General features: G+C 67.3%; 55 protein-coding genes and 1 pseudogene (1 of these 56 only partly in view). 35 read left to right on the plus strand and 21 right to left on the minus strand.

Going from position 1 to position 55,914, the window contains the following annotated elements:
* The first annotated feature begins 102 nt into the window (after positions 1-102).
* The 3 genes from AC3WTE_RS28050 to AC3WTE_RS28060 are packed head-to-tail and all read left to right on the plus strand — an operon-like array spanning position 103 to position 2,188.
* Entirely contained in the window at positions 103-264 is a 162-nt protein-coding gene (locus AC3WTE_RS28050) for a hypothetical protein (protein WP_492442773.1), read from the plus strand.
* Between the two features lie 27 nt (positions 265-291).
* On the plus strand, positions 292-1,116 hold the full coding sequence (locus AC3WTE_RS28055; RefSeq protein ID WP_492442774.1) for a uracil-DNA glycosylase: 825 nt from the start codon (positions 292-294) through the stop codon (positions 1,114-1,116).
* A 19-nt stretch (positions 1,117-1,135) separates the two neighbouring features.
* Positions 1,136-2,188, plus strand: coding sequence for an LLM class flavin-dependent oxidoreductase (locus AC3WTE_RS28060; protein WP_492442775.1), 1,053 nt, complete (start codon positions 1,136-1,138; stop codon positions 2,186-2,188).
* Here AC3WTE_RS28060 and AC3WTE_RS28065 read toward each other — a convergent pair.
* Genes AC3WTE_RS28065 through AC3WTE_RS28075 form a run of 3 tightly spaced genes read right to left on the minus strand, consistent with a single transcriptional unit; the run spans position 2,185 to position 3,565 of the window.
* The gene (locus AC3WTE_RS28065) at positions 2,185-2,631 is read right to left on the minus strand and encodes a nitroreductase family deazaflavin-dependent oxidoreductase (protein WP_492442776.1); all 447 of its coding nucleotides are present in this window, start codon (positions 2,629-2,631) and stop codon (positions 2,185-2,187) included. The genes AC3WTE_RS28060 and AC3WTE_RS28065 overlap by 4 nt on opposite strands.
* Positions 2,628-3,074, minus strand: coding sequence for an HIT family protein (locus AC3WTE_RS28070; RefSeq protein WP_459368758.1), 447 nt, complete (start codon positions 3,072-3,074; stop codon positions 2,628-2,630). Before AC3WTE_RS28070 ends, AC3WTE_RS28065 begins: the two co-directional genes overlap by 4 nt.
* A 23-nt stretch (positions 3,075-3,097) precedes the next feature.
* Positions 3,098-3,565, minus strand: coding sequence for a VOC family protein (locus tag AC3WTE_RS28075; protein ID WP_492442777.1), 468 nt, complete (start codon positions 3,563-3,565; stop codon positions 3,098-3,100).
* Positions 3,566-3,592: 27 nt separating this feature from the next.
* On the opposite strand from AC3WTE_RS28075, the gene AC3WTE_RS28080 reads away from it, so the two are divergent.
* A complete protein-coding gene (locus AC3WTE_RS28080) occupies positions 3,593-4,420 on the plus strand; it encodes an AraC family transcriptional regulator (RefSeq protein ID WP_492442778.1) in 828 nt (275 codons plus the stop codon).
* A 17-nt stretch (positions 4,421-4,437) separates the two neighbouring features.
* Positions 4,438-5,820, plus strand: a complete 1,383-nt coding sequence (locus tag AC3WTE_RS28085; RefSeq protein WP_492442779.1) for an amidase — start codon at positions 4,438-4,440, stop codon at positions 5,818-5,820.
* On the opposite strand, the gene AC3WTE_RS28090 is transcribed toward AC3WTE_RS28085, so the two are convergent.
* Together AC3WTE_RS28090 and AC3WTE_RS28095 are read right to left on the minus strand one after the other, a co-directional pair.
* On the minus strand, positions 5,817-6,779 hold the full coding sequence (locus AC3WTE_RS28090; protein ID WP_492442780.1) for an esterase family protein: 963 nt from the start codon (positions 6,777-6,779) through the stop codon (positions 5,817-5,819). The genes AC3WTE_RS28085 and AC3WTE_RS28090 overlap by 4 nt on opposite strands.
* A 75-nt stretch (positions 6,780-6,854) precedes the next feature.
* Complete coding sequence (locus tag AC3WTE_RS28095; protein WP_492442781.1) at positions 6,855-7,343, minus strand: DNA-deoxyinosine glycosylase; 489 nt, start codon at positions 7,341-7,343, stop codon at positions 6,855-6,857.
* A 42-nt stretch (positions 7,344-7,385) separates the two neighbouring features.
* On the opposite strand from AC3WTE_RS28095, the gene AC3WTE_RS28100 reads away from it, so the two are divergent.
* The gene (locus tag AC3WTE_RS28100; RefSeq protein WP_492442782.1) at positions 7,386-8,465 is read left to right on the plus strand and encodes an adenylate/guanylate cyclase domain-containing protein; all 1,080 of its coding nucleotides are present in this window, start codon (positions 7,386-7,388) and stop codon (positions 8,463-8,465) included.
* A 68-nt stretch (positions 8,466-8,533) separates the two neighbouring features.
* Positions 8,534-9,334: a glycoside hydrolase family 16 protein gene (locus AC3WTE_RS28105; protein ID WP_492442783.1), complete on the plus strand. Its 801-nt coding sequence runs from the start codon at positions 8,534-8,536 to the stop codon at positions 9,332-9,334.
* Here the strand turns inward: AC3WTE_RS28105 and AC3WTE_RS28110 are convergent, their stop codons facing one another.
* On the minus strand, positions 9,335-11,449 hold the full coding sequence (locus tag AC3WTE_RS28110) for a heavy metal translocating P-type ATPase (protein ID WP_492442784.1): 2,115 nt from the start codon (positions 11,447-11,449) through the stop codon (positions 9,335-9,337). It lies immediately after the preceding gene.
* A complete protein-coding gene (locus AC3WTE_RS28115) occupies positions 11,446-11,649 on the minus strand; it encodes a cation transporter (RefSeq protein ID WP_492442785.1) in 204 nt (67 codons plus the stop codon). Before AC3WTE_RS28115 ends, AC3WTE_RS28110 begins: the two co-directional genes overlap by 4 nt.
* A 97-nt stretch (positions 11,650-11,746) precedes the next feature.
* Here AC3WTE_RS28115 and AC3WTE_RS28120 point away from each other — a divergent pair, with 97 nt between their 5' ends.
* From AC3WTE_RS28120 to AC3WTE_RS28140, 5 genes and pseudogenes are all read left to right on the plus strand, one after another.
* Positions 11,747-11,950 (plus strand): hypothetical protein, encoded by a 204-nt coding sequence (locus AC3WTE_RS28120; RefSeq protein ID WP_492442786.1) that lies wholly within the window; start codon positions 11,747-11,749, stop codon positions 11,948-11,950.
* 67 nt (positions 11,951-12,017) lie between these two features.
* On the plus strand, positions 12,018-12,569 hold the full coding sequence (gene abmR / locus AC3WTE_RS28125) for an ATP-binding transcription factor AbmR (RefSeq protein ID WP_492442787.1): 552 nt from the start codon (positions 12,018-12,020) through the stop codon (positions 12,567-12,569).
* Positions 12,570-12,634: 65 nt separating this feature from the next.
* The gene (locus AC3WTE_RS28130) at positions 12,635-13,108 is read left to right on the plus strand and encodes a glucose-6-phosphate dehydrogenase (protein ID WP_459368770.1); all 474 of its coding nucleotides are present in this window, start codon (positions 12,635-12,637) and stop codon (positions 13,106-13,108) included.
* Between the two features lie 66 nt (positions 13,109-13,174).
* Positions 13,175-13,630 (plus strand): methyltransferase family protein, encoded by a 456-nt coding sequence (locus tag AC3WTE_RS28135; RefSeq protein ID WP_492442788.1) that lies wholly within the window; start codon positions 13,175-13,177, stop codon positions 13,628-13,630.
* A gap of 512 nt (positions 13,631-14,142) precedes the next feature.
* A pseudogene (locus tag AC3WTE_RS28140) lies at positions 14,143-14,547 on the plus strand (HNH endonuclease); the annotation flags it as partial.
* A gap of 176 nt (positions 14,548-14,723) precedes the next feature.
* Here AC3WTE_RS28140 and AC3WTE_RS28145 read toward each other — a convergent pair.
* Entirely contained in the window at positions 14,724-16,592 is a 1,869-nt protein-coding gene (locus tag AC3WTE_RS28145; protein ID WP_492442840.1) for an ABC transporter ATP-binding protein, read from the minus strand.
* A 20-nt stretch (positions 16,593-16,612) separates the two neighbouring features.
* The gene (locus tag AC3WTE_RS28150) at positions 16,613-18,346 is read right to left on the minus strand and encodes an ABC transporter ATP-binding protein (RefSeq protein WP_492442789.1); all 1,734 of its coding nucleotides are present in this window, start codon (positions 18,344-18,346) and stop codon (positions 16,613-16,615) included.
* Between the two features lie 147 nt (positions 18,347-18,493).
* Between AC3WTE_RS28150 and AC3WTE_RS28155 the strand changes: the two genes are divergently transcribed.
* Positions 18,494-19,006 carry a DUF3558 domain-containing protein gene (locus AC3WTE_RS28155; protein WP_492442841.1) on the plus strand — a complete coding sequence of 171 codons (513 nt, stop codon included), beginning with the start codon at positions 18,494-18,496 and terminating at the stop codon, positions 19,004-19,006.
* The gene (locus tag AC3WTE_RS28160) at positions 19,003-19,542 is read left to right on the plus strand and encodes a DUF3558 domain-containing protein (protein WP_492442790.1); all 540 of its coding nucleotides are present in this window, start codon (positions 19,003-19,005) and stop codon (positions 19,540-19,542) included. The genes AC3WTE_RS28155 and AC3WTE_RS28160 overlap by 4 nt, the downstream gene beginning before the upstream one ends.
* Here AC3WTE_RS28160 and AC3WTE_RS28165 read toward each other — a convergent pair.
* Complete coding sequence (locus tag AC3WTE_RS28165) at positions 19,539-20,042, minus strand: SixA phosphatase family protein (RefSeq protein ID WP_492442791.1); 504 nt, start codon at positions 20,040-20,042, stop codon at positions 19,539-19,541. The genes AC3WTE_RS28160 and AC3WTE_RS28165 overlap by 4 nt on opposite strands.
* Positions 20,043-20,094: 52 nt before the next feature.
* On the opposite strand from AC3WTE_RS28165, the gene AC3WTE_RS28170 reads away from it, so the two are divergent.
* The 4 genes from AC3WTE_RS28170 to AC3WTE_RS28185 are packed head-to-tail and all read left to right on the plus strand — an operon-like array spanning position 20,095 to position 26,718.
* Positions 20,095-21,240: a metallophosphoesterase family protein gene (locus AC3WTE_RS28170; RefSeq protein WP_459368775.1), complete on the plus strand. Its 1,146-nt coding sequence runs from the start codon at positions 20,095-20,097 to the stop codon at positions 21,238-21,240.
* Positions 21,237-23,861, plus strand: a complete 2,625-nt coding sequence (locus AC3WTE_RS28175) for an AAA family ATPase (RefSeq protein ID WP_492442792.1) — start codon at positions 21,237-21,239, stop codon at positions 23,859-23,861. Before AC3WTE_RS28170 ends, AC3WTE_RS28175 begins: the two co-directional genes overlap by 4 nt.
* A 37-nt stretch (positions 23,862-23,898) precedes the next feature.
* Positions 23,899-25,404, plus strand: a complete 1,506-nt coding sequence (locus tag AC3WTE_RS28180) for a GMC family oxidoreductase (protein ID WP_492442793.1) — start codon at positions 23,899-23,901, stop codon at positions 25,402-25,404.
* Positions 25,405-25,461: 57 nt separating this feature from the next.
* A complete protein-coding gene (locus tag AC3WTE_RS28185) occupies positions 25,462-26,718 on the plus strand; it encodes an alpha/beta hydrolase (RefSeq protein ID WP_492442794.1) in 1,257 nt (418 codons plus the stop codon).
* On the opposite strand, the gene AC3WTE_RS28190 is transcribed toward AC3WTE_RS28185, so the two are convergent.
* Genes AC3WTE_RS28190 through AC3WTE_RS28205 form a run of 4 tightly spaced genes read right to left on the minus strand, consistent with a single transcriptional unit; the run spans position 26,705 to position 32,104 of the window.
* Positions 26,705-28,402: an ABC transporter family substrate-binding protein gene (locus AC3WTE_RS28190; RefSeq protein ID WP_492442795.1), complete on the minus strand. Its 1,698-nt coding sequence runs from the start codon at positions 28,400-28,402 to the stop codon at positions 26,705-26,707. The two genes, AC3WTE_RS28185 and AC3WTE_RS28190, sit on opposite strands and share 14 nt — an antisense overlap.
* Positions 28,399-30,234: a dipeptide ABC transporter ATP-binding protein gene (locus tag AC3WTE_RS28195; RefSeq protein ID WP_492442796.1), complete on the minus strand. Its 1,836-nt coding sequence runs from the start codon at positions 30,232-30,234 to the stop codon at positions 28,399-28,401. Before AC3WTE_RS28195 ends, AC3WTE_RS28190 begins: the two co-directional genes overlap by 4 nt.
* Positions 30,231-31,133, minus strand: a complete 903-nt coding sequence (locus AC3WTE_RS28200) for an ABC transporter permease (RefSeq protein ID WP_492442797.1) — start codon at positions 31,131-31,133, stop codon at positions 30,231-30,233. Before AC3WTE_RS28200 ends, AC3WTE_RS28195 begins: the two co-directional genes overlap by 4 nt.
* Positions 31,130-32,104, minus strand: a complete 975-nt coding sequence (locus AC3WTE_RS28205) for an ABC transporter permease (RefSeq protein WP_492442798.1) — start codon at positions 32,102-32,104, stop codon at positions 31,130-31,132. The genes AC3WTE_RS28200 and AC3WTE_RS28205 overlap by 4 nt, the downstream gene beginning before the upstream one ends.
* Before the next feature lie 259 nt (positions 32,105-32,363).
* On the opposite strand from AC3WTE_RS28205, the gene AC3WTE_RS28210 reads away from it, so the two are divergent.
* The 6 genes from AC3WTE_RS28210 (at position 32,364) to AC3WTE_RS28235 (ending at position 40,227) form a co-directional block, all read left to right on the plus strand.
* Positions 32,364-32,612, plus strand: coding sequence for a hypothetical protein (locus AC3WTE_RS28210; protein ID WP_492442799.1), 249 nt, complete (start codon positions 32,364-32,366; stop codon positions 32,610-32,612).
* A 127-nt stretch (positions 32,613-32,739) separates the two neighbouring features.
* On the plus strand, positions 32,740-33,444 hold the full coding sequence (locus AC3WTE_RS28215; protein WP_459370260.1) for a response regulator transcription factor: 705 nt from the start codon (positions 32,740-32,742) through the stop codon (positions 33,442-33,444).
* The gene (locus AC3WTE_RS28220) at positions 33,422-35,029 is read left to right on the plus strand and encodes a sensor histidine kinase (RefSeq protein ID WP_492442800.1); all 1,608 of its coding nucleotides are present in this window, start codon (positions 33,422-33,424) and stop codon (positions 35,027-35,029) included. Before AC3WTE_RS28215 ends, AC3WTE_RS28220 begins: the two co-directional genes overlap by 23 nt.
* Before the next feature lie 14 nt (positions 35,030-35,043).
* The gene (locus AC3WTE_RS28225) at positions 35,044-36,957 is read left to right on the plus strand and encodes a glycosyltransferase family 39 protein (RefSeq protein ID WP_492442842.1); all 1,914 of its coding nucleotides are present in this window, start codon (positions 35,044-35,046) and stop codon (positions 36,955-36,957) included.
* Between the two features lie 80 nt (positions 36,958-37,037).
* Positions 37,038-38,270, plus strand: coding sequence for a bifunctional glycosyltransferase family 2/GtrA family protein (locus AC3WTE_RS28230; protein ID WP_492442843.1), 1,233 nt, complete (start codon positions 37,038-37,040; stop codon positions 38,268-38,270).
* Positions 38,271-38,304: 34 nt separating this feature from the next.
* A complete protein-coding gene (locus AC3WTE_RS28235; protein ID WP_492442801.1) occupies positions 38,305-40,227 on the plus strand; it encodes an ArnT family glycosyltransferase in 1,923 nt (640 codons plus the stop codon).
* A gap of 91 nt (positions 40,228-40,318) precedes the next feature.
* On the opposite strand, the gene AC3WTE_RS28240 is transcribed toward AC3WTE_RS28235, so the two are convergent.
* The gene (locus AC3WTE_RS28240) at positions 40,319-40,732 is read right to left on the minus strand and encodes a PaaI family thioesterase (RefSeq protein WP_492442802.1); all 414 of its coding nucleotides are present in this window, start codon (positions 40,730-40,732) and stop codon (positions 40,319-40,321) included.
* Between the two features lie 322 nt (positions 40,733-41,054).
* Here AC3WTE_RS28240 and cysD point away from each other — a divergent pair, with 322 nt between their 5' ends.
* The 3 genes from cysD to AC3WTE_RS28255 are packed head-to-tail and all read left to right on the plus strand — an operon-like array spanning position 41,055 to position 44,592.
* Positions 41,055-42,002 (plus strand): sulfate adenylyltransferase subunit CysD, encoded by a 948-nt coding sequence (cysD, locus tag AC3WTE_RS28245; protein WP_492442803.1) that lies wholly within the window; start codon positions 41,055-41,057, stop codon positions 42,000-42,002.
* Positions 42,002-43,849 carry a sulfate adenylyltransferase subunit CysN gene (gene cysN / locus AC3WTE_RS28250; protein ID WP_492442804.1) on the plus strand — a complete coding sequence of 616 codons (1,848 nt, stop codon included), beginning with the start codon at positions 42,002-42,004 and terminating at the stop codon, positions 43,847-43,849. The genes cysD and cysN overlap by 1 nt, the downstream gene beginning before the upstream one ends.
* Complete coding sequence (locus tag AC3WTE_RS28255) at positions 43,846-44,592, plus strand: 3'(2'),5'-bisphosphate nucleotidase CysQ (protein WP_492442805.1); 747 nt, start codon at positions 43,846-43,848, stop codon at positions 44,590-44,592. The genes cysN and AC3WTE_RS28255 overlap by 4 nt, the downstream gene beginning before the upstream one ends.
* Before the next feature lie 260 nt (positions 44,593-44,852).
* On the opposite strand, the gene AC3WTE_RS28260 is transcribed toward AC3WTE_RS28255, so the two are convergent.
* Both AC3WTE_RS28260 and AC3WTE_RS28265 read right to left on the minus strand, forming a co-directional pair.
* The gene (locus AC3WTE_RS28260; protein ID WP_492442806.1) at positions 44,853-46,007 is read right to left on the minus strand and encodes a hypothetical protein; all 1,155 of its coding nucleotides are present in this window, start codon (positions 46,005-46,007) and stop codon (positions 44,853-44,855) included.
* Positions 46,000-46,926 carry a metal-dependent hydrolase gene (locus AC3WTE_RS28265; RefSeq protein ID WP_492442807.1) on the minus strand — a complete coding sequence of 309 codons (927 nt, stop codon included), beginning with the start codon at positions 46,924-46,926 and terminating at the stop codon, positions 46,000-46,002. Before AC3WTE_RS28265 ends, AC3WTE_RS28260 begins: the two co-directional genes overlap by 8 nt.
* 109 nt (positions 46,927-47,035) lie before the next feature.
* Here AC3WTE_RS28265 and AC3WTE_RS28270 point away from each other — a divergent pair, with 109 nt between their 5' ends.
* The 5 genes from AC3WTE_RS28270 to AC3WTE_RS28290 all read left to right on the plus strand — a co-directional run bounded on the left by AC3WTE_RS28270 (position 47,036) and on the right by AC3WTE_RS28290 (position 49,927).
* Positions 47,036-47,656 (plus strand): TetR/AcrR family transcriptional regulator, encoded by a 621-nt coding sequence (locus tag AC3WTE_RS28270; RefSeq protein ID WP_492442808.1) that lies wholly within the window; start codon positions 47,036-47,038, stop codon positions 47,654-47,656.
* Positions 47,657-47,701: 45 nt separating this feature from the next.
* Positions 47,702-47,989, plus strand: coding sequence for a hypothetical protein (locus tag AC3WTE_RS28275; protein ID WP_492442809.1), 288 nt, complete (start codon positions 47,702-47,704; stop codon positions 47,987-47,989).
* 53 nt (positions 47,990-48,042) lie between these two features.
* Positions 48,043-48,639: a cysteine hydrolase family protein gene (locus tag AC3WTE_RS28280; protein ID WP_492442810.1), complete on the plus strand. Its 597-nt coding sequence runs from the start codon at positions 48,043-48,045 to the stop codon at positions 48,637-48,639.
* A 27-nt stretch (positions 48,640-48,666) separates the two neighbouring features.
* The gene (locus tag AC3WTE_RS28285) at positions 48,667-49,137 is read left to right on the plus strand and encodes an Rrf2 family transcriptional regulator (RefSeq protein ID WP_492442811.1); all 471 of its coding nucleotides are present in this window, start codon (positions 48,667-48,669) and stop codon (positions 49,135-49,137) included.
* A gap of 286 nt (positions 49,138-49,423) precedes the next feature.
* Positions 49,424-49,927: a DinB family protein gene (locus AC3WTE_RS28290; RefSeq protein ID WP_492442812.1), complete on the plus strand. Its 504-nt coding sequence runs from the start codon at positions 49,424-49,426 to the stop codon at positions 49,925-49,927.
* Between the two features lie 90 nt (positions 49,928-50,017).
* Here the strand turns inward: AC3WTE_RS28290 and AC3WTE_RS28295 are convergent, their stop codons facing one another.
* Positions 50,018-50,407: a VOC family protein gene (locus AC3WTE_RS28295; RefSeq protein ID WP_492442813.1), complete on the minus strand. Its 390-nt coding sequence runs from the start codon at positions 50,405-50,407 to the stop codon at positions 50,018-50,020.
* Positions 50,408-50,482: 75 nt separating this feature from the next.
* Here AC3WTE_RS28295 and AC3WTE_RS28300 point away from each other — a divergent pair, with 75 nt between their 5' ends.
* A complete protein-coding gene (locus AC3WTE_RS28300; protein ID WP_492442814.1) occupies positions 50,483-51,496 on the plus strand; it encodes a nitronate monooxygenase in 1,014 nt (337 codons plus the stop codon).
* Between the two features lie 20 nt (positions 51,497-51,516).
* Positions 51,517-52,011: a DUF4232 domain-containing protein gene (locus AC3WTE_RS28305; RefSeq protein WP_492442815.1), complete on the plus strand. Its 495-nt coding sequence runs from the start codon at positions 51,517-51,519 to the stop codon at positions 52,009-52,011.
* Here AC3WTE_RS28305 and AC3WTE_RS28310 read toward each other — a convergent pair.
* From AC3WTE_RS28310 to AC3WTE_RS28320, 3 genes are read right to left on the minus strand one after another with little or no spacing between them, the layout of a single operon-like run.
* Positions 51,998-52,885 carry a DUF4097 family beta strand repeat-containing protein gene (locus AC3WTE_RS28310; protein WP_492442816.1) on the minus strand — a complete coding sequence of 296 codons (888 nt, stop codon included), beginning with the start codon at positions 52,883-52,885 and terminating at the stop codon, positions 51,998-52,000. The two genes, AC3WTE_RS28305 and AC3WTE_RS28310, sit on opposite strands and share 14 nt — an antisense overlap.
* Positions 52,886-52,904: 19 nt before the next feature.
* Positions 52,905-53,549 carry a response regulator transcription factor gene (locus AC3WTE_RS28315; protein WP_459368801.1) on the minus strand — a complete coding sequence of 215 codons (645 nt, stop codon included), beginning with the start codon at positions 53,547-53,549 and terminating at the stop codon, positions 52,905-52,907.
* Positions 53,537-54,844: a sensor histidine kinase gene (locus AC3WTE_RS28320; protein ID WP_492442817.1), complete on the minus strand. Its 1,308-nt coding sequence runs from the start codon at positions 54,842-54,844 to the stop codon at positions 53,537-53,539. The genes AC3WTE_RS28315 and AC3WTE_RS28320 overlap by 13 nt, the downstream gene beginning before the upstream one ends.
* 185 nt (positions 54,845-55,029) lie before the next feature.
* Here AC3WTE_RS28320 and AC3WTE_RS28325 point away from each other — a divergent pair, with 185 nt between their 5' ends.
* Positions 55,030-55,914: the 5' portion of an LLM class flavin-dependent oxidoreductase gene (locus AC3WTE_RS28325; RefSeq protein ID WP_492442818.1), read on the plus strand. It continues 12 nt past the right edge of the window; the window shows 885 of its 897 coding nt (coding positions 1-885); the start codon lies at positions 55,030-55,032; its stop codon lies beyond the right edge, outside the window.

The following is a 55,914-nucleotide window of genomic DNA, read 5'->3' on the forward strand; positions in this document are numbered from 1 at the left end:
CTAACCGAAGATGACACGCCGCGACCCCACTCAAAACCCGAGTGCATCAACCACGCAACACAAAACGCAACAGCCACACTGCTCGGCATTCGATCGACACCGTTGACCAGTGTTGAATATGCCCTGTATCTCAAGGTGTCGCAGCTGGCTTGGCGGTATCTGCCACGGGCCGTCGTTCTCGATCCGTTGGCGTACAACCGGTACCGCTACGAGCGGCTGCGGTCGGCCTATCACCGCGTGCAATTGGACACCTTCGCCGCTTAGCCGCGCGGACTGGCGCAGAATCTGGGGGTGCTGCCGCATCCCCGAACCGGAGTGTTGTTCCCGTCCCCGGTGCCGGCCGGCTCGGGTTGGCCCGGGGACCCGGCCGACGCCGACACGCCCGTCGCCCGCACCGCGGCGCAGGTCCGGGCCAGGGCCCGCCGCTGCACCGAGGTGGCGGATCTCGACGCCCAGGTATCCGTCTGCCGCGGGTGTCCGCGCCTGGTCACCTGGCGGGAGGACGTCGCGATGCGGGCGGTGGCCAAGCGCAAGGCCTATGCCGGCGAGCCGTACTGGGGCCGGCCGGCTCCGGGTTTGGGGGTGGACCGGCCGAGGATCTGGGTACTGGGACTGGCGCCGGCCGCACACGGGGCCAACCGCACGGGCCGGGTGTTCACGGGCGACCGCTCAGGCGATTTTCTGTTCGCGGCCCTGCACCGCGTCGGCCTGGCCAGCAGCGGCGAGAGTGTCGATGCGGCAGATGGTCTGACCCTCAACGACATTCGCGTGGTCGCCGCGGTAAGGTGCGCGCCGCCCGACAATGCCCCGACGCCGGCCGAACGCGATACGTGCGAGCCGTGGCTGAGTGCCGAGTGGCGGCTGACGGCCCAGGACGTCCGGGTTGTCGTCGCGCTCGGTGGCTTCGCCTGGAAGGCCGCGCTGGACCTGACCGGCGCGGGACGGCCTTATCCGAAGTTCGGCCACGGCGCGCTGGCCGCGCTTCCCGACGGGCGTCGTCTGCTCGGCTGCTACCACCCCAGCCAGCAGAACACGTTCACCGGCAGGCTCACCCCGGCCATGCTCGATGACGTGTTCACCGTGGCCATATCTTTGGCTGGGAATCCCATCGGGTGAGAAAGGGTTGGATTAAATCGTGCAGTTGTCCGTCCTTGATCTCATCCCGGTCCGTAGCGACCAGTCCACCGCCGACGCCTTCGCCGCCACCGTGCGCCTCGCCAAGGTCGCCGACGAGCTGGGCTACACCCGTTACTGGGTCGCCGAGCACCACAACATGCCCGCGGTCGCCGCCACCAGCCCGCCGGTCGTACTGGGCTACCTGGCTGCCCAGACTGCGCAGATCCGGCTCGGCTCGGGCGGTGTGATGCTGCCCAACCACGCACCGCTGGCGGTCGCAGAACAATTCGCGCTGCTGGAGGCGGCCGCCCCCGGGCGCATCGACCTCGGTGTCGGACGGGCGCCGGGCACCGATCCCGTCACCTCGATAGCGCTGCGCGGCCCGGCCGGGCGCACCGACGAGGACATCCACCGCTTTCCCGAGTACCTCGACGACGTCGTCGCACTCATGAGCCCCGGCGGCGTCAAGGTGTCGCTCGAGGGCCGAAACCTGTTGGACCAGAACTATATTCTGAAGGCGACGCCGGCTGCCGTCAGCCCGCCGAAGCTCTGGCTGCTCGGCTCGTCGATGTATTCGGCGCATCTTGCCGCGGCCAAAGGGCTGCCGTATGTGTTCGCCCACCACTTCTCCGGCCAGGGCACCGAAGAGGCGCTGGCCACCTATCGCGAGGAATTCCGGCCCAGCGAGTTCGCCGACAAGCCAACGACATTCATGACCGTCAACGCCTGCGTGGCGCAGACCCGCGACGAGGCCGAACAGCTGATCCGGCCCAACTTGCAGATGATGGCGTGGCTGCGGACCGGCGAACCGCTGCGCCCGCTCGACCTGGTCGAAGACTCCGAGAACAACCAGCTCACCGCCACTCAGCAGGCCATCGTAGCCGCCGGCATGGAACGGGCCGTCGTCGGCTCGCCGGGCGAGGCCGCCCAGCAAATCCGGGACCTGGCAGCGCATTTCGGTGTCGACGAGGTGATGGTCAGCCCCGTCGCCGCCGCGCGCCGGGGCTGCGATCCAGCCACCGCCCCGGCGCGCGAGACCACGCTGCGGCTACTTGCCGAGCAACTCTTCTAACGCGGCGTCAGCGCGACCACGGGGATCGGCCGGGTGGTGCGCTTCTGATAGCCCGCGTACCGGTTGGCGTTGTTCTTGTTCACGACCTGCCACATGCGCGCGTAGTCCGGGTCGTCCTTGCCGACCACACGGGCGGTGACCGGGAATCGCTTTGTCCCGACGTTGATTTCGATGTCGGGCTTGGCTTTGAGGTTGAAGTACCACCCGGGTGCCGTCGGCTCGCCGCCCTTGGACGCGACCACGAGGTAGGACTCGCCGTCCTTGGCATAGGTCAGTGACGTGGTGCGGGCCAGGCCGGTCTTGGCGCCGACGGTGTGCAGCAGCAGGCTGGGTGGCACGCCGGGAAACTGGTGCCCGATCCGGCCTTCGGTCTTCTGGTAGATCCGGTCGTGCATTTTCAGCAACGGCAGGCCGAGGTATTTCTCCCACAAGGGCATACTCATGTGCTCAAGTCTGCCTGCGGATCGGACAGCCGCGCCACCGCCTCCAGTAGGATCTTTCCGCTGGTTTCCCGGTCCGGATCACGGCGCAACAGCATGCCCTTGGCGAACGCCAGCTTGTCGCCGGTCTTGCGCGGGACGACGTGCAGATGGATGTGGAAAACCGTCTGAAATGCGGCTTTGCCGTCGTTGATCGCGATGTTGTTGCCGTCGGCGTGCAAACCGGACTCGCGCGAGGCTTGTGCGATGCGTTGCCCGAGTTTCGCCAGCCCGGCGATCACGTCCGGCGGGGTGTCGACCAGGTTCTCGTAGTGCTGTTTGGGGACCACCAGCGTGTGGCCGCGGGCGAACGGCCGGATGTCCAGGAACGCCAGGTAGTCGTCGTCCTCGTAAACGCGGATCGCAGGCGCCTCCCCGGCGATGATGTCGCAGAACACACAGGCCATCAGTCCACGGTAGGCCAGGCGGGTCAGACGTTGGTGGCCGCCCACTCCGACAACCGGCGGTCGCGCTCGGCGGCGTCGACCTCTTCGACGCGTGTCATCACGGCCCAGCGCTGACCGAACGGATCGATGATCGACGCGAACCGGTCGCCGGTGACGAAAGTCTGTGCCGCTTCCCGGATTGTCGCGCCGGCGCGCTCGGCCCGGTCCACGACTGCGTCGACGTCGGGGCAGTACAGCACCACAGAGTGGGTGACGGGCCCGCTGCGCGGCGGCGCGATCAGCTCGTAGTCGGGGTTGGGATCGGACAATTGCAGCCGGCCGGTACCGAAGTCCAGTTCGGCGTGTGCCACGGTGCCGTCACTCGCGTCCATCTTCTCGATCAGCCGAGCACCGAACACCTCGACGTAGAAGTCGATGGCAGCGGCGGCCCCATCAATCACCAGGAAAGGAGTGAGGCTGGTGTAGCCCTGGGGAATTGGTTGCACGCTCATGGCACCCAGTTTCGTAGGGTCGGTGATGTGGCGGCTTGGAAAAACCCGACAACAGCTCCGAGGCTGGGTGTGGTCGGCCGTGCCGGCACGGCCTCGGTGTTCGACCTGCGGCAATGGCAGCCGTCCGCCGCGGCGGCCGTCTGGGTCGAGAATTTCTGGTCGGTCACCTGGGATTTGCGTGACGCGGAGCCGTTCGACAGCACCGTCATCACGTTTCCCGCGGTGCACCTGACCCACGAGTGGGGCACCGATGACGTTCGGCACGGTCACCCGTTGCCGGCGACACTGGTGCACGGTGTGGTCGAGCGGGTGTTCACCACCACGCTGTCTGAGTCGGGCTCGGTGGTGGGAGCGCGGTTCCGGCCCGGTGGGTTCGCGGCCCGGTTCGGCCGGGACGTCGGTGCCCTGACGGGCCGCGTCCTACCTGCTGACGACGAACTATTCGGCGTACCAGTGTCTTTCGCCGACGATATCGAACAGGCGGCAGCTGCCCTGGACGACGCGATCGGCGACCGTACCGACGCGGACGCCACCTACCGCGACCTGTTGGCGCTGCTCGACCGAGTCAGCGATGATCTGCAGCTGCACCGCGTCGAACAGGTGATGGCGCTGTCTCCCTGGAGCGAGCGCACCACCCAGCGAGTGTTCCGCCGCTACGTCGGTGTACCCGTGAAATGGGTGCTGTGCCGCTACCGCCTGCAGCATGCGGCACTGCAGATCGAGACGGTCCCGGATCTCGATTTCGCCGATCTGGCAGTGCGTTTGGGCTGGTACGACCAGGCACATTTCATCAACGATTTCCGGGCCATGCTCGGCTGCACACCAGGGGAGTACGCCACAAAACATCGCCGATGATAGGTAGTCTGCGCCGCATGGACCCTCGTGACCTGCCATTCGCCGGCGCCGCCCAGCAGGCCCGGCTGCTTGCTGCCGGCGCGGTGAGCGCGCCCGAACTCGTGGAACTGTATCTGGACCGGATCCGGCGTATCGATCCCGAATTGCGTTGTTACCGCGTTGTTCTGGCCGACAGTGCCCGGGCGCAGGCGCGGGCCGCGCAGGCCCGGCTGGACGCGGGGGAACGGCTACCGCTGCTCGGCGTGCCGATCGCCGTCAAGGACGACACCGATGTGGCGGGCGAATTGACGACCTACGGCAGCAGTGCCCACGGACCGGCCGCCGCCGCGGATGCGGAGGTGATCCGCCGCCTGCGGGCCGCCGGCGCGGTGATCCTGGGCAAGACCTCGGTGCCCGAGATGATGATCTGGCCCTTCACCGAGACGCTGACCTACGGCGCGACGCGGAATCCCTGGAACCCGGGTTTCGCACCGGGCGGCAGCAGCGGCGGCAGTGGCGCGGCGGTCGCTGCCGGTCTGGCTGCCATGGCGCTGGGTTCCGATGGCATGGGCTCGATCCGCATTCCGGCCACGTGGTGCGGGTTGTTCGGCATCAAACCGCAGCGCGATCGGATTCCCATGAGCCCACACGACGATTCGTGGTGCGGTCTGGTGGCGTACGGGCCACTGGCCCGCACCGTGGAAGACGCCGCCGTGTTCCTGGACGCCACGACCACCGACCGAGGCTTCGTCGAGGCCGCCCGACGGGCACCGGGACGCCTGCGGATTGCGCTGAGCACCAAGGTGCCACCGTTGGTGACCGCGCGGGTGGGAGCGCAGCAACGCGCCGCGGTGCAGCAGGCGGGGGCCCTCCTGAGGGAACTGGGCCACGACGTCGTCGAGCGCGACCCCGACTATCCGGTGTCAGCGGTGTACGGGCACGCCCTGCCGCGATACTTCCGCGGGGTGTACGACGACGTGTCGGCGTTGCCGCACCCGGAGCGGTTGGACCGCCGGACCCGGGCCTTCGCCAGGATCGGTGGGCTCATTTCCCAGCGACGAATCGATGCGATCCGGGCCGCCGAACCTGCGCTGACCGCGCGGGTGCAGTCGGTGTTCGACACTGTCGACGTGGTGATCACCCCGGGGACGGCGTCCGGACCGTCTCCGATCGGGAAATACCAGCGCCGCGGTGCCGTCGCCACCCTGGCGTCGGTCGCGGCGCGGGTGCCGTTCCAGGCCATGTTCAACGTCACCGGCCAACCGGCAGCGGTCGTGCCCTGGGGACTGGACGGCAGCGGTATCCCGACCTCGATCCAGTTGGTGGGCAGGCCCTTTGACGAGGCGACGTTATTGTCATTGAGTGCTCAGCTCGAAGCTGCCCGGCCCTGGGCTGATCGGCGGCCACCCGTGGGCTGCTAGCGCGCGCCGAGGGTGGCCTGGATGTCCGGCTTCATCTGCAGGAGTTGCTGACCCCAGTAGGCCCAGGTGTGGGTACCCGTCGGCGGGAAGTCGAAGGTGGCGTTGTGGCCACCCGCAGCCTGGTAGGCGCTCTGGAATTTGGTGTTCGAGGCGAGCGTGAAGCTCTCCAGGAACTGCTGCGGCACACCGCTTGTCGCGCCCGCCAGTTCGTCTGGCGTGCCGGTGCCGCAGTACACCCACAGTCGTGCGCCGGACGCAGCGATCCTGCCGACGTTGACCGTCGGGTCGTTGCGCGCCCACGCCGGGTCACCGGGCGGGCCCCACATCGGGCCGGGGTTGAAGCCGCCGGCATCGTTCATCGCGAGCCCGACCATCGACGGCCAGAACGAGTCGGACAGGTTCAGGAAGCCCGACAGGGATCCGGCGTACCGGAACTTGTCCGGGTGGTAAGCGACGTAGATCAGGGCGGTCGAACCACTCATCGACAGCCCGACGACGGCGTTACCGCCGGTCGAGACGTGCTTGTTGGCGGCCAACCAGGCGGGTAATTCGCTGGTCAGAAAGGTTTCCCACTTGTAGGTCTGAGTGGTTCCGTTGCCGACGGCCGGTTGGTACCAGTTGGTGTAGAAGCTCGACATGCCGCCGACCGGCATGACCACCGACAGGCCCGAACCGTTGTACCACTCGAAGGCCGGGGTGTTGATGTCCCAGCCGTTGGTGTCATCCTGGGCGCGCAGGCCGTCCAACAGGTACAGGGCGTGCGGACCGCCACCCTGGAATTCGACTTTTATGTCGCGGCCCATGGCCGCCGAGGGCACATTCAGGTATTCGATGGGTAGTCCCGGCCGGGAGAATGCGCCGGCTGGCGTCGCTGCGATCAGGCCACCGATCGTCAGCGCCGTCAGCGCCGCACCCAGAATCTTCGTGAATCCCGGCAGGTTCGTAGTGATGCGTGACATGGGTAAACCCCCTGGGTCCGGATGCGGATGCACACCGCATTCGCCCGGCATACCCCGATCGGCGCAGGTGAAACGTCAGCCGACAACTCGCCATGCGGCGAGTTTTTCGGTGAACGACATGGTCAGTGCTCCGCTGCTCGACGGCAACCGAGTCGCTGGCAGCGCAATGTCGGCTTGCTGGAACAACGTGTACGCCGTCAGTCCGTTGACCAATCCCCGCTCGATCGTCGGATGCTCTGCCAGGAATGCGCTGAAGTCGTTGAGCACCAACGTCTTCCGATCGATGTTCGCGTCCAGGCTACCGACCCGCCGGCAGCTGTGCACAACGTCCCACAGCGCCACCCCGGCGCCGGTGACAGCCTCGATGCGCTCGGCATACCGCAGCTGTGCGTCGAACCCGAGGAGCGCGCCCAACAGCCGCCAGAACTGGTTGCGCGTGTTGGCGTAATACTCGCCGGTGTCCAACGACTTCTCGCTGGGAAACGAGCCCAGGATCAGCACTCGTGGGGCGGAACCGACCACCGCCGGCAGCCCGGTGCGCAGCGGCATCTCCTGCTCGGTCATGCGTCCATTCTGCGGGACTGCCAGGCACGATAGGTTGGCCGGGTGAGTGAACACGCTGCCGAGCCGGCCGACCCCGATGAGCTGACCGCATGGTTGCTGTCCGAGGGGTTCACCGAGGAGCAGATCACCGAGGCGTTCGCACCGACGCTGCTGCCGTCTCGGCGGGCATTGGGTGATGACGGCACCAGGCTGTCGGCTCGTCAGATCAGCGCGCAGTGGGGCGTGGATCTGGCCCTCCTGCAACGGATTCTGCATGCAGCCGGCCGGCCTCGCACGGAGGATGTCGATACGGCGCTGCACCTGCCGGTCGACAGCGAGCTGATCGGGTACGCCCAGCGGTTTCTCCGATACGGGCTCCCTGAGGACCAGGTCGTCGCCGTGGTTCAGGTCATGGCCGAAGGCCTCGCCCGCACTGTCGAGGTGATGCGCTTCGCAGCGTTGTCCGCGATCATGCAGCCGGGGGTCAGCGAACTCGACGGCGCGAAGGCGACTGCCGCGCTGATCGGCGAGGTTGCGCCGCTGCTCGGCCCGATGATCGGGGACATGCTTCGTACCCAGTTGTTGCACGCGTTGTTGGAGGAGGAGGTCAGCGCCAGCGAGCGGATCGCCGGGCGGCCGCTGCCGGGGTCTGGGCAGGTGTCGGTCGCCTTCGCCGATCTGGTCGGCTTCACCAGTCTTGGCGAGGAACTGCCGCCGGAGGATCTGGAGAAGTTGTCGCAGCGGCTGGCTGACCTCGCCCGCGATCTCGCCGAGCCGCCGGTGCGCTTCGTCAAGACCATCGGTGACGAGGTCATGCTCGTCAGCGCCGAGCCGGTACCCCTGTTGAACGTGTTGCTGCAGCTGGTCGCCGCGGCCGATGAGGACGAAGCGCTACCGCGGCTCAAGGCCGGCATGGCGACCGGAGTGGCCGTGAGCCGGGCGGGGGACTGGTTCGGCAGCCCCGTCAACCAGGCCAGCCGCGTGACGGGCGTGGCCCGCCCAGGTGCCGTCTTGCTGGCTGAATCAGCTCGTGAGGCGATCGGTGACGCACCGGGTTTCGAGTGGTCGTTCGCCGGTGCGCGACGGCTCAAGGGCATCCGGGACGAGGTGAAATTGTTCCGCGCCCGCCGCATCGCGGACTAGCTGCGGTGCCGCACCCCGACTTGCACCCGACTTGCACCATGGCCGGGACGCCGCTTACATGGGTAGGCATGCCAGACATTGATCGTCGCAGCATGATGTCGATGGCGGGGTTGGGCCTGTTGGCCGCCACGCTCCCGATCGCCGAGGCCCGGGCCGATATCCCCGGAAAGGTCATCTTCGAGGACAACTTCGACGGACCGGCCGGATCGTCGCCCGATACCTCGAAATGGGAGATCGCGACGGCCCGCGAATCGATGAAGGACCCGACGTACTGGGAGCTCCCCGAGCACGTCGGCCAGTACCGCAACGACCGCAAGAACCTATTCCTGGACGGCAAGTCGAACCTGGTGATCCGCGCCGCCAAGGATGGCAACACCTATTACAGCGGCAAGATCTTCGGTACCTTCCGCGCCGGCATCGGCCACACCTTCGAGGCCCGGATCAAGCTCAACTGTTTGACGCCGGGCTGCTGGCCGGCTTGGTACCTGGCCAACAGCGATCCCGTCGTCGGCGGCGAGGTGGACATCATGGAGTGGTACGGCAACGGGAGCTGGGCTCCCGGCACCACTGTGCATGCCAATCTGAATGGCGGCGAACATGTCTCGCACACCATCGCACCGGACAGCAACTGGCACACGTGGCGCTGCCAGTGGGACGACGCGGGCATCCGGTTCTGGCTGGATTACACCGACGGTGCCCAGCCGTATTTCAACGTGCCGGCAAAGTCGTTGCCCAACTGGCACTTCAACGATCCTGGCTACACCCTGTTCCCGATCATCGACCTCGCGGTCGCGGGTTCTGGTGGCGGCGATCCCGGCCCCGGCACGTACCCGGCGGAGATGCTGATCGACTGGGTACGGATCTGGTAGCTACCGGCTGGGCTTGAAGCTGCGCAGTCGCAGGCTGTTGCTCACGACGAACAGTGAGCTGAAAGCCATTGCCGCGCTGGCGATCATCGGGTTGAGCAGGCCCATGGCCGCCAGCGGGATCGCAGCGACGTTGTAGGCGAACGCCCAGAACAGGTTGCCCTTGATGGTCTTGAGCGTGGCTCGGGACAAGCGGATGGCGTCGCCCGCTGCGCGGAGATCGCCACTGACCAGGGTCAGGTCCGAAGCTTCGATCGCCACATCGGTACCGGTGCCCATCGCCAGTCCCAGGTCGGCTTGGGCAAGGGCGGCAGCATCATTCACGCCGTCGCCGACCATGGCCACGACCCGGCCCTGGTCCTGCAGCCGCTTGACCTCGTCGACCTTGTCGGCGGGCAGCACTTCGGCGATCACCGTGTCGATTCCGACTTCGGCCGCCACCGCACCGGCCGCGCGGGCGTTGTCCCCGGACAGCAGCACGGGCGTCAGCCCCAGTTTCTTGAGATCGGCGATGGCCTCGGCGGCAGTGTCTTTCACCTTGTCCGAGACCACGATGACGCCTGCGATGACACCGTCGATCGCCACCCACACGGGCGTGCGACCTTCGGCTTCAGCGGTGCGTGCGGCGGTCTGCAGCTCCGGCGCGGCCTCCGTGGCCAGCCAGCTGTACCGTCCGACGGCGACGTCGTGACCGTCCACCACGCCGGTGACGCCGCGACCGTCGTGGTTGACGAACTCTGTCACCGTGGGCAGCGCGCTGTCTTGGGCTGCTCGTATCGCCACGGCCTGGGCGATGGGGTGTTCGGAGGCGTGCTCCAGCGCACCCGCGAGCCGTAACACGTTGTCAGACTGGGCATGTACCGCGGTCACCGTCATCTTTCCGGTGGTCACCGTGCCGGTCTTGTCCAGCACGACGGTGTCGACCTTGCGGGTCGATTCGAGCACCTGCGGACCCTTGATCAAGATGCCCAGTTGTGCGCCGCGACCGGTGCCGACCAGCAACGCCGTCGGCGTGGCCAGCCCGAGTGCGCAGGGGCACGCGATGATCAGCACCGACACGGCGGCGGTCAGTGCGGCGCTGACCGAGCCGCCGCCGGCAACCAGCCAGCCGATCAGCGTCAGCAGCGCCAGCCCGATGACCACCGGTACGAACACCGCCGACACCCGATCGGCGAGACGTTGGACTTCGGCCTTGCCGCTCTGCGCATCGGCGACCAGACGCGCCATCTGCGCCAGCTGGGTGTCCGCGCCGACGCGCGTGGCCCGAACCTCGAGGCGCCCACCGGCGTTCACCGTCGCTCCGGCGAGTTGGTCGCCGGGGCCGACCTCGACGGGGACCGATTCGCCGGTCAGCATCGACGCATCGACTGCGGATCTCCCGCTGATCACAACGCCATCGGTGGCGACCTTCTCGCCGGGGCGAACCACGAAGGTGTCGCCGACCGCCAGTTGTTCGATGGGCACCCGGGTCTCGTGGCCGTTCCGGAGTACCGCAACGTCCTTGGCGCCGAGATCGAGCAGCGCACGCAGTGCCGCTCCGGATTGCCGCTTGGCGCGGGTCTCGAAGAACTTGCCGGCCAGGATCAGCGTCGTGACGGTGGCGGCAACCTCCAGATAGAGGTGCTCGCTGCCCGTGCTCAGCAGCCATGCCGACCAGAGGTACGAGGTGAGGACGCCGAGCGACACCAGGGTGTCCATGGTGGCCGCGCCGTGCCGCAGGTTGGTCCACGCGGCGTGATGCAGCGGCCAGGCGCCCCACAGCACCACCGGGGTGGTGAGCGCCATCGCCCACAGCGGCCAGTGCGGGAACTGCAGGGCCGGGATCATCGACAGGGCGAGCACCGGAATGGTCAGGGCAAGGGACACCAACAGCCGCGGTAGGTACGCCGTTTCGGTTGGCGTATCGGCCTTGTCGATGCTCGCGGTGTAGCCGGTGGCTTCCACGGCCGCCACGAGGTCGTCGGTGGTCACGCTGTCCGGGTAAGTGACGGCCGCCTGCTCGGTCGCGAAGTTCACGGTGGCGTGAACTCCGTCAATCCGGTTGAGCCGCTTCTCGATTCGGGCGGCGCATGACGAACACGTCATACCGCCCACGGACAGCGTGACCGACGTGGTCATGCTGGTTGGACGACGTCGTATCCGGCGTGTTCGATCGCGGCGGCAACGGCGGCCCGGTCGGGCTCACCATCAACGCGTACGGTTCCGGCCTTGATGTCAACCTCGACACCGGTGACGCCCGGTAGCGGCTCGACAGCGGAGGTGATGGACGCGACGCAGTGTCCGCACGACATTCCCTGAACTTCAAGTACCTGACTCATGGCCCCAGTATATACCCATAGGGGGTATAGGTAGGGCAGTGAGGCGAGTCTCGGTCTTCCTCGTCTTCAAGTCGGGCCGGGTGGCATCCTGGTTCCCATGGCACGCAAGGAAATCGACCCCGTTCGAGCCAAGAGCGCTCTGGCTGTCGCAAAACAGCACCCGGGCATGATTCTGTTCCTGGCCTCGCCCGCGATCATCGCCGTCGTCCTCGTAGGCGTATTCGCCGGCACCGGTTGGGCGGTGTTGCTTGCGCTCGCGCTGCTCGTGGCCGGCGGTGTGGTGCTGCGGCGCAACCTCTGACGAAACCGTTGTTCGCCTGGGGTGAAAGGCTATTTTCTTACAGCTGTAACGATGTAATCATGTAATCATGAGGCAACGTCATTCTGGCCAGGACCGCCGCGGCGGCTGGCAACAAGCGCAGCAGCCCGACGCGGGCGACGCCGCCGACTGGTTCGCCGGTCGGCTTCCGGAAGAGTGGTTCGCCGGAGACCCGGACGTCACGGTCGACCGCGAGGAGATCATCGTCATCGGGCGACTGCCCGAGCCGGAGAACCCGGAAACCGCTGCTCGGGCATCCGGGCGCGTCGCGCGCTTCCGGGAAGAGACCCGGTCTGAGCGCATGCGAATCGCCGACGAGGCGGAAGCCCGCTACGGCCGCAAAGTGGCCTGGGGCGTATCGGTGGGGGAGTCGGAGCGAACCCTCTTCACTCACTTGGCCGTTCCTGTGATGACCCGACTCAAGCAGCCGGAGCGTCAGGTGCTCGACACTCTGGTCGACGCCGGGGTGGCGCGGTCCCGTTCCGATGCGCTGGCGTGGTCGGTACGGCTTGTCGGTGAGCATGCCGAGGAATGGCTCGCAAAATTGCGTGACGCGATGACCGCAGTCGACGACCTTCGTGCAGAGGGCCCGCAGCTCTGAATAACCATTGACGTTCGCCATCGGGCGGGTGCACGCTCAAGAGACCGGCCCGATGGGAGCGCGTCATGAACGATCGGTTGTTCAATTACATCGGGGAGATGCTGTGCGGCGGCCTGGATGCTGATCTCGCATCTGCCCGTGTGCTCGGGCCGGGTGACTTCACGACATTCCTGACCGACGACGTGCGGCTACACGTGATCCAGGGGCGGCTGGCGGCCGAGGAGTGGGGCGCCGCGGAACGGCACGGGCCGGTGCGGGTGCTGGCCACGCACATCGTCATCACCGAGCACGGCTTGCTGTACGCGGCCGAGGTCGGCGGTCCGAATCCCGGCTACTACCTCGCGGCGCCGCGGACTTTGCTCGAACCCGTCGCGGACCACATCGCCGACAGTCCGCCGCCGTCGGGCGCGGCGACGGCCGTGGACTGCCGACTGGACCACGACCTCGCGTCCATCTGGCAATTCGAGAGTGCGCTGCGGCATCGTCTCGACTCCGATCCGGTGATCCGGGTTCAACTGACGTCCGCGTTCGCGGCCTGAGCCATGGGTTCATTGACGTCCCGTCGACGTCAAAGCCTCATGCGCAGCGCGGTTTTCACTGTCATCGTGCCCGGGACCATGGCTGGGCTGATTCCGTATCTGCTCACCGATGGTTGGCGGCGGCGCGGCGACCTCCTCGGGCTCTCTGGAGCGTGGATTGCCGGAGTGGTTCTGATTGCACTCGGGCTCCCGGTGCTGCTCATGGCGATCTACAAATTCGCCAGTGACGGCCTGGGTACGCCATTGCCTGCGGCGCCCACTCAGTGTCTCGTGGTGACGGGGCCGCACCGGTTCGTCCGTAACCCGATGTATCTCGCGGTCGCGACCGTCATCGTCGGCCAGGCACTGGTTCTCGGTCAGACCGTGCTGCTCTGGTACGCAGTGCTTTTCATGTTGATGACGGCCGCGTTCGTGTACTTCTACGAGCAGCCCACGCTGCAGACGCAGTTCGGCGAGGACTACCGCCGCTACTGCGAATCGGTGCCCGCGTGGCTGCCGCGGGTCACGCCGTATCGACCGTAGGCCCGCCACGTTTCGGGGTTGTTGGTGGCGGGTCCGTCGCTGGAACACCGCGGCGGGATCCATTTCGGAGCGTGCGATCCGCCCATACGAGATCGTCAGGCGGACATGAGGTCAACGCTGTGTCACGGCCAAGGCAACCGGAACTGTCACCGATGTCCTGATGCATCGCAAAGTCCGACAGTCCCACCCATTGTCGTTCGAACGTTTGTTCGATAGAATGTGGTATGGGAATCGCGCAAGATCTCGCCACCAGTCTCGGCATCGCTCGAGGTGTACGCCTTCCGGACGACATCACCGGAGACGACGCTCTTGAATCGATGCGGGTGCTGGTGACGCTCCGGAATGTGGTTGATCATCTGGCGGCGATGGTGACCGGGGTGCTGGATCGGTGTGCGGTGGCGGCTTCGCAGGGGCGGACGCTTGCGGGAGTTGTTGATGTCGTTGGGGTGTGCGCCGAGTGTGGCGGAGCGGATGGTCCGGGTTGCCGCGGCGCTGCCGCTGGTGCCGACGCTAGCGCGGCGACGCTGGACCGAATCTGCTGCGACACCACCGTCACCACGGTGATCGTGGACGGCGAACAGGTACCCCTGGACATGGGCCGCGACAAACGGTTGTTCCCGGCGCGGCTACGCAAAGCCTTGTATCTGCGCGATCAATGCTGCATCAAATGCGGCGCCCCGCCCGGACGTACCCATGCGCACCACATCGTGCACTGGACCCACCGCGGGGAGACCAGCCTGAGCAACGGCTGCCTCCTATGCCCGGGCTGTCATGCCAATGTCCATCACGACGGCTGGGATGTCGTCATGGGCCTGGACAAACACCCCTGGCTCATCCCGCCCGCAGCGGTGGACCCCCACCGGAAGCCGATCCCGGCCTACAACCGCCGCACCATGCGACTGGACGTGGCCGCATAGCCGCCTCGCGCGCTATCTGAAACTTGTTGCGCACCTTGATAACTCAACAGTGACACGCGGATTGCGGACCTGCTGCTTCGGCAGTAGAGCTGAACCAGCAGGCCCGCACACCGGCACACCGCAATGAACTGTCGTTGTCCTGATGCTCGGCCCAGTTGGGACCAGCCACGCGACCGTCAGGCCTGCGTCATTGCCCAGTAGGCCCCGCGGCGCTGGAGCAGCTCATCGTGGGATCCGCGCTCGACGATCCGGCCGGCCTGGACCACCAGGATCAGATCCGCGTCGCGGATGGTGGAAAGCCGGTGCGCGATAATGAAACTCGTCCGGTTGCGGCGCAGTTCTGCGGTGGCCTGGGCGATCAGCAGCTCGGTGCGGCTGTCGACGGAACTGGTGGCTTCGTCGAGGATCAGCAGCTGGGGTTGCCGCAGCAGTGCTCGGGCGATGGTGATCAGCTGCTTCTCGCCGCCGCTGATGTTCACGCCGTTTTCGTTCAGCCGCGTTTGATAGCCGTTCGGCAAGGTGTGCACGAAATGGTCGACGCGGGCGATGCGGGCAGCCTCGATGACTTCCGCCTCGGTGGCGTCCGGGCGTCCATAGGCGATGTTGTCGTAGATGGTGCCGCCGATCAGCCAGGTGTCCTGCAGCACCATGCCGATATGCAACCGCAACTCGGCTCGGCTCATCGTCGCGATGTCGCGACCGCCCAGCAGGATTCGGCCGGATTCGGGTTCGTAGAACCGCATCAGCAGATTGACCAGCGTGGTCTTGCCGGCCCCGGTCGGCCCCACGATGGCCACGGTGCTGCCTGGTTCGGCGACGAACGACAGGTCCTCGATCACCGGCTTGCCGGGTACGTAGGAGAAGTTGACTCGCTCGAACTCCACCCGATCCGTTGCGTCCGCCAAGCGAACGGGAGCCGGCGGCGCTTCAGCGATTTCCTCGTCCGCATCCAGGAACTCGAAAACCCGCTCCGCACTGGCCATCCCCGACTGCATGGTGTTGTACATGGACGCGATCTGGGTCAGTGGCTGATTGAACTGGCGTACGTATTGGATGAACGCCTGGATGCTGCCGAGGCTGATCTGCCCGGTCGCGACCTGGATGCCACCGACCACCGCGACGCCGACGTAGCTGATGTTGCCGATGAACGTCGTGATGGGGGAGACCAGGCCGGACAGCGACTGCGCGCCGAAACTCGCCTGGTACACATCGTCATTCAGCTCGCGGAACTTCGCTTCGGCCAGCGCCCGGTGCCCGAAGGTCTTGACCACGGTGAAGCCGCTGTAGGTCTCTTCGATGTGGGCGTTGAGCCGGCCGGTGTTGCGCCACTGCGCCATGAACTGCTGTCGTGAACGCTTGGTGATAACCCGCGTCGCCAGCAACGTGAACGGCACAGTCAGCACTGTGATCAACGCCAGCAGCGGCGAGATCCAGATCATCGCCACCAGCACCGCCACCACTGTCAATGCTGAAGTCAACAGCTGGCTGACGGTGATCGTCAGCGAGGTCTGGACGTTGTCGATGTCGTTGGTGACCCGGCTGAGAATCTCGCCCCGGGGCCGGGAATCGAAGTAGGACAACGGCAGCCGGTGCACCTTGTCCTCTACGCGGGCGCGCAGAGTGAACATGGTGCGCTGGACAATGGTGTTGAGCAACCGCGCCTCGGCCCACACCATCATCGCCGAACCGAGATAGAGCAGCAGGGCGATGGTCAGCACATGACCGATCGCATCGAAGTCGACACCTTGTCCCGGGACCACGTGGGATCCTGCGAGCAGGTCGGCAAAGGTGTTGTCGCCGCGGGCCCGAGCCGCGGCCACTGCCTGCTCGCGGGTGATCCCCGCCGGCAAGCCGCGGCCCAGTACGCCGTTGAACAACAGATCGGTGGCATGGCCCAGGATGCGTGGCCCGATCACGCCGACGGCGATCCCCACGATGCCCAACAGCATCACCAGGATGACCCGGGTGCGTTGCGGCGCCAGCTGTTTGACCAGCCGCAGCGCCGTGCCCAGGAAGTTTTCGGACCGCTGGCCCGAAGCCAGCATCGCGGCCGACGGCGGCCGGGTCACGCCACGCCTCCGGCCACAACCGCCTGCGATTCCGCGAATTCGCGGTACACCGGGCAAGACTCGATCAGCTCGGAATGCGTTCCGGTGCCCACCACCTGACCGTTGTCCAGTACGACGATCTGATCGGCGCCGGCGACCGTCGAAAGACGCTGGGCAACAATGACCACCGTGGCATCGGCAGCCACCGCCGACAACGCGGCCCGCACCCGGGCATCGGTGTGGACGTCCAGCGCCGAGAACGCGTCGTCGAACAGATACACCGCCGGCCGGCGGATCACCGCGCGGGCGATGGCCAGACGTTGGCGCTGGCCACCGGAGAAATTCGTGCCGCCCTGAGCGACCGGCATACCGAGTCCCTCGGGATGGGCCGCCACGAAATCAGCCGACGCGACACCGAGCGCGGCCCACATCTCGTCCTCGGTGGCGTCGGCCTTGCCGAACCGCAGGTTGTCGGCGACGGTGCCGGAGAACATGTGCCCGCGCTGCGGCACCACGCCGATCATCGACCACAGCTGTTCGGGGTCGTAGTCCCGCACGTCGACGCCGTCGACCAGTACCGCGCCGGAGGTGACGTCATACATCCGGCACAGCAGCGCCATCAGCGTCGACTTCCCTGACCCTGTCGATCCGACGATGGCCGTCACCGTCCCGGGCCGCGCGGTCAGCGAAACCCCGTGCAGCACAGGGTCGTCGGCCCCGGGATACCCGAAGGTGGCTGCCGCCACCTGTATTTCCCCGCGCCGAATGTCCGGCACCACCGGCGCAGCGGGCGCCACGATCGTCGGCTCGGTCGCGAGCACATCGGTGATCCGCTCGGCGCACACCGATGCCCGCGGCAGGATCACCAACACGATGGTCACCATCAACACGGCCATCAGAATCTGCATGAAGTAGGACAGGAAGGCGATCAGCGAGCCGACTTCCATCTGGCCGTGGTCGATGCGGATGCCGCCGAACCAGATCACCGCAACGCTGGAGAGGTTCACCGCGAGCGTCGTCGCCGGCAGCATCAGCGCTTGCCACCGACCGACCGTCAGGGTCGTGTCGGTCAGCGCGCGGTTGGCCTCGGCGAACCGTTCGCGTTCGTCGTCTTCCCGAGAGAACGCGCGGACGACGCGGATGCCGGTGAGCTGTTCGCGCAGCACCCGGTTGATGTTGTCGATCAGCCGCTGCATGCTGCGGAACAACGGCAAGAGCCGCGAGATGATCAGGTAGTTGCAGATCGCCATCACCGGCACGCTGACCAGCAACAGCCAGGACAGCCCCGCGTTCTGGTGCACGGCCATCGCGATGCCGCCGACGCTCATGATGGGCGCGGTGATCAGCATGGTGCACGTCATCTGCACCAGTACCTGAATCTGCTGGACGTCGTTGGTGGTGCGCGTCATCAGTGTGGGCGCCCCGAAGCGCACGGCCTCGGCATTGGACCAGCCGAGCACCCGGCGGAATACCGACCACCGCAGGTCGCGGCCGAAACCCATACCGGCGCGGGAACCGAAATAGACCGCGCCGACCGCGCACAGCACCTGCAGCGCGCTGACACCCAGCATGACGCCGCCGAGTCGCCCGATGACGGCGGTGTCGCCGCGGGCGACGCCGTGGTCGATGATCCGGGCATTGAGTGTGGGCAGATACAGCGAGGCCAGAGTGCTGATCAGTTGCAGTGTCGCCACCACCGTCAGCTGCCGCCGATACGGCCTCGTGTACTGCCGCAGCAGTGCCCAGAGCATGCGGTTACTGTGGCACACCCGGGAAAGCTTGTAGAAAGACCAGGTCAGTCGGCCTGTCGGTGGTTGACCTCCGAACCTGCCGCTACAGTGCATGGCGTGACCCGCAGACAGGTGAAGACCGCCGCCGCGACCGTGCTTGCCGCGGCGATGATTCCGGCGATGTCCGCCTGCTCGGACCAGGGCAACAGCGGCGGCGCTCCCGCGGGCGGCCCGTCGGGCCCGTCGGCAGCGGGCCCGGCCAAGCACGGCCCGATGTTCCCGGTGTGCGGCGGCGTCAGTGATCAGACGGTCAGCCAGCTGACCCAGGTCGCCGGCCTCGTCAACACCGCGAAGAACTCCGTCGGCTGCCAGTGGCTGGTCAATGGCGGCATCCTCGGTCCGCACTTCTCGTTCACCTGGTATCGGGGCAGCCCAATCGGCCGCGAACGCAAGACCGAGGAACGCACGCGCGCCGACGTCAACGACGTCAACATTCAGGGCCACTCCGGGTTCGTCGCACTCGGTGAGGACCCGATGATCGGCAAGAGCCTGTGTGAGGTCGGCATCCAGTTCGATGACGACTTCATCGAATGGTCCATCAGCTTCTCCCAGAAGCCCTTCCCCGACCCGTGTGACATCGCGAAGGAACTCTCCCGGCAATCGATTGCGAACGCGAAATGACACAGCGAAAACTGGCTGGAGCCGTCGTCGTGATGTCTGCGCTGGCGCTCGTGGGATGCGCGCGGTCGGTCGAGGGCACCGCGATGAAGGAAGGTGCGGGCGGCGGCAGTGAGCATTCGGCCGACTCGTACCCCAATCTGCTCAAAGAGTGCGACGTGCTGACAAACGACGTGCTGGCCAAGACGGTCGGTGCGGACCCGCTGGACATCCAGAGCACCTTCGTGGGGGCGGTCTGCCGCTGGCAGGCGCTGAACCAGTCCGCGGGCCTCATCGACATCACCCGGTTCTGGTACGAGCAGGGCAGCCTCGACGAGGAGACCAAGGTCGCCCAGCACCTCAACTACAAGTACGAGAACAGGGCGATCGCCGGCGTGAAGTCGATCATCATGCACCCGAACGACCCCAACGGTTCGTGCGGTGTGGCCAGCGACGCCGCCGGTGTCGTGGGCTGGTGGGTGAACCCCCAGGGACCGGGTGCGGACACCTGCGGCATGGCCACCAAGCTGATGGAGCTGACGCTCGCCACCAACTCCTAACGGGGGATGTGGAACTCCACCAACCTGGCGCTGCCCAGTTCCAGCTCTGCCCACGGCCGGTCGGTGTGCAGGACCGCGATCGATGATGTCGGGTACTTCATCGCAATTTGTTCGGTCACCTCGCGGTCACTGGTGTCGGGCGACGCCAAGCCCAGGGCGACTGATGAGATGACCGGTTCGTGGCCGATCACCAGCAGCGTGCTCGCCGCCTCCGGTGCGCCGTTGATGACGCCGATGGTGCTGCCCGGCGTCGAATCATAGAGGCGTTCGACGTACGTCACGGGTGCGTCGATCCCGGTGTGGGCGAGCGTCTGCCGGGTTCGGGTGGCGGTCGAGCACAGGACGGCGCCAACGGGCGGTAGATGCTGCCGAATCCACTCCCCGGCCAATGCCGCCTCCCGGATGCCGCGCTTGGCCAGCGGCCGGTCATGGTCGGCGACACCTTCGGGATAGTCGGATTTCGCGTGCCGCAGCAGGATCAATGTTCGGGTTCCCGTCACCCGCCCACCGTAGATCCCCGGAGTTGTCGGTGCCCGGATTTACACTCGCCCCATGCGTTTCGTCCACACCGCCGACTGGCAGCTCGGTATGACCCGGCATTTCCTGGGCGGTGAGGCGCAGCCGCGCTACTCGGCCGCACGTCGTGATGCGGTGGCTCGCCTCGGTGCCCTGTGCGCTGAGGTCGGTGCCGAGTTCGTCGTCGTGGCGGGCGATGTCTTCGAGCACAACCAGCTTGACCCGCGTGAGGTCAGCCTGTCGCTCGAGGCCATGCGGGCCATCAAGGTCCCGGTCTTCCTGTTGCCCGGCAATCACGATCCGCTGGATCCGTCGTCGGTCTACACCAGCACCTTGTTCCTGGCCGAATGCCCGCCCAACGTCACGGTGCTCGACGGTGTGCATGAGCTGCGGCCCGGGGTGCAGATCGTCGGTGCGCCGTGGCGCTCCAAGGCGCCCACCACGGACCTGACAGGTGATGTGGTTGGTGACCTTCCGGCCGACGGCGTCACCCGAATTGTTGTGGGCCACGGCGGGGTTGACGTCCTCGACCCTGATCCCACCAAACCGGCGCTGATCCGGCTGGATGCCGTCGAGGCCGCCGTACGCCGTGGCGCTGTGCACTATGTGGCGTTGGGGGACAAGCACTCTCGCACCGAGGTGGGCAGCACCGGACGGGTGTGGTACTCCGGTGCGCCGGAAGTCACGAATTACGATGACATCGAAGCAGATTCGGGCCACGTGCTGGTGGTGGACCTGGATGTGGCAGCTGAGGCCAAAAACGTGACGGTCGAGGCCCGGCGGGTGGGGCAGTGGCGGTTCGTCACGCTGCGGCGCATCGTCGACACGGATCGTGATATCGCCGACCTGGACCTGAATCTCGACGGACTGCCGGACAAGGAGCGCACCGTGGTCCGGCTGGCACTGACGGGGTCGCTGACCATTTCCGACAAGGCTGTGCTCGACGCCTGCCTGGATCGTTACGCGCGTTTGTTCGCGGCACTCACCACCTGGGAGCGGCACACCGACCTCGTTGTTGTCCCGGCTGACGGCGAATTCTCGGACCTGGGCATCGGCGGGTTCGCCGCGGCAGCGGTCGACGAACTGGTCGGCACCGCAAGCGCATCGGGTGACGATGCCGAGGACGCCCGTGCGGCTCTCGCACTGTTGTTGCGTCTGGTGGATCGAGGCACCGCGGCATGAAGCTGCACCGCCTGATTCTGACCAATTACCGCGGAATCACTCACCGCGAGATCGATTTTCCCGACCGCGGCGTGGTGGTGGTCGCCGGCGCCAACGAGATCGGTAAGTCCTCCATGATCGAGGCGCTCGATCTGCTGTTGGAGTCCAAGGACCGCTCGACCAAGAAAGAGGTCAAGCAGGTCAAGCCGACGCATGCCGATGTGGGCGCCGAGGTGACCGCCGAAATCTCCACCGGCCCCTACCGGTTCGAGTACTACAAGCGGTTTCACAAGAAGGCCGAGACACGGCTGACCGTCCTGGCGCCGCGGCGCGAGCAGCTCACCGGCGACGAGGCGCACGACCGGGTGCGGGCCATGCTCGACGAGACAGTCGACACCGAACTCTGGCGGGCCCAGCGTGTCCTGCAGTCCGCGGCCACGGTGCCGGTCGATCTGGCCGGCTGCGATGCGCTGGCGCGGGCACTCGATGTCGCGGCCGGCCAGGCCGGTGCGCTCGAGGGTGCCCTGTCGGGCAACGAGCCGCTGCTGGTCGACCGGATCGATGTCGAATTCTTGAAGTACTTCACCCAAACGGGCCGTCCCACCGGTGTGTGGGCCGAGGCCATCAAGGGTCTCAAGGCCGCACAGGCCGAGGTTGCCGCGCGCACCGCAGCGGTGGCCGAGGTCGACGACGCGGTTCGGCGACACGGTGAGCTGACCGCTGAATTAGCCACGGCCGCGGAGCAATTGACGGCCGCTGACGTGCGGCTGGCCGCGGCCCGCGAGGCGGCCGGCGCCGTGGCGCGAATCCGCGACGAGCTCGCTCAGGCGCGGGTGCAGGCGCAAGCTGCGGTGGCCACGGCGACGGCAGCGCGGAGTGCGCTGGACGAGCGGTGGCGGCTGCAGGCCGACGTCGAGCAGCGGACCGGCAGTATCGGTGACCTGACCGCCGCGGCCGAGCATGCCGGGCAGCAGCACGTGGCCGCGGTGCAGCTCCAGCGGACCGCGGATACCGCCGTGGCAGTGGCGCGGTCCGTGGTGGACGCCGGTCGGGCGCGCCTGGACGCGGCGCGGCGGGTGGTGGACCAGCTTTCGCAGCGCGCCGAAGCCGATCGGCTGGCCGGCCAACTGCAGCGGGTGCGGACCGCCGCCGAGGAACTCGCGGTGGTGGCCGAGCAGCTGGCCAAGATCACGCTGACCGCGGCGGGCATGCGCGCGGTCGAAACGGCCGCCGCGGCTGTGGATCGCGCTGGCGCAGCTGCTGAACTCGCCTCGGCGCGAATCGAATTGGTTGCTCAAGGTGACGTGCAGCTGCGGGTCGCAGACCAGGACGTCACATTGTCCGCCGGGACGGAATGGGCCACCAGCGTGGGCGGCCGGACCGACGTGGAGCTCCCGGGTCTGCTGACCGTACGGGTGCTGCCCGGCACCCCAGCCGCGGATACCAGCGCTGTCCTCGACGCCGCGCGCAGGGCCCTGGCGGCTGCACTACAGCCGCACGGTGTGGCCGATGTCGAGGCCGCGCGTGCGCTGGACACCCGCCGGCGCGAACTGGAGGCCGAGCGTGATCGGCTGACCGTCACCCGGCAGACGCTGCTGGGCGCCGACACGGTCGAGGTGCTCGCGGCTCGGCTCGCGGCGCTGCAGGAGCAGTTCGGCGACACCGGTCCCATCGATGTCGGGGCTGCGCGGGCGGAGCTGGAGGCCGCCGACGCCGAACAGCGGCGTACGGCAACCGATTACGAGCAGTGCCGGGATGCAGCGACCGCTGCGGCGGCGGCCGTGGCCGCCGCGCTGACTGCGGCGACAGTCGCCCGCGAGAAGGTGGCTGCGGCGACGGCCGCGCTCGCCGAGGCCACCGAGCGACTGGCTCGGCAGCGCGAAGTCGAAGACGACGCCACGTTGAGCCAGCGCGTGGCGACGCTGGGAGAGCAGGCTGCCGCCGCTACGGCGCGCGAACAGCAACTGGCCACCGCGCTGGCGGCCACCACACCCGACGTCGTCGATGCCGAATTGGCAACGGCCATTGCGGATTCGGTGCGGATCGGTGCCCGGCGCCGCGAACTCGATGACCAATTGCGCGACGTCGCAGCGCAATTGAAGGCGTATGGAACTCAGGGGCGGCAGAGTCAACTCGATGTCGCCGAGGTGGCGTTGCGGCACGCGGAGTCTGAGCATGCCGCGGTGGGCCGTCGCGCCCGGGCGGCTGAGCTGCTGCGCACGGTGATGGGCCGGCACCGCGACCAGGCCCGGCAACGGTACGTGGCGCCGTTCCGCACCGAGGTGGAACGGCTGGGGCGCATCGTGTTCGGCGACAGCTTCACCGTCGAGGTCGACAGTGATCTGCGGATTTGCAGTCGCACCGTCGGCGGCACCACGGTGCCGTACGAAAGCCTGTCCGGTGGGGCCAAGGAACAGCTCGGGATCGTGGCCCGGCTCGCCGGGGCGGCGCTGGTGGCCAAAGAGGACACCGTCCCGGTGATCATCGACGATGCACTGGGGTTCACCGATGCCGGCCGGTTGGCCCGGATGGGTGAGGTGTTCGACGCGGTCGGCGGCGACGGCCAGGTGATCGTGTTGACCTGCAGCCCAGAGCGTTACGCCAATGTCGAGGACGCCACGCGAATCGAGCTCACCGCTTAGGCCCGTGACGGGGGCCTTTTCGTGACAGACTGCGGCCGTGATCGCTGATTTCGTCGTCGTAGGGACCGGCTCGGCCGGCGCGGTGCTGGCTGATCGTCTGAGTGCCGACGGCGCCTCGCAGGTGGTGGTACTCGAGGCGGGGGCCGCCGACAAGAATCAGTTCATCCGCATCCCGGCGGCTTTCGCGAAGCTGTTCCGCGGTGAATTCGACTGGAACTACTCGACCGAGCCGCAGCCCGAGCTCGCCGACCGGAAGATCTTCTGGCCGCGCGGCAAGACCCTCGGCGGCTCGTCGTCGATGAACGCCATGATGTGGGTCCGCGGACTGCCCGCCGATTACGACGAGTGGGGTGAGCTCGCCGGAGAAGAGTGGTCGTACGCGGCCGTGGAGAAGTATTTCGACCGGATCGAAGCCGGGCCGCTGGTGCTCAGCCCACAGCGCAGCCCGCGCGGCATCACCGCCGCGTGGCTGGAAGCCGCCGAGCAGTGCGGCCATGAGGGGTTCGTCGAGACCAGGGTCTGCCAGCGCCGCGGCGCCCGGTGGAGCACCGCTGACGCCTATCTGCGTCCGGCCCTGCGGCGGTCCAACCTGCACCTGCGTACCGGCGCCACCGCGACGCGGGTACTGATCGAGGACGGCCGGGCGGTCGGCGTCGAGTACGAGGCGGACGGCCGTCGCCAGACCGTCCGGGCACGCCGCGAGGTGATCCTCTCCGGCGGTGCGATCAACAGCCCGCAGCTGCTGATGCTGTCCGGCATCGGTCCACGCGAGCACCTGGCCGAGCACGGCATCGACGTCGTCCACGATGCGCCCGGCGTCGGCTCGAACCTGCTGGACCACCTGGTGGTGCTGCTCGGGTTCGACGCCAACTGCGAGACCCTGGTCAGCGCCGAAAAGCCGGTGCAACTGCTCAACTACCTCAGCCGTCGCCGCGGCATGCTGACGTCGAACGTCGGTGAGGCGTACGGGTTCGTGCGCAGCAATCCCGCCCTCGCTCAGCCCGACGTCGAGCTGATCTTCGCGCCTGCGCCGTTCTTCGACGAAGGCATCGGCGAGGCGTACCCGCGCGATGCGGTGGCGATGGGACCCATTCTGGTCAAGCCGAAGAGCACCGGCACCATCCGCCTGGCGTCGGCGGATCCGCTGGCCAAGCCGGTCATCGACCCGCGCTACCTGTCCGACCCTGAGGGCGCCGACCGCACGGCGTTGCTGGCGGGCTTGCGGATGCTGGCGGACATCACCCAGGCGCCGGCGCTGAAGGGCCTGCTCGGCGACATCGCCCGGCCGGTCGGCGCACGTGAGCTCGACGACAGGACGCTGGAGCTCGCCCTGGCCTCCACGTCGCACACGCTCTATCACCCGACCACGACGTGCCGGATGGGCACCGACGAGGCCAGCGTGGTCGACCCGCAGCTGCGGGTACGCGGCGTCGACGGGCTACGGGTGGCCGACGCTTCGGTGATGCCGACGATCATCCGCGGCCACACGCACGCCCCGAGCGTGCTGATCGGGGAGAAAGCCGCCGACCTCATCACTGCTTGAGGAGTCACCTCCGGACTCTCAGTGATGCCGAAGCTGCGCGCGGCACAATGAGTCGCGATGACCATGAACGCCAAACGCCGCCGGGCGCACGACAAGCTCGCGGCACTGCCCGGGGTGACGTCGGTGCGCCGACCGGTCCGGCCAAACGGCGCAGAGGAATTCGATCTGTTCTACGTGCGGACCGGCCCGCCCAGCGACCATCCGCTGGTGATCATCCCCGGCGGGCCGGGCGCGGCCTCGATCGGGCACTACCGCAATCTGCGCCGCCGGGCGACGGCTGCGGGCCTGGACGTCATCATGGTCGAGCACCGCGGCATCGGGATGTCCCGGCACGACGACGCCGGCGCCGACCTGCCCACTGAGGCGCTGACCATCGAGGCCGCCGTCGACGATATCGCGGCGGTGGTGGAGGACGCCGGCGTGGAGTCGGCGGTGGTCTACGGTACGTCCTACGGCAGCTACCTGGCGGCGGGTGTCGGGGTGCGCCATCCGGATCGGGTGCACGCGATGGTGCTGGACTCACCGCTGCTCTGCGCTGATGACATCGAGGCGGTGCGGGAGGCCACCCGGGCGGCGTTATGGGAGGGCACCGCGCCGTCGACCGAGGGTCTGGCGAGGCGGGTCCGGGACCTGGCCGCGGACGGAAAACTGACGCCCTGGGTGGTGCAGTTGGCGACCGGGCTGTACGGCCTGGTCGGTCCGGAGGTGCTCGAGCAGCAGCTCGAGTTGCTGCTCACCGGACGGGGATTGTTGTGGCACGCCATCGGGCACAGCACCAAGCTGCTGTTCGAGAGCAAGATGCCGTATCGGCACGAACCCGATCTCGTCGAGCACATCGGTTACCAGGAGCTCAACTACGCCCCCGAACCCGACGGTCTGCCGATCGACCCGGCGCTGGCATATCGCGAATCCGCCACCGGCGACGCCGATTTCGTCGCCGAACCGTTCGATCTGGTGTCGGCGATGCCGGGATTCGACTGGCCCACCGTGGTGATCTCCGGCGGCCGTGACCTGATCACGCCGCCGGCGGTCGCGCGGCGGGTCGCGGCGCTGATTCCGGACGCGGTACTGCTGGAACTGCCGTCCGCGGGGCACAGTGTGCTCGACATGCGGGAGGGGTCGGCGCTGACCATCGCTGCTGCGGTGGTCGCCGGTGAGCACGCGGGATTGCCGGACCGGGCAACAGAATTGGACAACGAACCGCTGGATTTCGCGATCCGCCTGATGGTACGGGGCATCACGACCGCCGCGGCCGCGGAGGCGTTGGTGCCGGCCGCGCTGCCGCGGGCCATCCGCCAGCTCAGGACTTGGTGAACCCGATCGTCATGTAGTTGAGGTCGCCCAGTCCTGCTGGGCCATAGTTGGCCAAAGTGCTTCGGACCGCAGCGTTTCCCGGAGACTGCGCGAGCGGCAGGCTGAACGTTTCCGCCCAGAGCATGCGATCCAGCTGATTGGCCAGCGCCCGTGCTTTGACCGGATCGAGTTCGTCGAGGGTCTGCTCGATCTTGGCGTCGATTTCGGGCGTGCCGACTTTGCCGAAGTTGCTCTCGCCGTCGGCGGCATAGATCTGGGTCAGACCGCCGAACGGGAAGGCGTCGCCCTGCCAGGCGAACGCGGCGATGTCGAAGTTGCCGGGAATGATGTACTGGCTGAACAGGTCTGCGCCCGAGGACACCACCAGCTCGAGCCGGACGCCGATCTCGGCGAGGGTCTTCTGGACGATCTGCCCGATCTGCCGGCCTCCGGAGGCGTCATAGAAGACGAGCCGGACGCTCAACGGCCGGCCGTCCTTCTCCCGCACCGAGCGGCCGGCAGGCAGCGTCCAGCCCAGTGCATTGAGCTCTCGCCGCGCGGCGTCCGGGTCGAAAGGCACTCCGCCGCTGTTGTCTTGATAGCCCTGCTGGCCGGCGACGTAGATGTGGCTGTTCAACGGCACCGGGTGGTCCACCAGGCCGTGCTGCAGGACTGTGACGATGGTCTGCCGGTCGATGCCCATCGCAATGGCGTGGCGCAGTGCCGGGTCGGCGAGAATCGAGCCGGGCGCGCCGTTGAAGGTCAGGTGCGACCAAAGGGGCCCTGGCGCGGTGCGGATGTCGACACCTTTGGTGCGTCGGGCACGCACCATGTCATCGATCGACCCCAGCCCGGTGGCATCGATGGCGTTGTTCTGCAGCGCCGGGATCCGGGCGGCGTCGTCGAGTACGAGGAACGTGATGCTGTCCAGCAGCGGCCGGGCTCCCCACCAGCGGGGGTTGCGGGTCAACGTGATGCGCTGCGCAGCGCGGTCGACATTCGAGATGACGAACGGTCCCGCCGACGGGCCGGGCGCGGTCAGTTGGCCTTTGTTGAACACCTCGGGGTTGGCCGTGGAAACCTTCGGCAGCAGCATGCCGTTGCCGGCGAACATGCCGCGCCAGTCGGCGTAGTGGCTGGTGAAGGTCATGACCGCCTGCCGGTCATCGACGCCGCGGGTCACCGATGCGACGCGTTCACTGCCATTGGGGCTGGCGATCTGATAAGCCGGGTCCTTGCCCCGCGTCGCGGTGATCTGTGAAGCGATGTCCTGCCAGGTGATCGGGGTTCCGTCGCTCCACACCGCCTTGGGGTTGATCGTGTAGGTGACCACCTGAGGGTCGGTGCTGGTGAGCTGGATGTCCGTGAAGTAGTCGTGGTTGACGGTCGTCGAACCGTCGGGGCCGACGATGAAGGCTCGTGGCAGGGTCGGCCTGAGGATGGCGGCGGTGTCTGCGGTACCGCCATCGATGTTCAGTGTGTTGAAGTTGTCCGGAAACGCGGTGAGCGCCAGCCGCAGATTGCCGCCCTGCTTGAGGGTCGACGGATCTCGCGGGTTGAGGTCGTTGGCCGCTCCGAGTTTCGGTGCGCCGGCGCTGGATCCGCGGTACTGACTCGAGCAGCCGCCGATGGTGATGACCAGCGCGACAGTAGCCATCACGGCCACCAGGACCGTCAGCAGTCGGCTACGACGAGAATCCATCATTCCCCTCCGGGCTGGGGCACGGCACCCAGCAACCGCTGGGTGTAGGGGTCCTGTGGATCACTGAAAACCTGTGCGGCGTCGCCCTGTTCGACGACAGCGCCCTTGTACATCACCACCACGGTGTGGGCCATATGCCGGACCACGGAAAGATCGTGCGAGACAAACAGATACGACAGGTCGAAGCGCTGCTGCAGGTCAAGTAGGAGGTTGATGATGCCGGCCTGGATCGAGACGTCCAGTGCCGACACCGGTTCGTCGAGCGCCAGAATCTTGGGCTGACGCGCCAGCGCGCGGGCGATGCCGATGCGCTGTTTCTGCCCACCGGAGAACTCGGCGGGGTAGCGCGCGGCGTCCTCGTTCCGCAGGCCGACGATGCCGAGCAGCTCGCTGACGCGGTCCTCGATGCGGTTCTTGTCGAACCCGCCGACCCGCAACGGTTCGGCCAGGACATCGAACACCGGCAGCCGGGGGTCGAGAGCGGCCACCGGGTCCTGGAACACCACCTGAAGGTCGCCGCGCAGCTCCCGCCGCGTCTCGCGGTTCAGGCCGGCCACGTCGTGACCGAGCACCGTGATCGAACCCGATTGCGGTGCCGTCAGATTCAGAATCTGATCCAGCGTGGTGGTCTTGCCGGAGCCGGACTCGCCGACGATGCCAAGGGTCCGGCCCTGCTGCAGCTGCAGGCTGACCCCGTCGACCGCCCGCAGCTCACCGACCTTGCGCCGCAACATTCCGCCACTGAGCTTGAAGGTCTTGACCAGGTCGCTGACCGTGAGCACCACGGGCCGGTCGGCGTCGTCATCCGCCACCACCTCGGGTTCGGTTGCCACCCCGTAGATTTCGGCAGCGCTACGGCCCGTCACCTGGTCGGTGTGGATGCAGGCGGCGGCGTGCCCGGGCCCGACCTCGAGCAGCGCCGGCTCGGCCGCCCGGCAGTCGTCGTCCGCCAGCGGGCAGCGCGGCGCGAACGGGCAGCCCGGCGCGAGGCCGGCCATCGACGGCGGTGAACCGGGAATCGGCACCAACCGCGAGCCCTGCGGGGCATCGAGCCGCGGCACCGATCCCAGTAGGCCGACGGTGTACGGCATCACCCGGTCGCGGTACAGGTTCGCCACCGGCGCGGTCTCCACCGCCCGGCCGGCGTACATCACCATGGCGCGGTCGGCGAATTCGGCGACCACCCCCAGGTCGTGGGTGATCATCAGCACCCCGGCGCCCGTCACGTCGCGGGCGGTGCGCAGCACGTCGAGGATCTGCGCCTGCACGGTGACGTCGAGTGCCGTGGTGGGTTCATCGCAGATGATGAGGTCGGGGTCGTTGGCGATCGCGGTGGCGATGACGACGCGCTGCCGCTCGCCGCCGGACAACTCGTGCGGGAATGCCTTGGCGCGGGCCTCGGGCTGTTTGATGCCGACCAGCTCCAGCAGTTCGACCGCCCGCTTGCGCGCAGCATGCCGCCCCACTGAACGGTCGTGCACGCGAAGGGCTTCGGCTATCTGGTCGCCGACGGTGTACACCGGGGTGAGTGCCGACATCGGGTCCTGGAATACCGTGCCGATCACGCGGCCGCGCACTTCGGACATCGCGGCGTCGTCGAGCCCGACGAGCTGCTTGCCTTGCAGCGTCACCGAACCGGTCACCTGGGCATGCTCGGGTAGCAGGCCCACCACCGCCATGGCGGTGGCCGATTTACCCGCACCGGACTCGCCGACCAACGCCAGCACCTCGCCGGGCGCGATGTGAAAGTTCATGCCCCGCACCGCCGAGACGTCCTCGTCCGAGGTCTGGAAGCTGACAGTGAGGTCGCGGACCTCGAGCAGTGGCACGCTCATCGCTTGACCGCCCGCCGCCGGGGCCGCGCCGAGGGATCGAGCGCGTCGCGCAGGCCGTCACCGACCAGGTTGGCGCACAGGACGATCACTACCAGGACCCCGGCCGGGAACAGGAAGACCCAGGGAAATGTGGTGACCGACGGGGTGCCGTCGGCGATCAACGTGCCCAGGGATACGTCGGGTGGCTGGATCCCGAAACCCAGGAAACTCAAACCGGTTTCGGCGAGGATCGCCATGCCCACGTTGAGGGTCGTGTCGATGATGAGGATCGAGGCCACATTCGGCACGATATGGCGCGCGATGATTCTGGCGTGGCTGACACCCATATACCGTGCGGCCGTGACGAACTCGCGTTCGCGCAGGCTCATGGTCAGGCCACGCACCATGCGTGAGCTGATCATCCAGCCGAATATCGAGAACAGCACGATCAACCAGAAGACCCGGTTGGACTGACCGAGTCGCGGGGTGATGATCATGATGATGATGAGGCTCGGGATCACCAACAGCAGGTCCACGATCCACATCAGGGCCCGGTCCCGCCAGCCACCGAAGTAACCCGCGACCGAGCCGACCGTCGCGGCGATGACCGTCGAGATCACCGCCACGCAGACACCGATCAGCATCGACTTCTGCATGCCGCGCAGCGTCTGCGCGAAGACGTCCTGCCCGAGGGCATTGGTGCCGAACAGGTGCCGGCCGTCCGGTGGTTGCAGCAGCGCGCCGAAGTCCATGTCGGTGTACGAGTAGGGGAGCAGCGGCGGCAGCGCATAGCAGCCGATGAACAACGTCACGAGCAGCACGAGGGACACCACCGCGGGACGATTGCGGACGAACCGCCGCGTCACCAGCGTGCGGCGCGATGCGAACCGGGCGCGGGGCAGCCCGAACTGGACGCTCATGAGACCCGCACCCGGGGATCGAGGGCGGCGTAGACGATGTCGGACAGCAGGCCACCGATGAGGATCGTGGTCCCGGAGAACAAGGTGAACGCGGCGACGATGTTGGCGTCCTGACCTTGGATGCCCTGCACCATCCATTCACCCATGCCGTGCCAGCCGAAGATCTTCTCGACGAACACCGCGCCGGTGACCAGCCCGGCGACCCCGTAGGCGAATAGCGTCGCCATCGGGATCAGCGCGGTGCGCAGGCCGTGTTTGAAGAGCGCCTGGCGGCGCGTCAGGCCCTTGGCGCGTGCGGTACGGATGAAGTCCTGGCCGAGTACGTCGAGCATGGCGTTGCGTTGGTACCGGCTGTATCCGGCGATGGCGGCCAGCGCGAGGGTGGTGGTCGGCAGCACCAGATGCTGCAGCCGGTCGATGAAGCCGGGCCAGCCACCTGCCGCGTACGGCGAGGTCTCGCCCGTGTACTGGAACAGTTGGAATCCCAGTACCTCGTTCACGCCGAGCGCGCCGAGGATCAGCAGGTTGGCGATGACGAATGTCGGAGCACTGAGAATCAGCAGGGCCAGCACGGTGATGGTCCGGTCGGAGAGCCGGTACTGCCGGACCGCGCCCCAAGCCCCGATGATTACGCCGATGATGCTGCCCAGGATCGATCCGATGGCCACCAGTCGCAGGCTGGTCCACACCCGCCGCCCCAGCTCTTCTGAAACAGGCTGCCCGGTAACGCTTTTCCCGAAGTCGCCATGTGTGGCACCGGATGCCCAGTGGGCGTAGCGCGGCAGCAGCGGCTTGTCGAGGCCGAGGTCGTGTGCCTTGGCGTCGATCACGGACTGAGGCGGGCGGGGGTTGCGCTGCAACAGGTTGTCCAGCGGGTGGAAGGTCACCGACGTGAGCGCGAAAGTGAGAAATGTCGCCAGCGTCAACAGGATCGCGTAGTTGAACAATCGGCGGATCAGGAACCGCGTCATGGGCCGCTCACCGAAAACCGCATGCGCACAGGTTAAGAGATGACGGCGGCCCGGGGCGGAATTACCGGCGTGGTGGCGGCGTTGACAACTGACATATGCAGTCCAGCGACCTCTCAGATGGCGAATAGACCGTGTTGGCGAACTGGCAGAACCAGTCCAGCAGCCTGTCAGATTGGCGCGCTTGACTTGAAATATATGACCGGCCGCGCCCCGACGGCGTGGCGCAGCGCAGTGGTCCCAAGTACACGGGAGGCAAGCCATGAGTCGAGCAGCGACTTCCGGCATCACCATGAAATGGGCGATCGGCATCATCGGCGGAAGTGCCGCGATGGGTGCGGTAGCCATATGTGCGGGTGTGTTGGCCGCCCCGTCGGAGACGACGACGGCCGACACCACGCTGATCACGTCGACAAGCACGACCGTGCCCGTCACGTTCGCGGCACCGTCGATCACCGGCAAGGCGCCGCTGTTCGCGGGTCAGTCCCCGAACACCAACCCGCAGGGCTAGCCGGGCCGGCCCCGATTCACAGCTCGTACATAGATTTGCCACAGTCGAGGCCCACACCGGTGCGAATAATGGAGCTGTGACAGGTCCCAGTAGTCCCGCCCGTGACAGTGAAACCCCGCGCGTCGTGATGCACCGGGCCGACGGGAAGCCCATTAACGTCCTGGTCGTCGACGACGAGCCGGTCCTGGCCGAGCTCGTCTCCATGGCGTTGCGCTACGAGGGCTGGGATATCGCCACCGCCGGCGATGGTGCGACCGCGATCGCGCTGGCCAAGGACAACCCGCCCGACGTAGTTGTGCTGGACGTGATGCTGCCCGACATGAGCGGGCTCGACGTGCTGCGCAAGCTCCGCGAGCAGATTCCGGGGCTGCCGCTGCTGCTGCTGACCGCGAAGGATTCGGTCGAGGACCGCATTGCCGGCTTGACCGCGGGCGGCGACGACTACGTCACCAAGCCGTTCAGCATCGAGGAAGTGGTGCTGCGACTCCGAGCGCTGCTGCGACGCACAGGGGTGGCCAACGAGGCCGGCGGCGCCCAGATCGTCGTCGGCGACCTGGTGCTCGACGAGGACAGTCACGAGGTGACGCGCGGCGGCGAGCAGGTCACGTTGACCGCCACCGAGTTCGAACTGCTGCGCTACATGATGCGCAACTCCAAGCGGGTGCTGAGCAAGGCCCAGATTCTCGACCGGGTGTGGAGCTACGACTTCGGCGGCCGCTCCAACATCGTTGAGCTGTATGTGTCCTACCTGCGCAAGAAGATCGACAGTGGACGCGAGCCCATGATCCACACCCTGCGTGGCGCCGGATATGTCCTCCGACCTGCCCGCTGAGGTGTCCGGCACGCGGATCTGGCAACCGCGATCCTGGTCGCTGCGCGTCCGCTTGCTGGTCACTCAGGTACTGCTGCTGGCACTGGTCATCATCGGCGTCGGCGCGGCGACCGAGTTTGCGCTGCAACGCTTTCTGCTCCACCAGTTGAACGACCAGGTATTGGAGGCGGGCCGGCGCTCGGCTGCCATCTTCGAGCTGCCGCCACCGCCCATGGCACCGCCCCTGACCGGTGGGGTGCCGCGGCCGTCCCTCGATCCGCATTTCCGCATGCGCTTCGATCCCGAGGCCGGCCCCGGCCCCGGCTTCCTCAACGCGCCCGGGCAGGCCGTCGGCACCCTCGGGGCGGTGGTGTTCCGCGGCCAGGTCGACACCGGCGTCATCACCTCCGAGGGTAGTCGCGCGTCGTTGAGTACCACGGCCACAGCACAATTGGCGCAGGTGCCGCCGGACCGCAAGATCCGGACCATGGAGATCGACGGGCTGGGCCGCTATCGCGTCATCGGCATGCATCCCCGGCACGGCGGGCCGCAGACCATCGTGACCGGGCTGCCCACCAGACACGTCGACAACACGCTGCTGTGGGTGCTCGGCATGTTCTGTGTGGTGGGGGCGCTGGCACTGATCGGTGCGACGACGGTCGGCTTCTGGATCATCCGGCGCCAACTTGCCCCGCTGTCAAGGGTTTCCGCCGCCGCGCGCGACGTGGCAGACCGGGAACTGGACCGGGGAGAGGTGCAGCTGCCGACGGAGATCGTGCACGTCGACCCGGTTGCCGCGCACACCGAAGTGGGCCAACTGGGTTCGGCGCTGAACCGCATGCTGGACCGGATCGCCGCCGCCCTTGCGGCCCGTCATGCCAGTGAGACGCGGGTGCGCCGATTCGTGGCCGACGCCAGTCACGAACTCCGCACGCCGCTCGCCGCGATCCGCGGCTATACCGAACTGGCGCAACGCAAGAGCGACGAGCTGCCCGCCGACGTCGCCCACGCGATGAACCGCGTCGAATCCGAGACGGCGCGCATGACCCGGCTTGTCGAGGACATGCTCCTGCTGGCGCGACTGGATGCGGGCCGGCCGCTGGAGATGGAGAGCGTCGACCTGTCGCAAGTGGTCGTCGATGCCGTCAGCGATGCCCACGTCGCCGGTCCCGATCACGACTGGTCGCTGGACCTGCCCGACGAACCCGTCATCATCGAGGGTGATCCGGCCCGGCTGCATCAGGTGCTGGCGAACCTGTTGGCGAATGCCCGTACGCACACGCCGGCGGGAACATCGGTGACCATCGCGCTGTCCGCGGAACCGGACGCGACGGTGATCAGCGTCGCGGACGACGGCCCGGGCATTCCAAAAGCGTTGCAGCCCGAGGTGTTCGAGCGGTTCGCCCGCGGTGACTCGTCGCGGTCCCGGCAGGCCGGTAGCACCGGGCTGGGGCTGGCTATCGTCGCCGCCGTGGTGAAGGCGCACGGCGGCACCATCAGCGTCGGCAGCCGACCCGGCGCGACGGTATTCATGGTGCGGTTGCCTGCGGTTCCGGCGGGTTCGGTCTCACAGCCACCGCATAGCGTCGCCTCCACGTCCGCCTAACCCGCACGCGCACAATCAGACCGGTGACCCCCGTATTGCGCCGCCCCGTCCGGGAGTGGCTCCAGCTCGGCGCCCTGCTGGCGGCGACGGCTGTGTTGTACCTGTGGAACCTGTCGGTCAGTGGTTGGGCCAACAGCTTCTATTCAGCGGCGGCACAGGCCGGTGCCAGCGACTGGACCGCGATGTTGTTCGGCGCCAGCGACTCCGGCAATGCCATCACCGTCGACAAGACCCCTGGCGCGCTGTGGGTGATGGACCTCTCGGTGCGGTTTTTCGGGCTCAGCTCATGGAGCATCCTGGTGCCGCAGGCCTTGATGGGAGTGGCCGCGGTGGCGGTGCTCTACGCCGCGGTCCGTCGCGCTGCCGGGCCGGCCGCGGCGCTGCTGGCCGGGGCGGTGTTCGCCCTGACACCGGTTGCCACCTTGATGTTCCGGTTCAACAATCCCGATGCGCTGCTGGTCCTGCTGCTGGTGATGAGCGCCTACTGCGTGCAACGCGCCTGTGAAGAAGACGCGGGCCGTGGCTGGTTGATCGCCGCGGGGGTGGCCGCCGGGTTCGCGTTCCTGGCCAAGATGCTGCAGGCGTTCCTGGTGCTGCCGGCGTTCGCCGCGGCGTACCTGGTGGCCGGGCCGTCGCGGCTGCGTACGCGGTGGTGGCGGCTGCTCGGCGCCGCGGCGGCAATGGTCATCTCGGGCGGTTGGTACCTGTTGCTTGTCGAGCTGTGGCCATCTTCGGCGCGGCCGTATGTCGGTGGATCGCAACATGATTCGATCATCGAACTGGCTCTGGGCTACAACGGCGTGGGTCGATTGAACGGCAACGAGCCCGGGGGCCTCGGCAATCCGAATTTCGACGCCGGCTGGAACCGGCTCTTGGGCGCCAGCATGGGAACCTATGCGGGATGGCTGGTGCCTGCGGCCCTGATCTGCCTGGTTGCGGGGCTGTGGCTGACCCGCCGGGCACCGCGCACCGACACGACGCGGGCGGCCCTGATCATCTGGGGCGGGTGGCTGGTTTTCACCGCTGCCGTGTTCAGCTTCGCCAACGGCATCGTGCACCCGTACTACACCGTTGCGCTGGCGCCGGCCATCGGCGCGTGCCTCGGCATCGGCTCGGTCCTGATGTGGCGCAACCGCACGGCGATACCGGCACGGCTCGCCATGGCGGGCGCAGTGGTCGCCACCGTGGCAGTGGTCGAGATACTGCTGAGCCGCGGCGGCAGCCTGAACTGGCTGCGAGTGGTGGTACCGACCATCGGTGCCGTCGCTGTGGCGCTGTTACTGGTGCCGCCGCGATTCCGCCCGGCGCGGTTTGCCGCCGTGGTGGCGGTGGCGGCCTGCCTGGCCGCGCCGGCGGTGTATTCGGTAGCCACTGCCGGGGCTTCGCACACCGGGGCGATGCCGTCGGTGGGACCGGCGGGCGGCCACGGAAACTGGGGGCCGCCTCCCGGACACGGCATGGCCCGGGGACCGGCCGGTGGGCCTGGACACGCGATGGGTGCGCCGCCACAAGGATTCAAGCCGGGCGGCGGGCTCCTCGATTCGCCGGTGCCCGGGGCAGCCCTGACCACACTGCTGGGCACCGATGCCGCGAAGTATCGGTGGGCGGCCGCCGTCGTCGGCTCCAACAACGCCGCGGGCTACCAACTGGCCGCGCGGGCCCCGGTGATGGCCGTCGGCGGCTTCAACGGCACCGATCCGGCGCCGACCCTCGCGCAGTTCCAGCAGTACGTCGCCGCAGGCCAGATTCATTACTTCATCGATGGCGACGTCAAGATGGGCTGGGGCCGCCCGAGACAGGGCAACAGCGGCCAGGAATCCCAGCAGATCGCCACCTGGGTCGGCGAGCATTTCACGGCCACCACGGTCGAGGGCACCGTCGTCTACGACCTGACCCACCCGCCTCAACTCGTCGCGCAAAACACATAGCTTGTCCATAGCTTCACCCCATGGCGGGCTAAAGCTGTGGCCCAAATATTGGTGACATGACAAACGTGCTCGAGAGCGACATGGAGCGCCGCTTCACCACCCGCCAGAACGCGGCGGTTGCTGCTCAGGCGGCCGGTGTTCCGGTCCTGGACGTGGTGGTCCCCGTCTACAACGAGCAGGTTGCCCTGCCCGGCTCGATCCGCCGGCTGCACCGACACCTGGAAGAGCACTTCCCGTACCCGGTGCAGATCACCATCGCCGACAACGCCAGCATCGACGACACCCCGCAGGTCGCGGCCGAACTGGCCGCCGAATTCGACAACGTCCGGGTCGTGCGCCTCGAGCTCAAGGGCCGGGGCCGGGCGCTGCACGAGGTGTGGTCGCACTCTCCGTCGCCGGTGCTGGTCTACATGGACGTCGACCTGTCCACCGACCTGGCCGCTCTCGGCCCGCTGGTGGCGCCGTTGATCTCCGGCCACTCGGACCTGGCGATCGGCACCCGGCTGTCCCGGAGCTCCCGGGTCGTGCGCGGACCGAAGCGAGAGTTCATCTCGCGCTGCTACAACCTGATCCTGCGCGGCGCGCTCGCCGCCAAGTTCTCCGACGCCCAGTGCGGCTTCAAGGCCATCCGGGCCGACGTCGCCCAGGCCCTGCTCCCGCTCGTCGAGGACACCGGCTGGTTCTTCGACACCGAACTGCTGGTGCTGGCCGAGCGCACCGGGCTGCGCATCCACGAGGTCCCGGTGGACTGGGTCGACGACCCCGACAGCCGGGTAGACATCATCGCCACCGCCACGGCCGACCTCAAAGGCGTCGGTCGCCTGCTGCGCGGCTTCGCCAACGGTTCCATCCCGGTGAACACCATTGCCGCCCAATTGGGTTCGTCCCCCCGATCCGGGGCGCCCCGCTCGCTGCTGCGTCAGGTCGTCCGGTTCGGCACCATCGGCGTCGCATCCACCCTGGCCTACCTGTTGCTGTTCATGATGATGCACGCGCCGCTCGGTGCGCAGACGGCCAATCTTGTCGCGCTCCTGCTCACCGCGGTGGTCAACACCGCGGCCAACCGGCGCTTCACCTTCGGCGTCAGCGGCGGCGGTGCCGTCAGTGCGACACGGCACCAGTTCGAAGGTCTGATCGTCTTCGGCATCGCGTTGGCGATCACCAGTGGCGCGCTCGCCGGACTACACGTGTTCGTGCCCCATGCCCATCACCTGGTCGAGCTGAGCGTGCTGGTGGCCGCCAACCTGCTCGCGACCGCGGTCCGATTCGTGTTGCTGCGTGGCTGGGTGTTCCACCCCAAGCGCGCGAATTGACCTGCACCACAACTGCTTCCGAGGAGACCCGCTCGTGATCGCCACTGCGCCACCTGTCGCTCATTTGCCGAAACCCCGCCGCGGCACGGCAATCTGGACTCGCCCGGTATGGGAACGATCCGCGCTGTTGACGCTGCTGGCCGGGACTGCGGTGCTGTACCTGTGGGCGCTCGGCTCGTCGGGTTGGGCCAACTCCTACTACGCCGCCGCGGCGCAGGCCGGAACCCAGAACTGGGAAGCGCTGCTGTTCGGGTCTTTTGACGCGGGCAACGCCATCACGGTCGACAAGCCTCCGGCCGCGCTGTGGCTGATGGGCCTGTCGGGCCGGGTGTTCGGATTCAGTGCATTCAGCATGCTGCTGCCGCAGGCCCTCATGGGTGTGGCCGCGGTCGGCATGCTCTACGCGACGGTCCGGCGCACCAGCGGCGCGGCCGCCGGACTGCTGGCCGGCCTGGTGCTGGCCGTGACTCCCGTTGCGGCCCTGATGTTCCGGTTCAACAACCCCGACGCACTGCTCGTGCTGCTGCTGATCACGGCGGCCTATTGCACGGTGCGGGCCATCCAGTCCACAGCGTTCGCCACGTCGGCCCGGTGGATGGCGCTGACGGGAGCCATCGTCGGCTTCGCCTTCCTGACCAAGATGCTGCAAGCGTTCCTGCCGGTACCGGGACTGGCCCTGGCGTTCCTGATCGCCGCGCCGTTCGGGCTCTGGCGCCGGGTCACGGCGCTGCTGATGGCGGGTGCGGCCCTGGTGGTTTCGGCGGGCTGGTACCTGGCGCTGGTCAGCCTCTGGCCCGCCGACTCCCGTCCATACATTGCCGGGTCCACCGACAACAGCCTGCTGCAGCTGGCCTTGGGCTACAACGGCGTCGAGCGGATCACCGGCGGTGACCGTCCCAGCGGCGGCCCCGGTCCCGGCGGTGGAATGCGGGACAACTTGTTCTTCGGCGGGCACGCCGGCATCACCCGGCTGTTCGGCCCGTCGATGGGCGTCGAGGTGTCGTGGTTGCTGCCCGTGGCGTTGATCGGCCTGGTGCTGCTGCTGTGGGCGAGTGTCAGCGCTCCGCGCGCAGGCGGGCCTGGTGCGCCGCGTCCTAACCTAATTCGCGCTGGTGTGCTGCTTTGGGGCGGTTGGCTTTTGGTGACGGGCGCGGTGTTCAGCTTCATGGACGGCACGGTGCACCCGTACTACAACGTCGCCTTGGCGCCGGCGGTGGCCGCACTGGCGGGCATGACGGTCGCGCACCTGTGGCAGCGCCGGGACAAGCTGCCGGCCCGTCTGCTGCTCGCGGTGCTGCTCGTCGTCTCGGCCGGCTGGGCATTTGCGCTGCTGTCCCGTACCCCGCACTGGATGCCCGCGCTGCGCTGGTGCATCGCGGTGGTGGCGGTCCTGTCGGCGGTGGCCATCGTGGTGGCGGGGCAGCGTTCCGGACGGCTGGTGGCCGTCATCGCCGGCGTCGCGATCGTCGCCGGCCTGGCCGGTTCGGCCTCATTCGCCGTGTACAACGTGGCGCAAGGCCACAGCAGTGGTCCCGGGTCGATGTCCGGCCCGCCGCGCCCTGGCGGTGACTCGTGGCCGGGCGGCGGGCCCGGCGGGCCGGGCCGTAGTGGGCCGAACGCCGAACTCGAGAACCTGATCCGCGGCACCAACAACCGGTGGGCCGCCGCGACGGTCGGCTCCTTCCAGGCCGGAGATCTGGAATTGAGCACCGGCAAGTCGTTGATGGCGATCGGTGGCTTCTCCGGTGGTGACAACTCACCGACCTTGGCGCAGTTCCGCCAGTATGTCGAGGACGGCCAGATTCACTACTTCATCGCCGGCGATCACAAGCGCGGCCCGGGGCCGGGTGGCCGCGAACGGGGGAGTGCCGCAGAGATCACCGCATGGGTGACGGGGCACTTCGCCAAGCTCGATGTCGGCGGCGCCACGGTGTATGACCTGGAAGCACCCCACTGAGTTCTGCACGCGTCTACGCCTCGGATTGCAGCCACATGCTGACTGCGATCCGAGGCATAACGTTGCGTCCGCCTGAATCCGGCGTCTGCGCTCACCCGATCTTGTAGGTACCGACGGCCTTGGCCACCGGGTCGCCGCCCGGAGTCGTGATCTCGACTTCGCAGTGCACCAACGACTTTCCGCGGTGCAGGACGCGTCCGACAGCGATCAGGTCGGTCGACCGGGCCGGTGCCAGGTACTGAACCGACATCGAGATCGTCACACCGCGAAGCGATTCCGGTGCCAGTTCGGTCGACCACGCCGCAGCCATCACGGTGACGTCCGCCAGCGCCGCGATCGCGCCGCCGTGCACCATGTCGCCGAGCGTGGTGTTGGACGGGTCCCACGGCATCCGCAACCGCACCTCGGGGGCGTCGAGCGCTTCGACGACGATGCCGAGTTTGGCGACCAGCGGTGACTGCGGAATGAACTGCGCCATGACCTCGGCGCCGGTGTGCGGACTCATGACACCGAAGTGTGCGCGCGGCGCGTAGTCGATTCAATTACCTGGCAGGTAGTGATGCCTACCTGGCCCGAAGCGAGGGGTGGTCAGGTTGTCTCGTTCGCCGCGTATCAATCGACCGCCGGCCGAGGCACCAGTGCATCCGGAAAAGCTGTCAGGTTGGTCGCGGGCGCGCGCGTCAGCGGAGCCGGGAAATCGTTGGCCGCGGCGGAGTGTTGCTCCAGCTGATCTGGGAGATCGCAAACGTTGACACTGCACCACTGGCCACGTAAATTCTGACCATGGTTCTTATCTTGACCAGTTCTACCAACTTTACGGGGAAACGATGACCGTCACTCCCGACGCCGCCGAGGCGTCCAAGGTGGACCAGCGGGCCGCCAAATACGAATTGAGCCATCTGCGATCGCTGGAGGCCGAGGCCATCCACATCATCCGCGAGGTCGCCGCGGAGTTCGAGCGGCCGGTGCTGCTGTTCTCCGGTGGCAAGGACTCGATCGTGATGCTGCACCTGGCCATCAAGGCGTTCGCGCCGGGCCGACTGCCCTTCCCCGTCATGCACGTGGACACGGGCCACAACTTCGAAGAGGTCATCGCCACCCGCGACGCCCTGGTCGAGAAGTACAACCTGCGCCTGGTCGTGGCCAGCGTGCAGGAAGACATCGACGCCGGCCGCGTCGTCGACAACGGCCCGTCGCGTAACCCGCTGCAGACCGTGTCGCTGCTGCGCGGCATCCGCGAGAACAAGTTCGATGCCGCCTTCGGTGGCGCCCGCCGCGACGAGGAGAAGGCCCGCGCCAAGGAGCGCGTCTTCAGCTTCCGGGACGAGTTCGGCCAGTGGGACCCCAAGAACCAGCGCCCCGAGCTGTGGAACCTGTACAACGGGCGGCACCGCAAGGGCGAGCACATTCGCGTCTTCCCGCTGTCGAACTGGACCGAGTACGACATCTGGGCCTACATCGGCGCCGAGGAGATCGCGCTGCCGAGCATCTACTACGCGCACGAGCGTCAGGTCTTCGAGCGCGACGGCATGCTGCTGGCGGTGCACGAATACCTGAAGCCCCGCGAGGACGAGCCGGTGATCACCAAGACCGTGCGCTTCCGCACCGTCGGCGACGTCACCTGCACCGGCTGCGTCGAGTCGGAGGCTTCGACTGTCGAAGAAGTCATCGCCGAGACCGCGGTGTCCCGACTGACCGAGCGCGGCGCGACCCGCGCAGACGACCGGATTTCTGAGGCCGGCATGGAAGACCGTAAGCGAGAGGGTTACTTCTGATGGCAACGTTGCTTCGCATCGCCACTGCCGGTTCGGTGGACGACGGTAAGTCCACGCTGATCGGCCGGCTGCTCTATGACAGCAAGGCCGTCATGGAAGACCAGCTGGCTGCCGTCGAGCGCACCTCCAAGGAGCGTGGCCACGGATACACCGACCTCGCACTGGTCACCGACGGCCTGCGCGCCGAGCGGGAACAGGGCATCACCATCGATGTCGCCTACCGCTACTTCGCCACGGCCAAACGGAAATTCATCATCGCCGATACCCCGGGGCACATCCAGTACACCCGGAACATGGTCACCGGTACCTCGACGGCGCAGCTGGCCATCGTGCTGGTCGACGCCCGTCACGGCCTGCTCGAGCAGTCGCGCCGGCACGCGTTCCTGGCCTCGCTGCTCGGTATCCAGCACATTGTGCTGGCAGTCAACAAGATGGACCTGATCGATTGGGACCAAAAGCAATTCGAGACTATCCGCGATGATTTTCATGAGTTCGCGGCACGCCTGGACATCCAGGACGTCACCACCATCCCGCTGTCGGCGCTGACCGGCGACAACGTGGTGACCAAGTCGGACAAGACCCCGTGGTACGAAGGTCCGTCGCTGCTGAGCCACCTCGAAGAGGTGTACATCGCCGGTGACCGCAACCTCAAGGATGCCCGCTTCCCGGTGCAGTACGTCATCCGGCCGCAGACCCACGAGCACGCCGACCACCGCAGCTACGCGGGCACCATCGCCAGTGGCGTCATGCGTCCCGGCGACGAAATCGTCGTTCTCCCAGCGGGAAAGACCAGCACCATCACCGCGATCGATGGCCCCACCGGTCCGCTCGACGAGGCGTTCGCGCCCATGGCGGTGTCGGTCCACCTGGCCGATGACATCGACATCTCGCGTGGCGACATGATCGCCCGGGTGCACAACCAGCCGTACACGACGCAGGAATTCGACGCCACGGTCTGCTGGATGTCCGACGACGCGGCGCTCGAGCCGGGCCGGGACTACCTCATCAAGCACACCACCCGGACCACGCGGGCCCGGGTCGTGGACCTGGACTACCGACTGGACGTCAACACCTTGCACCGCGACAAGAGTGCAACGGCGTTGAAGCTCAACGAACTCGGCCGCGTCACGTTGCGCACGCAGCAGCCGCTGCTGCTCGACGAGTACTCGCGCAATGCGGTGACCGGATCGTTCATCCTGATCGACCCGGACACCAACGGCACGGTCGCCGCAGGCATGGTGCGCGACACCACCCCGGCCGCGAGCCGGTCCGCGAGCCCGAATGCGGTGCGGCACGCCAACCTCGTCACGGCGCAGGACCGGCTGTCCAAGGGCAGCACGGTGTGGTTCACCGGTCTGTCCGGCTCGGGCAAGTCGTCGGTGGCCATGCTGGTCGAGCGCAAACTGCTCGAATTGGGCCGTCCCGCATACGTTCTCGATGGCGACAACCTGCGCCACGGGCTGAACTCCGACCTGGGCTTCTCCATGGCCGACCGCTCGGAGAACCTGCGCCGGCTGGCCCACATCGCCACGCTGCTGGCCGATTCCGGTCAGATCGTGCTGGTGCCGGCCATCAGCCCGCTGGAAGAACACCGTGAGCTGGCGCGAAAGGTCCACACCGACCAGGGATTCGAGTTCTTCGAGGTGTTCATGGACACCCCGTTGGCCGACTGCGAGGCCCGCGACCCCAAGGGGCTGTACGCCAAGGCGCGGGCCGGTGAGATCACGCACTTCACCGGCATCGACAGCCCCTACCAGCGGCCGAAGAACCCGGACCTGAAGCTGTCGCCGGACGATCTGGACGCCCAGGCGCAGCGTGTGGTCGACATGCTGGTGGCGGCTCGATGATCGATCACGACGTCGCAGAGCGACTGGCCACCCGTGCCGGTGACCTGCTGCTGGACGTGCGGGCCGAGTACGCCGACGCCGACGCCGCGGAGCGGAAAGCGGCAGGGGACAAGCGTTCTCACGAGTTCCTGATGACGGAGCTGGCGCGGCTGCGCCCCGGCGACGCGGTGCTCTCCGAGGAAGCGACGGAGGAAGAGCGGGCCGACAACGCCCGGTTGACGTCCGACCGGGTGTGGATCATCGATCCGCTCGACGGCACGCGCGAGTTCTCTGAGCTGGACCGGGACGACTGGGCCGTGCACGTGGCGCTGTGGGAGTCCGGCGAGTTGGTCGCCGGCGCCGTGGCGCTGCCCGCACAGAACACCACGCTGCACACGCCCGAGGTGGCCGCCCCCAGCGCGGTCGACGGTCCGCCGCGGATCGTGGTGTCGCGCACCCGTCCGCCGGCCATCGCCCTCACGGTGCGGGACGCGCTCGGCGGGGTTCTGGTCGAGATGGGTTCGGCCGGAGCCAAAGTCGCGGCCGTGATCCAGGGCCGGGCCGACGTGTACGTCCACGCCGGTGGGCAGTACGAGTGGGACTCCGCCGCGCCCGTCGCGGTGGCCCGGGCGGCCGGACTGCACACCTCGCGCATCGACGGCTCGCCGCTGGTCTACAACCGCGAAGACCCGAAGTTGCCCGACCTGATCGTGTGCCGGCCGGAACTGGCCGAGCGGGTACTGGCGGTCACTGCCGCGCAGTAGCCGCCGCAACATCGACGAAATGGCTGTGGAAACGTCTGGTTTCCACAGCCATTTCGGCTATTTCGGACGGCTTCGCGTTGAGCGCTGGAAGAGGTGGAAAAGACCTGAGTGCAATCGAAGTGGCGACTGCCCATGGTTTTTGCACTCAGGGACTTCGGGCGGCCCGGAAAAGTACCTGGCTTCAACGACGATGGTCGAAATGCGTCGTGGTTGAAGCCATGGATTGGTCTCGTGGGAGGGCCTGATCTGGGCGCCTACGACTACGCCGACGCGGTAACCGGCAGCGGCGCATTCGATTTGGCGGGCGCGGCCGTGCGTGCCGCGGCGATGCACATGACCGCGATCGCGAAGCACACGGCGGTGTACCACAGGCTGCCGATCGGATCGCCATGTGCGGTAACGCCGTTGACCGCGCCGAAGTAGGCGGGCAGCGCGCTGAGCCACAGGATCGCCATGACGACCAGGTAGGCGACGGCGTATCCGACCAACCACGGCGGGCTCGCATAGCGTGGCTCAGTCGGGCTGGCCACGGTGCTGCGCAGCCGGCGCCACTGCGAGACCAGCGCCCAGACCGCCACGGCGCAGACAGCCGCCAGTTCGGCCGCATAGGCAATGCCGCCCGCGGTGCTGCTGCCGGTCACACCGCCGATCACGGTTGCGGGCAGCGGCAGGATTGCGGTGCCCAACGAAGCCAACACCCCGGCGACCACAGTGCGCCAAACGATTTGGACACCGGTGAAGCGGCGGCCTCGATCAGCGTGCCGGCCCACGAAGAACTGCACGCACAGCGCCAGCGACATCGGCCACAGCGCGGCGAAGACCACCACACTGGGCAGTGGCACGGAGTCGAACATCGGCTGGTTCATCGGGTTGTGCACCGACCATTCCCACCACCGCAGCTGCGGGCCCAGATGGTCGAAGATCTCGTAGAACGCATGGTGGACGAAGCCCACGCACACGGCACCGATCAGGGTGCCGTAGCGCCGGAAAACCCCTAGGCTGCGGACGATTTCGAACGCGACGGTCGCCATCATCGGATAGATCGCCACGATGTACAGCGGCAGCCGGCCCCAGAGGAAGTCCACCGTGAACACGTTGTGCGCGAACATGGTGTCGACCCGGTCGGCGATGCCGAAGGCCGCCGGGAAGTACAGCGGCGGTTCGATGATCAGCAGATAGGCCACCGCGCCGAACCACAGGGCGATATTCGTGGCGTCACCGTGGCGCCGGAGGCGGATGATCGCGTAGACGAGGGTCAGTACCGCACCGGTGATCACCGTCAGCTCGAGGACCGGCAGGGTCCAGTTCTCCAGCTGCAGGGGATTGCGGACCTCGACCAGGTTGCCGGCCGTCTTACAGGAAAACCCAAGCCGCCCAGCTAGATCAGCGAATGTCGGCGAACAAAGATCAGACATTGGCGGCCTGCTTTCCGGCGGTGTACCAGTGCGTGACGTCGTAGCCGGCGTCGTAGCGCTCGAACCATTCGGCCGCCAGCGCGGGCAGCTTCTCGTGCTCCGGGTTGTGGCCCGGGATCTGGCTGCGGACGATGCCGGACAGCGCCGCCAATTGCTCGCGGACCGGGAGGTCGTGGAACGCGCTGGTGAACGGTCCGAAGTCAGGGATCCGGCCCAGCCGCTTCAGGATCGTGTTCTTCCGGCGTTCGAGCGCGAACGCCGACAGTGCGTCGACCTTGCGGACTTCCAGCGGCAGATGCTTGTTGAACCCGTCGCACGCCATCCGTACGCAGTCCATCACGTGCTTGAAGATCGACGGTGCCACCCGCATGCGGTACCACGGATCGTCGACCAGGCCGTTGTAGATGATCAGCGCCGAGCTGCGGTGTTCGACCTCTTCGACGAAGTGCCACAGGAACAGTGACGCGACGCGGTCGTCGCCCGGGGCGAACAACGTGTCGTCATGGTCGAGCATCAACTTGAAGACGGGCGTGAACGTCGCCTCCAGATCGGCGGTGTAGGCCAGCCGGTACTTGAGGGGCTTGTTGGCGACGAGGTCGTCGAACGCGGCGATCACGTCGTCGAGCGTCTCTTTGAGCGCCGGGTGGGCTTTGATGAGCCCTCGGGCATGTGCCCGGTGGGCCATCGAATGCTGGCCCTCCTGCCGGACGAAAGCATCGGCTTCTTCGGCGATCACAGGGTCGGTCAGTAGCGGCTTGGCCTCGGCCATGGTGCTGACGATCATCTTCTCGAACGCAATTGCCAAGAAGGACACCGCATTTGCCATCGCCGAGAAGGCGGGGTTGGTCTCGTTCCAGAGGAACGGCACGGGGTGGTCCGCGAAAGCGAACCGCATCTTGCGGACCTGGAGGTCAGTCATCGGGCACCTCGATCAGTAATCATACAAACAATGTCTTCGGTGTATGGTTACAGTGCGTGAGCGCATCCGTCAATGCCCGCGGCGGCCTCCGGCGTGTACCGTCCGGCGAATGGCACGCAAACGTCGCGGTTGGGGTGGGGAGCCGCCCGCCGATGACGACGAGGCGACCCGGCGCATCGTCGCCGCTGCCGTCGAACTGCTGTCCAGTACGGGGACCGCGATCACCATCGCCGACGTCGCCGAATCGCTCGGCGTCATCCGGCAGACGGTGTACCGCTACTTCCCGACCGCCGACGACCTGATGCGGGCAGCCGCCATCGCCTCGGTCGACGGATTTCTGGACCAGCTCAGCGAGCACGTGCGCGGGATCCACAATCCGGCCGACGCGATGACGGAAGGTGTGCTCTACACGCTCGATGCGGTGACCCGGACGCCACACCTCGGCATCCTGATGTCGGCGCCGTACGTCAGCGCGCACAGCAGTGACATGGCCTCGGCCGAGGCGCAGGACTTCGGCATGCAGATGATCACCCGGTTCGACGTCGACTGGGCGAGTTATGGATACGACGACACGGCGCTGCGCGAGCTTGTCGAATTCACGCTGCGCATCATGCTGTCCTACTTCCTTGCGCCGGCCGGCGACGGACGCACCCCCGCTGAGTTGAGGGCCTTCGTCAGGCGCTGGCTGGGCGCGGCGATCCTCGGCCAGCGGTCCGCCGGGGCCGGCTGAGCCAGCGGTGGCGATAACGCCCGGTCAGGGCTACTTTGGGATCGCATGAGCACATTTCTGTCCACTCGGAGGTTGATGGTCGCGGCCGGCGGTGCCGCTCTCGTTGCGATGGGCGTGCTCACCGCGGGCTGCAGCAACAACGGCGGGCAGTCGCCGTCCACGACGACAACGACGACCACAACGGCCACGACGACATCGCCGTCTTCGTCGGTGGTGCCGACCGAGAAGAGCATCAGCCCCACCGGAGGCAATCTGTTCAGCCCGGGCGTCACCGCACCGGGGGCGCAGAACGTGGCACCCGGTCTGCATCCGGGCCTCAACGGCAACAACTGAGCGCAGACGAAAATCGGCTCCTGGAAACATCTTTGAGCAACTAGGCTAACCGGATGACTCGCCCCACCCTGCGTGAATTGTCCAGCCTGCCTGTCGAACCCGTCCGTCTCGCGGACTCGGCCCTGGTGCTGATCGACTGCCAGAACACCTACACACAAGGGGTGATGGAACTCGAGGGCGTGCGGGCCGCACTCGATGAGACCGCCGTGTTGCTCGACCGCGCCCGCACCGCCGGTATTCCCGTCATCCACATTCAACACGACGACGGGCCGGGCTCGCTCTACGACATCGGCGCGGACATCGGCGCGATCGTCGACCGGGTGGCTCCGCGCGGCGACGAACCGGTGATCGTCAAGCAGTTCCCGAACTCGTTCGTGCAGACCGACCTCGACGCGCGGCTCAAGGCGCTGGGTGCCTCGAACCTGGTGCTCGCCGGCTTCATGACGCACATGTGCGTGAACTCCACCGCTCGTGGCGCGTTCAGTCTCGGGTACGCCCCGACCGTCGTGGCCGCGGCGACCGCGACCCGGACCCTGGCCGGCCCAGACGGGCAGGCGGTGCCGGCTGCGGCGCTGCAGGCGGCGAGCCTGGCCGGCCTCGCCGATCTGGTGGCGGTGGTGGCTGCCGACGCCGCGACTATTCCGGACTAATCCGACCCGGAATGGCATGATTGGCTGATGCGGATGTCAGCCAAGGCGGAGTACGCCGTCCGCGCCATGGTCGAACTGGCCGCCGCCGAGGCTGGTGTGCTGGTCAAAACCGAGGACCTGGCCAAGGCGCAGGGCATCCCCGCGCAGTTTCTGGTCGATATCCTGACCAACCTGCGCACCGATCGGCTGGTGCGCAGCCATCGCGGCCGTGACGGTGGATACGAACTGGCCCGTGCGGCGGAGGACATCAGCATTGCCGACGTCCTGCGCTGCATCGACGGTCCGCTGGCCAGCGTCCGGGACATGGGGTTGGGCGACCTGCCGTACTCCGGACCGACGGCCGCGCTCACCGATGTGTGGCGGGCCCTGCGCGCCAGCATGCGCTCGGTGCTCGAGCAGACCAGCCTGGCCGACGTCGCCTCCGGCAAGCTGCCCGACCACGTCAGCGCCTTGGCGGGGGACTACCGGACACAGGAAGCGCGCCGCGGCCACGGTTAGCTGACTTCCGTCGATCTACGCGCGACGGCCTGGTAGCCTCGGACGCAACGCCGGCCCGGGCCGGCCTTCGTCCCGTAGATCAGCCGCGTAGGCCGTTGCCTGAATCGCCGGCCACCAGATTTGTTTGTGCGGCTCCGCACGTCCAACGCACCTCGCCGCAAGTGTCCTCGCCTGCCACCTTCAGGGCTGAAGGTCGTCGACCAACGCGAAGCGGAATGGTCCGGAACCTGAAATCGCAAGCACAACAGAATATTTCGATATCCACGTCAACAGAATCGAGCCGACAATGACGACATGGTCGATACCGCAAATCACCACCGGGTCTGAACGCCGGTTGCTGGAGAGCACGCTCGACCGCAACCGCGCCGAACTGGTCAACACCGTGCGCGGCCTGCCGGATATCGATGCCCGCCGCCGTCTCGTTGCGTCGATGACCACCCCGATCGGGCTGCTCAAGCACGCGGCGGTCGCTGAGCGAATCTGGTTCCAGCACATCCTCGGCGGAGTGCCCGAGAGCGAATGCGGCGGAGGCACGACGGCGGGTGACGCCAGCTTCATTGTCGACCGCGATGAGACCTTGGCCGACGTGATCGCCGAATTCGAAAGTGCCAGTGCACGTTCCCGCGCAATCGCTGCCCGGTTCGATCTCGACGAAATCAGAACCCACCCCCGCCTCGGCGATGTCAACCTCCGATTCATCTACTTGCTCGCGATCGAGGACTTCGCGCGCCACGCGGGGCACGGCGACATCCTGCGTGAGCAGATCGAACGTTCTCGCGTCGCCGAGTAGTGACGCTGTCGCCGACACCACTGTCATCGTCCTCGACCGACACGGTGGTGACGACCTTCGCTGGCGCCGAGACGCTGGCAGACCGGGTGCTCAGCCGCCCGAGCCGTACGGCTTCGTGATGATCTCCAGGTAATGCCCACTGGGGTCTCGGAAGTAGACGCCTCGGCCGCCGTCGTTGTGGTTGATCTCGCCGGGATGCTGTGCCCGTGGATCGGCCCAATGTTGCAGTCCGCGTCCGACAATGCGGCCGTAGATCGCGGTGAACTCGTCCTCGGAGACCAGGAACGCGTAATGCTGCGGGACGACTGCCATGCCCTCCGGCATCTGGGCGAAATCGAGGCTGACGCCGTGGTTCAGTTCGACGGCCAGGAAGTGCCCGAATTCTTTTGCGGGCGGTAGGCCGAAGAGCTCGGTGAAGAAGGCGGCCGCGGCCGAGCGGTCGGTCGAATGGACGATGGTGTGGTTGAAGGTGATGGCCATGTCTTTCCGTTCTACCCGTTCGGGCGCGCCGCGTCACTGCCGGTGCGCGCGGCATCGGCCTGTCATGATCTAGGCATGGCCTTCGATCTTCGTGAGCTGGCAGTTCCGGTCATCGTCGCGCCCATGGCAGGCGGGCCGACGACGCCTGAGCTGGCTGCGGCCGGCTCCTCGGCCGGTGGTCTGGGATTCGTGGCTGCCGGATACCTGACGGCTCGGGCGCTCGCCGATCGCATCACCGCTGCGCGCGCGCTGACCACCGGTCCGCTCGGCGTGAATCTCTTTGCGTCCCAGCCCAGTACCGCCCAGCCTCGCGAGATCGAGCGCTACGCCGACGACCTCGCCGGGGAGGTTGCGCGGTACGGGGCCGCGCTCGGCGAGCCCACGTTCAACGACGACGATTGGGCCGCCAAGCTCGACGTCGTCGTCGACCTGCGGCCCGAAGTCGTGTCGTTCACCTTCGGCGGCCCCACCGCCGACGAGTGCACGCGATTGCGGCAGGCCGGCATCACGACCGTCGCGACGGTCACCACTGCCGACGAAGCCCGGGTGGCCGTCGCGTCCGGCGTCGATGCCCTCGCCGTCCAGGGACCCGGGGCCGGGGGCCATCGCGGCACCTATGACCCGCTGGCCGCGCCCGCGACTCAGCCGCTCACCGAACTGCTGGCCGACGTGCTTGCCGCCACGGACCTGCCGGTTGTTGCGGCCGGCGGCCTGATGACGGCCGACGATGTGGCCGCGGTGATCGCGGCCGGTGCGGTGGCCGCGCAGCTCGGCACCGCGTTCCTGCTCGCCGACGAGTCGGGCTCCAGCCCGGTGCACCGCGCTGCGCTCGTCGACCCGCGGTTCACCGAAACTGTTGTCACCAAAGCTTTCTCGGGTCGCTACGCGCGAGGGCTGCGGAACAGGTTCATCGAGGAACACGACGAGCAGGCACCGCTGGGGTATCCGGAGGTGCACTACCTGACCAGTCCGGTGCGAAAGGCTGCCGTTGCCGCTGGTGATCCGGACGGAACAAACGTATGGGCGGGCACCGGATTCCGGAAAATCCGGTCGGGGTCGGTAGCCGACATCATGGCCGGGCTCGGATGAGCGTCGTGAAGGGAGCCGGTGTGCGAACCATTGTCGCTGTCCCGTTGGCGGTCGCGTGTGCCTGGCCGATCGCTGTCGCTCATGCCGACCCCGTTCAAGTACCACGTTGCGCCAGTGCACAATTGACACCCAGCCTCGGCCCGCCCGATGGTGCCGCCGGCACCACGTTCTATCCGGTGATCCTGAAGAACTCCGGTGACGCACCATGCAGCATGTCGGGCTATCCGGCGGTGTCGTTCATCGCGGGCTCTGACAACCATCCCGTCGGGGTGGCCGCGAGCCAGGACCCCGACACCATCGGCGTGGTGGTGATCGAACCCGGCCAGTCCACGTCGGCGAACCTGGGTGTCGTCAACGCGGGCAACTTCCCGGCAGACTGTGATGCCGTGCCGGTCAGTGGCTTGCAGGTCAACCTGCCGGGCGAAGCCGAGGCGATCATCATCGGCCATGCCGATACCGCTTGTGCCAGCACGGCGTACCCGACGTTGCGGGTGGGCCCGTTCACCGGCGCGTAGCGATCACCACGCTGCCCTCGTCCGCCCGCGCGGTGACCTGCGCGACGGCGCGAGACGCATCGTCGGTCTGGGGAACGCGCACCTTCGCCTGTTCGCCGGCCTGGGCCCGGACCAGGTAGGGCCCGCCGGGCGGCAGGGTGATGTCGACGTCGGAGTTCTGGCTGGTGACGTTCACGGTGCGCGGGGCCGCCTCCTTGAAGTCCACCCCGATGTGGCCGTCGGTGGAGTCGGCGATGAAGGCGTCGGTGACCACGATCGGGTCGCGGGTCTGGACGTCGCCGCTCTGCGTGTGGATTTCGATGCGGCGGGCGTTGCCGCCGAGCACCACGGCGCCGTCCGTGTTGTGCACGGTCAGCTGGTCCAGGTCGGTCTGGCTCAGCAGGATGCCGACCTGCTGCTTGGTGGTGACCGAAAGCCGGTGTGCGACATCGGGTGGCAGGGTCACGGTGATTTCCCCGGGCGGACCGAAGTCGGACAGCGGGGACGGGGTGCCGGCGACGGTCAGCCCGACGGTGCCGCCGATCCGGGTCACCTTCAGCGCCTGCTGGTCGTCGTGCGAGGTATTCAGCAGGCGCATCCGCACGCGCGGCTCACGGACGTTGCGATCGCTGGTGATCCGGACAGCAGTGGGCATGTCGCCGGTGTCGATGGTGAGGGTGCTCATGTCGGCCGGCAGTGTTTCGGTTTCGGCGGCCACGCGTACCGAGCTGATGCCCCACGCCAAACCGCCGAGCCCGGCCGCGGCAGACACCGTTCCCAGCAGAGCGACCAGGACCAGCAGCGTCCGGATCGCCGAGCGCCCGCCCGGCGACAGTGCGGGCGCGGCTGCCGGGACCGGCTCGGTCACTGGTGCGAAGTCCACGTTCGAAGTCATGGAAAATCCTTTTCTCTCTTCAGGATTCGAGATAGCGCAAGACGGCGAGGACCCGCCGGTTCTCGCTGTCGTCGGGGGCCAGGTCGAGCTTGGTGAAGATGGACGCGATGTGTTTCTCCGCGGAGCCGATCGAGATGTGCAGCAGGGTCGCGATGGCCGAGTTGGTCTTGCCCTCCGCCATCAGCTGCATCACCTCCTGCTCACGTGGGGTGAGCACGGCCAGGGTCGAGCGGCGGTGCGTGCGCACCAGGATTTGTGACACCACTTCGGGATCCAGGACGGTCCCGCCCGTGCCGACCGTGTTGACCGCGTCCAGGAATGCGGGGACGTCGGCCACCCGGTCCTTCAGCAGGTACCCGAAGCCCCTTGTGTCCGAGGCGATCAGGTCCGCCGCATAGCGTTCTTCAACGTAGTGTGAGAGCACCAGCACCGGTGACTCGGGATTCTGGCTGCGGAGCAGGGCGGCGGCGCGGATGCCTTCATCGGTGAACGTCGGTGGCATCCGGACATCGACGATGACGAGGTCGGGCTTGTGCTCGTTGACGGCATGCAACAGCTCCGTGGCATCGGGCACCCCGGCGAGCACTTCGTGGCCGGCGTCGGTCAGGATGCGCTCGATACCCGCGCGCAGCAGGGCCGAATCTTCGGCGATCACAATGCGCATGGCAGTACCGCCGTCACGGTCGTCGTTCCGGTTTCCGGACTGGAGACGGTGAAGGTGCCGCGCGCCGCGCGCACTCGTTCGCCGAGCCCGCGCAGGCCCGTGGTGTCGTCGCCATCGGATTGGGCGCCGCCGATACCGTCATCGAATACCGAGATGTGCAGCTGGTCGGTGGGCTCGTGGTAGCGCACCGAGACCACGGCGTGAGTGGCTTTGGCGTGCTTGGCGATGTTTGTCAATGACTCGGCGACCACGAAGTATGCGCACGATTCGACTTCGTCGGAAAAGCGTTTCGGCAGTTGTAGTTCCAGCGTCACCGGGACACCGGCAGTTTCGGTGCGCTGCACCACCGCCGACAGTGCGGCATCCAGTCCGCGGTCGGCCAGGATCGTCGGCGCGATACCGCGCACCACGTTTCGTAGTTCGAGGAGTGCGGCTTTGGCGTCATCGTGGGCCTCGGCAATCAGTTTGCGAGCCTCGGGCAGGTCGGAGTCCAGCTTGGTCTGGGCCAGCCCGATGGTCATGGCCAACGACACCAGCCGGGGCTGCACGCTGTCATGCAGGTCGCGTTCGATGCGGTGCCGTTCGGTGGATGCCGACGACACCGCGCCGCGGCGGGCCTGGTGCAGGGCGCTGACCTCGTGCTGCAGCGCTTCGGTCGGTGACGACGGCAGCAGCCACCGGTCGATCACCGCGTCTACCCGGGGACCGAACACCAGGATGGCTCCGGCGGCAGCCAGCGCAATGGCGGCCAGCAGCCAAGACAGCGGCGGTGAGATGAAGCTCAGACCGGCGGCAGCGTCGCTGTTGTCGATCGCGGTCGCCGCGGCGGGCCCGATCAGTGCGAAGGCGAGAAGCGTGAACGCCAATCCGACAGCGAAAATGTCGAAAACCATGCGGAGGTAGCTGTGGGCCAACACCTTCCAGAACCGGCCGCTGCTGACGTCCAGCCAGAGCTGGTGGGCCCATCCCTGAAAACCGATGTAGGGCGTCATCTTTCGGTACGGGGTGGCGATGCCGAAGGAGAACACCGCTTCGCTGCGTAGCCGTTCCACCCGGTCGGTGGCGCGGACGGCGTAGACGAACAGGACTCCACCCAGCACGGTCCCGATCACCGAGGGAATGGAGGTGACGGCCAGGATCAGCAGAGACAGCGGTATCCAGAACCAGAACATGGCGGCCATGGCGCCGACGATCATCGACGCGGTGGGGACGACACCGAGGTCTCGCTGCACGGGCGGCGCCGTTGTCGGATTTGTCGGCTCGGCCCAGGCGGGGCCGGTAGCTGTTGCAACCATGCCTCCAACTTAGGCACCGGCCGAGTGCGGAGACACGGCGTTTTCCCGCGACTCTTATGGGGGTTTACCCCCACCGGTTGGCCCTGCACCAGGGGTTGCCGGCACGTCCACTCACCGTGCCGGGTCGGGCAACGTGGCCCCTGGCGCTGGATGCGCGTGCCAGAATCGGCTGTGTGCAGATCGGGATGACGATGCCAGTGATGGAGCCCAACCTCGATGCGGCGACGCTGACGGCGTGGGCGAGAGTGATCGACGGCGGGCCCTTCTCGTCCTTGTGTTGGGGCGAGCGCATCGCCTTCGACAACCCCGATTCCCTGACCCTGCTCGGTGCGCTGGCCGCCTGGACCGACCGGGTGCGCCTGGTCACCACCGTCATCGTCCCGCAACTGCACGATCCGGTGATGCTCGCGAAAGCACTCGCCACCGGCGACATGCTCAGTGGCGGACGGCTCACCGTCGGCATCGGCGTCGGGGGCCGCCATGAGGACTACCACGCCGTGGGCGCCGATCCCGACACCCAGACCATGCGCGGCATGGCTGAGCGGGTGGCACTGATGAAGCGCGTCTGGGCGGGGGAGAAGCTCACCGAATCCGTGCTGCCCGTCGGCCCCGCAGCCGTTCAGCCGGGCGGGCCGCGGCTCCTGGTCGGCACCATCGGGCCGAAAACCGTACGTAGCGCAGCGAATTGGGCCGACGGCATGGCCGGCACCACGCTGGATCTCAACGTGGAACGCGAGAGTGAACTGTTCGACGTCGCCCGCGCGGCCTGGGCCGAGGCCGGAAAACCCAAGCCGCACTTGGCCACCTCGTTCTGGTTCGCCCTCGGCGACAAGGACGAGGCACGCAACCAGGTGCATCGTCACCTACGCCGGTATATGAACTGGATTCCTGAGGAATATGTCGATGCGATGGCGCCGACCACGGGGTGGGCCGGCACCGAAGACGAATTGCTCGATGTACTGCAGAAATTCGATGACATCGGCACCGACGAGGTACATCTGATTCCGACCAGTTCGGACATCGACCAGCTGCGCCGGGTGGCCGACGTGGTCAAGGACTTCACCGGAGAG

It is taken from the genome of Mycobacterium sp. FW102-FHT13B02 (assembly GCF_058790275.1).

Coding starts and splice junctions, on each gene's coding strand:
- AC3WTE_RS28065 (WP_492442776.1), bottom strand. CDS start 2,631: ATGAGTATGCCCTTGTGGGAGAAATACCTCGGCCTGCCGTTGCTGAAA.
- AC3WTE_RS28070 (WP_459368758.1), bottom strand. CDS start 3,074: ATGGCCTGTGTGTTCTGCGACATCATCGCCGGGGAGGCGCCTGCGATC.
- AC3WTE_RS28075 (WP_492442777.1), bottom strand. CDS start 3,565: ATGAGCGTGCAACCAATTCCCCAGGGCTACACCAGCCTCACTCCTTTC.
- AC3WTE_RS28085 (WP_492442779.1), top strand. CDS start 4,438: ATGGACCCTCGTGACCTGCCATTCGCCGGCGCCGCCCAGCAGGCCCGG.
- AC3WTE_RS28090 (WP_492442780.1), bottom strand. CDS start 6,779: ATGTCACGCATCACTACGAACCTGCCGGGATTCACGAAGATTCTGGGT.
- AC3WTE_RS28095 (WP_492442781.1), bottom strand. CDS start 7,343: ATGACCGAGCAGGAGATGCCGCTGCGCACCGGGCTGCCGGCGGTGGTC.
- AC3WTE_RS28105 (WP_492442783.1), top strand. CDS start 8,534: ATGCCAGACATTGATCGTCGCAGCATGATGTCGATGGCGGGGTTGGGC.
- AC3WTE_RS28110 (WP_492442784.1), bottom strand. CDS start 11,449: ATGACCACGTCGGTCACGCTGTCCGTGGGCGGTATGACGTGTTCGTCA.
- AC3WTE_RS28115 (WP_492442785.1), bottom strand. CDS start 11,649: ATGAGTCAGGTACTTGAAGTTCAGGGAATGTCGTGCGGACACTGCGTC.
- AC3WTE_RS28120 (WP_492442786.1), top strand. CDS start 11,747: ATGGCACGCAAGGAAATCGACCCCGTTCGAGCCAAGAGCGCTCTGGCT.
- abmR (WP_492442787.1), top strand. CDS start 12,018: ATGAGGCAACGTCATTCTGGCCAGGACCGCCGCGGCGGCTGGCAACAA.
- AC3WTE_RS28130 (WP_459368770.1), top strand. CDS start 12,635: ATGAACGATCGGTTGTTCAATTACATCGGGGAGATGCTGTGCGGCGGC.
- AC3WTE_RS28145 (WP_492442840.1), bottom strand. CDS start 16,592: ATGCTGGCTTCGGGCCAGCGGTCCGAAAACTTCCTGGGCACGGCGCTG.
- AC3WTE_RS28150 (WP_492442789.1), bottom strand. CDS start 18,346: ATGCTCTGGGCACTGCTGCGGCAGTACACGAGGCCGTATCGGCGGCAG.
- AC3WTE_RS28155 (WP_492442841.1), top strand. CDS start 18,494: ATGATTCCGGCGATGTCCGCCTGCTCGGACCAGGGCAACAGCGGCGGC.
- AC3WTE_RS28160 (WP_492442790.1), top strand. CDS start 19,003: ATGACACAGCGAAAACTGGCTGGAGCCGTCGTCGTGATGTCTGCGCTG.
- AC3WTE_RS28170 (WP_459368775.1), top strand. CDS start 20,095: ATGCGTTTCGTCCACACCGCCGACTGGCAGCTCGGTATGACCCGGCAT.
- AC3WTE_RS28175 (WP_492442792.1), top strand. CDS start 21,237: ATGAAGCTGCACCGCCTGATTCTGACCAATTACCGCGGAATCACTCAC.
- AC3WTE_RS28185 (WP_492442794.1), top strand. CDS start 25,462: ATGACCATGAACGCCAAACGCCGCCGGGCGCACGACAAGCTCGCGGCA.
- AC3WTE_RS28190 (WP_492442795.1), bottom strand. CDS start 28,402: ATGATGGATTCTCGTCGTAGCCGACTGCTGACGGTCCTGGTGGCCGTG.
- AC3WTE_RS28195 (WP_492442796.1), bottom strand. CDS start 30,234: ATGAGCGTGCCACTGCTCGAGGTCCGCGACCTCACTGTCAGCTTCCAG.
- AC3WTE_RS28200 (WP_492442797.1), bottom strand. CDS start 31,133: ATGAGCGTCCAGTTCGGGCTGCCCCGCGCCCGGTTCGCATCGCGCCGC.
- AC3WTE_RS28205 (WP_492442798.1), bottom strand. CDS start 32,104: ATGACGCGGTTCCTGATCCGCCGATTGTTCAACTACGCGATCCTGTTG.
- AC3WTE_RS28210 (WP_492442799.1), top strand. CDS start 32,364: ATGAGTCGAGCAGCGACTTCCGGCATCACCATGAAATGGGCGATCGGC.
- AC3WTE_RS28215 (WP_459370260.1), top strand. CDS start 32,740: ATGCACCGGGCCGACGGGAAGCCCATTAACGTCCTGGTCGTCGACGAC.
- AC3WTE_RS28220 (WP_492442800.1), top strand. CDS start 33,422: ATGTCCTCCGACCTGCCCGCTGAGGTGTCCGGCACGCGGATCTGGCAA.
- AC3WTE_RS28230 (WP_492442843.1), top strand. CDS start 37,038: ATGGAGCGCCGCTTCACCACCCGCCAGAACGCGGCGGTTGCTGCTCAG.
- AC3WTE_RS28240 (WP_492442802.1), bottom strand. CDS start 40,732: ATGAGTCCGCACACCGGCGCCGAGGTCATGGCGCAGTTCATTCCGCAG.
- cysD (WP_492442803.1), top strand. CDS start 41,055: ATGACCGTCACTCCCGACGCCGCCGAGGCGTCCAAGGTGGACCAGCGG.
- cysN (WP_492442804.1), top strand. CDS start 42,002: ATGGCAACGTTGCTTCGCATCGCCACTGCCGGTTCGGTGGACGACGGT.
- AC3WTE_RS28255 (WP_492442805.1), top strand. CDS start 43,846: ATGATCGATCACGACGTCGCAGAGCGACTGGCCACCCGTGCCGGTGAC.
- AC3WTE_RS28260 (WP_492442806.1), bottom strand. CDS start 46,007: ATGTCTGATCTTTGTTCGCCGACATTCGCTGATCTAGCTGGGCGGCTT.
- AC3WTE_RS28265 (WP_492442807.1), bottom strand. CDS start 46,926: ATGACTGACCTCCAGGTCCGCAAGATGCGGTTCGCTTTCGCGGACCAC.
- AC3WTE_RS28270 (WP_492442808.1), top strand. CDS start 47,036: ATGGCACGCAAACGTCGCGGTTGGGGTGGGGAGCCGCCCGCCGATGAC.
- AC3WTE_RS28275 (WP_492442809.1), top strand. CDS start 47,702: ATGAGCACATTTCTGTCCACTCGGAGGTTGATGGTCGCGGCCGGCGGT.
- AC3WTE_RS28280 (WP_492442810.1), top strand. CDS start 48,043: ATGACTCGCCCCACCCTGCGTGAATTGTCCAGCCTGCCTGTCGAACCC.
- AC3WTE_RS28285 (WP_492442811.1), top strand. CDS start 48,667: ATGCGGATGTCAGCCAAGGCGGAGTACGCCGTCCGCGCCATGGTCGAA.
- AC3WTE_RS28290 (WP_492442812.1), top strand. CDS start 49,424: ATGACGACATGGTCGATACCGCAAATCACCACCGGGTCTGAACGCCGG.
- AC3WTE_RS28295 (WP_492442813.1), bottom strand. CDS start 50,407: ATGGCCATCACCTTCAACCACACCATCGTCCATTCGACCGACCGCTCG.
- AC3WTE_RS28300 (WP_492442814.1), top strand. CDS start 50,483: ATGGCCTTCGATCTTCGTGAGCTGGCAGTTCCGGTCATCGTCGCGCCC.
- AC3WTE_RS28310 (WP_492442816.1), bottom strand. CDS start 52,885: ATGACTTCGAACGTGGACTTCGCACCAGTGACCGAGCCGGTCCCGGCA.
- AC3WTE_RS28315 (WP_459368801.1), bottom strand. CDS start 53,549: ATGCGCATTGTGATCGCCGAAGATTCGGCCCTGCTGCGCGCGGGTATC.
- AC3WTE_RS28320 (WP_492442817.1), bottom strand. CDS start 54,844: ATGGTTGCAACAGCTACCGGCCCCGCCTGGGCCGAGCCGACAAATCCG.